Consider the following 57671-nt stretch of genomic DNA (forward strand, 5'->3'; position numbering starts at 1 on the left):
AACTTAATCATACATGTGTGATTTGTGATCAAGAGAAGAATAGAGGCATTCATCTTTATACGAAATTCATATGCTTAGATTGTGAGAGAAAAGTAATTTCTACATCAACTTCTGATCCTGACTATGCCTTTTACGTAAAAAAACTAAAGAGCATTCATACACCGCCATTATATTCATAGACCTGAAAAGGTCTTTTTTTGTACTCTTAATAATAAAAAGAAGATGAAACTTGTTTAAGGATTGAACGTAGTAGATAATAATATTAAAACTGAGTATAGACACAGGAGTCGATTATCTCATGCAGAGATTTTTTCACTTTTTGATGTGGAGTTTAACTAGCGGTGCGACTTTTGTTTTCATAGGAATATTGAGCTTTTTCGGTTTAAACCAGTCGCTTTTTTTATCTTTTGTTTATGGGCTTGCTTCTGGAGCAGCCGTATATATAGCTGGCATCTGGAATGCAAGACGGTTATTTCTTAAAAAGCATGAATTGACAGGAAGAGAGTATGCTTACATTAAGAAAAACTTAGAGGAAGCAAGGCAGAAAATGATCCGTCTTAGAAAAGCCTTGTTTCAGGCTAAAAGCATTCAAATGTTTAAGCAAAATGCAGAAATGCTAAGGATTGTGAGAAGGATTTATCTCCTCACCAAAAAAGAGCCAAAGCGGTTTTATCAGGCAGAACGATTTTTTTATCAAACTCTCGATTCGGTTGTTGAATTGACAGAGAAGTATGCTTTTCTATCATCTCACCCAAAAAAAAGCAAAGAACTGTCGATGTCGTTAAGTGAGACACGCATCACTCTTACTGAATTGACCAAGCGTTTAGAGGAAGATTTAACTCAAGTAATGGGTGATGACATTGACGAGTTGCACTTTGAATTAGACGCAGCAAAACATTCATTAAAGAAATAAGGGAAGAGGGTAAGAGCGATGAACCGAGACCAAAGCGACCTTCATATAGATGAATTATTGGCAGATCCTTTTGGTGGTAACATAGAGATACCAGGTTCGGAGGCTGTAAAAGCAGAGAAAGAGCAAGTACGGCTTGTTGATGTTCTTCCTGAGGAAAACAAGGAAAAAGCAATTCAGCTTGCTGGACAGATTGATCATAAAAATATGCAAAGCATTGTCTTATACGGTTCACAAGCTCAATCTAAACTGCTGAACTTTTCTCATGATATGATTAATCATGTTCAAAAGAAGGATGTCGGGGAGATTGGCGAAATACTTGGAGAGCTGATGAAAAAGCTGGAGCAAGTAAATCCTGATGATCTCCAATCTAAGAAAAAGGGTTTTTTGGCACGCGTGTTTGGAAGAGTATCAAGTTCTCTTCAAGAGGTGCTGTCTAAATACCAAAAGACCAGTGTGCAGATAGACAGAATCAGTTTGAAGCTGGAGCACTCTAAAAATGCTTTAATCAGTGACAACAAGCTGTTAGAGCACTTATATGAAAAAAATAAAGAATATTTTGCCACGCTGAATGTTTATATTGCTGCAGGAGAACTGAAGCTGGAGGAATTAAAAACAAAAACGATTCCTGAACTGAAGCAACAGGCTGAATCGAGTGATCATAACCAAATGGCCGTTCAAGAGGTGAATGATTTAATTCAATTTGCTGACCGGTTAGATAAAAGGGTGCATGATTTGCTGCTGAGCAGGCAAATTACAATCCAAAGTGCACCGCAAATCAGGCTGATTCAAAATACAAACCAAGCGTTAGCTGAAAAGATTCAGTCATCCATTGTGACAGCTATTCCGTTATGGAAAAATCAAGTTGCCATTGCACTGACGCTTTTAAGGCAGCGCAATGCAGTGGATGCACAGCAGAAAGTATCTGATACAACCAATGAGCTTTTGCTGAAAAATGCGGAGCTTTTAAAAACCAATACAATTGAAACTGCACGGGCAAATGAAAGAGGCCTTGTTGATATAGATACCTTGAAGAAGGTGCAGGAAAGCTTAATAAGCACGCTTGAAGAAACACTGACTATACAAGAAGAAGGACGAATCAAACGCCGTCAGGCAGAAGAAGAGCTCATGATGATGGAAGGCGACCTGAAGCAAAAGCTGATTACAATAAAGGAAAGATAGTTACCAGTAAGTCTGGCTTTAAGTTCTGTCAGAGGCACGATATAATAAGGTGTAAGAAGACACATTCAAAGGATTGTTTTCATGAACACACCTTTATATAAAGCATTAATTCAACATGCGAGAAGAAATTCTCATTCATTTCATGTTCCGGGACATCACAATGGAGATGTCTTTTTTGATGACGCAAAGTCAATATTCGATCCGCTTCTCACCATTGATGTAACTGAACTGGCAGGACTGGATGATCTCCATCATCCTTCTGGGGTGATTAAGGAAGCTCAGGAGCTTGCCAGTCAATTATATGGATCGGTGGAAAGTTTTTTTCTGGTAAATGGTACGACTGTCGGAAACTTAGCGATGATTTTATCTGTTTGTGAACCTGGTGATACAATTCTGGTTCAAAGAAACTGTCATAAATCTGTATTTCATGCTGTTGATTTGTCCGGTGCTGAGCCGGTTTATCTTGCACCTGACGTTGATTCAGCGATGCATGTGCCTACGCATGTTCCGCTTGGAACAATTAAAGAGGCCCTGGAAGCATATCCAGATGCGAAAGGCTTGGTACTTACCAATCCGACATATTACGGACATAGTGCTGATTTGACTGAGATCATTACTGAAGCCCATCATTACGGGATTCCTGTTTTGGTCGATGAAGCGCATGGCGCACATTTTATTTTAGGTGAGCCTTTTCCGGTCTCAGCTTTAAAAATGGGGGCAGATATTGTTGTTCAGTCGGCCCACAAAACGTTGCCTGCCATGACGATGGGTTCTTATTTGCATCTCAACAGCAGCTGCAGGATTAACAGGGATCGGGTGGCAGAGTATTTAAACCGATTACAAAGCAGCAGCCCGTCTTATCCGATTATGGCTTCGTTAGATATTGCCCGCGCTTATGTACAGCATATTATAGAAGAACAAAAGCTTTCTGACATTCTGCAGCGGATACAAACACTTAAACAAACGTTTGATTCACTTACAAATGCTGAAGCTGTTAACCCTGCTAATCCACTGATCATCACGGACCCGCTGAAGCTCACAATTCGTTCAAAACGCGGGCATTCTGGCTATACGCTGCAAAGCATATTAGAGCGTGCCAACATATTCACTGAGCTTGCTGATGAAAATCAAGTTCTGCTCGTTCTCCCATTGGGAGGAAAACGGAGAATAAACGGTGAAACCATTAGAAGCATCGATGAAGAGATTGAGAAAACGCCTCCGGATCAGACGTTTGTTTCTGCAGAATGGGGTGTGCAGCCTGTTACTGTCTTGCCTTATCCAAAAAAGGTCTTACATTCGTTTAAGAAAGAATATGTGAGCTTTGAGGAAGCAGCTGGCCGGCTGAATGCAGAAGATATCATCCCTTATCCTCCGGGTATCCCGATGATTATGGGGGGAGAAAGAATAACAAAAGAAAGTGTGCAAAAGCTCAGCCGCTTGATCAGCATGAAAACGCATGTTCAAGGGAATATGAAAATCAAAGAGAAACAACTACTTGTTTATATAGAAGAGGAGAAATCATGAGCGGTTTATTTATTACATTCGAAGGTCCTGAAGGTGCAGGAAAAACGACTGTTCTGCAGGAGATCAAAAACATACTGACAGCAGAAGGCCTTCAGGTTATGGCAACTCGAGAGCCAGGCGGAATAGATATTGCAGAACAAATTCGAGAGGTTATTCTGAATGAGAACAACACATTAATGGACCCAAAAACAGAAGCTCTCTTATATGCGGCTGCAAGGCGCCAGCATTTAGTTGAAAAAGTAAAACCTGCTTTAGAACAGGGGTTTATCGTTCTTTGCGACAGATTTATAGACAGTTCTCTTGCGTATCAAGGATATGCAAGAGGACTTGGAATTGATGAGGTTCTGTCGATTAATGAATTTGCCATTGGAGATATGATGCCCCATGTAACGGTTTATTTTTCAATTGATCCGGAAGAAGGACTGAAGCGTATTTACGCAAACGGCTCACGGGAGAAAAACAGGCTCGATTTAGAAAAACTGGACTTTCATACAAAAGTACAAGAAGGTTATCAAGAGCTGATGAAGCGATTTCCGGAAAGATTTCATTCAGTTGATGCCGGGCAATCCAAAGGCCTCGTCGTTCAGGATGTTCTAAAGGTGATCGATGAAGCGTTGAAAAAAATTCAATTGTGACCTGTTTCCCAATAGTTGATATAATAATGTAAACGAGATCACGTTGTTTCCAATCTAAAGGAGGCCTTCACAGATGAAATTGATAGTGGCAGTTGTACAAGATCAGGACAGCAACAGACTTTTGAAAACCTTAACGGATCACAACTTCAGAGTTACAAAGCTTGCGACGACAGGAGGATTTCTTAAATCAGGCAATACAACGTTTATGATCGGTGTCGAGGATATACGCGTCAATAAAGCGTTGAGTCTCATTAAAGAAAACGGGCAGAAACGTGATCAGATGATTGCCCCTGTATCTCCAATGGGCGGAAATGCTGATTCTTATGTCCCTTATCCAGTCGAAGTTGAAGTTGGCGGAGCGACAGTATTTGTCCTTCCAGTCGATGAATTTCATCAATTTTAAGGATCTGAAACTGTGAAAATTAATAAAGATATACGTACATTTATAGATAATAAGCAGATTCCCTCTGTGAAAACATCTGAGATCACAGCATCGTTTAAAACATCAATGGAAAACCAAAGCAGCAAAATGAAGCTTGATCAGCTTACCAGGCTGTTATCTGATATAGAAGCATTCGGAAAAAGGCTAACGAAATCTCGGAATTTTAAAGACTTAGCGAGATTTAAAGGACTTGTGAAACGTTTTGTCAAAGAAGCTGTGGACAGCGGCCTTTCACATGAAACATCGAAAAGCTTTGACCTTTACGGGAACAGCAGAACGCTGGGACTTGTGAAAGAAATAGATGACAAATTGATACAGCTTACGGAAGAGATGATGGATCAGGAAAAACCGGCAATTGATTTGCTGGAGCGTATTGGCGAAATAAAAGGTTTATTAATTAACCTTTACACATAGAGAGTGATACAATGGCAATATCCTGGAAGGAAATGAACGAGCTTCAGCCCAGAGTGATGAAGCTTTTATATAATAGTATTGAGAAGGACAGACTATCACACGCTTATTTGTTTGAGGGGAAAAAAGGAACAGGCAAGCTTGATGCCGCGCTGCTTCTTGCAAAAAGCTTCTTTTGTCTGGAGGGTGGCGCGGAGCCTTGTGAGAGCTGCCGAAACTGTAAACGGATAGAGTCAGGGAACCATCCTGATCTCCATCTTGTTCAGCCTGATGGCTTATCAATCAAAAAGGCGCAAATTCAAGCGCTCCAAGAAGAGTTTTCTAAGACAGGACTTGAATCGCATAAAAAGCTGTATATTATTTCGCACGCAGATCAAATGACAGCAAATGCGGCGAACAGCCTGCTGAAATTTTTAGAAGAACCGAACAAAGACACAATGGCGGTCCTCATCACTGAGCAGCCCCAAAGGTTATTGGATACCATCATTTCAAGATGCCAAACCCTTCCTTTTCAGCCTTTGCAGCCGAAAGCAATTGAAGACAGACTGATCGAACAGGACGTCTCGCCTCATATGGCAAGGCTTCTGGCCAACATGACTAATAATGTAGCAGAAGCAGTCGAATTAAGTCGAAATGATGAGTTTGCAGAGTCTAGAGCGAAAGTGATAAAATTGTATGAAGTCCTACACCAGCGGAAAGGACATGCTTTTTTCTTTATTCAAGATCAATGGATGCCCTTTTTCAAAGAAAAAACCCATCAAGAAATGGGTCTTGATATGCTCTTATTGATATATCGTGATGTGTTGTCCATCCAAATAGGAAATGAAGATAAATTGATTTATCAAGACTTATTCCAATCAATAAAACAGCATGCGCTACAATCAACACAACAAAGCGTTACGAATCAGATACTTGCTGTTTTAGAAGCAAAGAAACGGCTTCATTCCAATGTGAATGTACAAGGATTAATGGAGCACTTGGTGTTAATGTTGCAGGAGGGATAAGCTTGTACAATGTAATTGGTGTCCGCTTTAAGAAAGCGGGTAAAATATATTATTTTGATCCGAATGGATTTCATATAGAACATGACAGCTGCGTAATTGTAGAAACTGTCAGAGGTGTTGAGTACGGCCAGGTCGTAATTGCAAATAAACAGGTGGATGAGCATGATGTGGTGCTTCCCCTTCGAAAAGTGATACGTGTGGCTGACGAGCGCGATCTTCTCATTGTAGAAGAAAATAAACAGGAAGCACTATCAGCATTTGATATCTGCCAAAAGAAAGTGATTGAGCATGGCTTGGATATGAAGCTGGTCGATGTTGAATTCACGTTTGATCGCAATAAAGTCATTTTTTACTTCACTGCTGACGGCCGAGTCGACTTTAGAGAGCTTGTAAAGGATTTGGCTTCTATCTTTAAGACAAGAATTGAGCTGCGCCAAATCGGAGTAAGGGATGAGGCAAAAATGCTCGGAGGAATCGGTCCTTGCGGAAGAATGCTTTGCTGTTCAACGTTCCTTGGAGATTTTGAACCCGTTTCCATTAAAATGGCCAAGGATCAGAACTTGTCTTTAAATCCTACGAAGATTTCGGGCCTTTGCGGACGATTGATGTGCTGTCTAAAATATGAGAACGATGAGTATGAGACGGCAAAAGAACAGCTTCCGGATATAGGAGAAATGATTACGACAGCAAACGGTCCCGCGAAGGTCGTCGGACTAAATATTCTGGAACGGGTGCTTCAGGTGGAACTGATAAACCGTGAAAAAGTGATAGAATATACTTGGGAAGAGCTCTTGGAAGAGGGCGTCGTATCCGCACAAACCACAGATTAACGAGGTGTGGAACCTTGGATAAAAAAGAGTTATTTGATACAGTCATTAACTTAGAAGAACAAATTGGCTCACTGTACCGGCAGCTGGGGGATTTGAAGCAGCATATCGGTGAGATGATTGAGGAAAATCATCATTTACAGCTTGAAAACAAGCATTTGCGCAAACGGCTGGACGATACGACGCAGCAGATTGAAAAGTTCAAAGCTGATAAAAAAGAATCAAAAACACAGAAGACAGAGCAAACTGATATAGGGGAAGGATATGATAATCTGGCACGTCTGTATCAAGAAGGATTTCATATCTGCAATGTCCACTATGGAAGTGTTCGAAAAGAGGATTGTCTTTTCTGTCTGTCATTCTTAAATAAAAAATAGGGAAAAGGCTTCCGCATAAGACGGGAGCCTTTTTCAAAGGTACTGAAAGGATAAGAAGATGGTTTCATTACATGATGATGAAAGATTAGATTATTTGCTGGCAGAGGACATGAAAATCATACAAAGCCCAACAGTGTTTGTTTTTTCGTTGGACGCTGTGCTTCTGTCCAAATTTGCGTACGTTCCGATTCAAAAAGGGAAAATTGTTGATTTATGCACCGGCAATGGTATTGTGCCGCTGCTGCTCAGTACAAGATCAAAAGCAGACATTCTGGGAGTCGAAATTCAAGAACGGCTGCATGATATGGCTGTTCGCAGCGTGGAGTATAATAAGCTGGACGATCAGATCCAGATCATACATGATGACCTGAAAAACATGCCGGAGAAACTTGGACATAATCGATATGATGTTGTCACCTGCAATCCGCCGTATTTTAAAACGCCGAAACAAACTGAACAAAACATGAACGAGCATCTCCGAATCGCAAGACATGAAATCCACTGCACGCTGGAGGATGTCATTTCAGTCAGCAGCAAGCTGCTCAAGCAAGGGGGAAAAGCAGCTCTTGTTCACCGGCCGGGAAGGCTTCTGGAGATTTTTGAACTGATGAAGGCTTATCAAATCGAGCCGAAACGTGTACAATTTGTCTATCCGAAGCAAGGGAAAGAAGCCAATACCATTCTGGTTGAAGGTATCAAAGGCGGGCGCCCAGATTTGAAAATTCTTCCTCCCTTATTCGTTTATGATGAACAAAATGAATATACAAAAGAAATCAGGACCATTTTATATGGAGACAAATAACCATTTCTTCTACGTCGTGAAATGTAAGGACAATAGCTGGTATGCCGGATATACCAACGATCTGCATAAACGAGTGAAAACGCACAATGATGGAAAGGGCGCAAAGTACACAAAAGTAAGACGTCCGGTTGAATTAATTTTTGCCGAGAGCTTTTCAACAAAGCGGGAAGCTATGCAGGCGGAATATTATTTCAAAAAACTAACTCGGAAGAAAAAAGAGCTTTATATAGAAGAAAAGCGGAACAGCAAGGAGGCTGTATATGTTAAGGCGCCAAATGAGCTTTAATGGAAAGTCGGACATGGGGATTCTTTACTTGGTCCCAACCCCAATCGGAAATCTAGAGGATATGACATTCCGGGCGATCGACACGCTGAAATCGGTGGATGCGATTGCTGCGGAAGATACGAGGCAAACGAAAAAGCTTTGTCATGTATATGAAATTGAAACACCGCTCGTCAGCTATCACGAACACAATAAAGAAAGCAGTGGGCACAAAATTATTGAATGGCTGAAGTCGGGAAAAAACATTGCTCTTGTCAGTGATGCCGGTCTGCCGACGATTTCTGATCCCGGAGCGGAAATTGTAAAGGATTTTACGGATATAGGCGGTTATGTTGTTCCGTTGCCGGGAGCAAATGCCGCATTAACAGCTCTTATTGCTTCAGGTATTGTACCGCAGCCTTTTTTCTTTTACGGTTTTCTCAACAGACAGAAAAAAGAAAAGAAGAAGGAGCTTGAAGCCCTTAAAAAACGGCGGGAAACGATCATTTTTTATGAAGCGCCTCACAGATTGAAGGAAACCTTGTCAGCGATGGCAGAGATATTAGGAGATCGGGAAATTGCTGTAACGCGTGAACTCACTAAGAAATATGAAGAGTTTATCCGAGGAACGATATCCGAGGTCATTGGATGGGCAAACGAGGATCAGATACGCGGCGAGTTTTGTCTTGTTGTAGAAGGAAGTAATAATGAAGAGATAGATGAGGAAGAACAATGGTGGGAAACCCTCACTGCGAAAGAACATGTCGAGCATTACATCTCGAAAGGCGCTACTTCTAAAGAAGCCATTAAAAAAGCAGCAGTCGATCGCAATGTACCAAAGCGTGAAGTGTACGATGCTTACCATATTAAGCAATAAAAAAACGTTCTTGTGTCATAACAAGAACGTTTTTTGTACAAGAAATGATTATTTAAGGTTTTGAAGCTGGTTTTGGATTTCGCTGATGATTTGCTCAGCGCCTTCTTTACTAAGAACCAATTTACCGCCTGCAAGTTTAAGGTTATCATCAGAAACTTCACCAGTTACTTGGCAAGTCATGTTTGGTTTATATTTTTTAAGGATGATTTTTTCATCATCAACATAGATTTCAAGAGCATCTTTTTCTGCGATTCCAAGAGTACGACGCAGTTCGATAGGAATAACTACACGTCCTAATTCATCAACTTTACGTACAATACCAGTAGATTTCATAAACATTCTCCTCCCAAGAGATACTTATTTGTTTAAATTATATTTTTCTTCGTCATTATTCGACAAAATCCTTACCTTCATAGCATAACAAGGTTTCCAATAATCGTCAATCATTTTGTTTACTATTGATTGTAAGAATTAGTTCTTATAGTCAGTAATGTCTTAGAAACTACCGAAATAACAGCATTTTATAAATATTTAATAAAGCTATTATCCTACTAAAAATCCTTTTAAATCAAGACTTTCGAACCAAAGTTTTTTATTTCATTTGATTATATACGACAAAATTCGACACGAACAGACTTTTTTTATTTTCATTAAAGATTTTTAATTTTAATTATTCTTTTTCAGGGCGTATGTATATATTCTTGATCTTAAAGGCTAAGATGGTATCATAGATAAAGGATAAATATAAATAATATTCATATATGATTTGCACTTATCGCCGCTCTCGTCCTTTGGGCGGGAGCTTTTTGACATTCTGATTAGGAGGTTTCAAGATGCCGCAAGAAAACAATACATTTTACATTACAACACCGATTTATTATCCGAGCGGAAAATTACATATCGGCCATGCATATACGACAGTCGCGGGAGATGCAATGGCACGTTACAAAAGATTAAAAGGGTTCGATGTTCGCTATTTAACGGGAACGGACGAGCATGGACAAAAGATCCAGCAAAAAGCTGAACAGGAAAACATTACACCTCAGGAGTATGTGGATCGTGCAGCGGCAGATATTCAAAAACTGTGGAAGCAGCTTGAAATCTCAAACGACGACTTTATCCGCACGACAGAAAAACGGCATAAAGTTGTCATTGAAAAAGTGTTTCAAAAGCTTCTTGATAACGGGGACATCTATCTTGATGAGTATGAAGGCTGGTACAGCATCCCTGATGAAACGTTCTACACGGAAACTCAGCTCGTTGATATTGAGCGGAATGAAAAGGGAGAGGTCATCGGCGGAAAAAGCCCTGACAGCGGTCACCCAGTTGAATTGATCAAAGAGGAATCTTATTTCTTCCGCATGGGGAAATACGCGGATCGACTTCTGAAATACTATGAAGAAAACCCGACATTCATTCAGCCAGAATCACGCAAAAACGAAATGATTAATAACTTTATCAAACCTGGACTTGAGGATTTGGCAGTATCACGTACCACTTTTGATTGGGGCGTGAAGGTGCCGGAAAATCCAAAGCATGTTGTATATGTTTGGATTGACGCACTATTTAACTATTTAACGGCACTCGGTTATGATACAGAAAATGATGAGCTTTATCAAAAATATTGGCCTGCCGATGTTCATTTAGTCGGTAAGGAGATTGTACGATTCCATACTATTTACTGGCCAATTATGCTGATGGCGCTGGATCTTCCGCTGCCAAAGCAAGTATTCGCGCATGGATGGCTTTTGATGAAAGACGGAAAAATGTCGAAATCAAAAGGAAACGTTGTAGATCCGGTTACATTAATTGAACGCTATGGTTTAGACGAACTTCGCTATTACTTGCTTCGCGAAGTGCCGTTCGGATCAGACGGTGTTTTCACGCCGGAAGGATTTGTTGAGCGAATCAACTATGATTTAGCGAATGATTTAGGAAATCTATTGAATCGTACTGTTGCGATGATCAATAAGTATTTTGACGGACAAATTGGTTCTTACAAAGGTGCTGTTACGGAATTTGACCAAACGCTCACTTCTGTTGCTGAAGAAACAGTGAAAGCTTATGAGAAAGCAATGGAAAATATGGAGTTCTCGGTAGCACTTTCGACTTTATGGCAGCTCATCAGCCGCACAAACAAATACATTGACGAGACAGCTCCATGGGTGCTTGCGAAAGATCCGGCAAAAGAAGAAGAATTGCGATCAGTTATGTATCATCTCGCTGAATCATTGCGTATTTCAGCGGTACTGCTTCAGCCATTCTTAACAAAAACACCTGAAAAAATGTTCGAGCAGCTGGGCATTACTGATGAATCTTTAAAAGCTTGGGACAGCATTACAACTTTCGGCCAGCTGAAAGATACAAAAGTACAAAAAGGCGATCCATTGTTCCCTCGTTTAGAGGCAGAAGAAGAAATTGCTTACATCAAAGAGAAAATGCAAGGTTCGGCACCAGCGAAAGAAGAAACAAAAGAAGAGCCGCAAGAGGTCGATCGTTTACCTGAAATTACGATTGATCAATTTATGGATGTAGAGCTTCGCGTAGCTGAGGTCATTGAGGCAGAACCAGTGAAAAAAGCAGACCGTTTATTGAAGCTGCAGCTTGATCTTGGTTTTGAAAAGCGCCAAGTGGTATCCGGCATTGCGAAGCATTATACGCCTGAAGAGCTTGTTGGAAAAAAACTCGTTTGTGTAACAAATCTAAAACCGGTTAAACTCAGAGGAGAGCTTTCTCAAGGTATGATCCTTGCAGGAGAAGCAGACGGCGTTTTAAAGGTCGTATCTATCGATCAGTCGTTACCAAAAGGCACAAGAATTAAATAATGATAAACAAAAGGTGTTTCACGTGTAACAATTCGTCGAACACCTTTTGTGTTTCGACAAGAAAGGAGTTTTTCACTTATGTTGTTTGACACTCACGCGCATTTAAATGCAGAACAATATGATACTGATCTTGAAGAGGTTATTGAACGGGCAAAAGCTGAAAAAGTTGAACGAATTGTCGTAGTTGGTTTTGACCGTCCGACGATTACCCGTGCGATGGAAATGATTGAGGAATATGATTTTATTTATGCAGCCATTGGCTGGCACCCTGTTGACGCTATTGACATGACAGAGGAAGACTTAGCGTGGATTAAAGAGCTTTCTGCTCATGAGAAAGTGGTAGCGATAGGGGAAATGGGACTGGATTATCATTGGGATAAATCACCTAAAGATATTCAAAAAGAGGTGTTTAGAAAACAAATCGCCTTAGCGAAAGAGGTCAATTTGCCTATTATCATTCATAACCGTGATGCAACGGAGGATGTCGTGACCATTTTGAAAGAGGAAGGCGCAGAAGCTGTGGGCGGAATCATGCACTGCTTTACAGGAAGTGCGGAAGTGGCAAGAGAATGCATGAAAATGAATTTTTATTTATCATTTGGGGGACCGGTGACATTTAAAAATGCGAAGAAACCGAAGGAAGTAGTGAAGGAAATTCCCAATGACCGGCTGCTGATTGAAACGGACTGCCCGTTTCTCACACCGCACCCTTTCCGCGGGAAAAGAAATGAGCCAAGCTATGTGAAATATGTGGCAGAACAAATCGCCGAATTAAAAGAAATGACCTTTGAAGAGATTGCTTCCATCACGACTGAAAATGCGAAAAGACTTTTCCGTATAAACTGACAAAAAACGCTAGCGGGTTTTGTAAGAGCTTGTCCCTTACAGCGTTTTTCTATAAAAGTTCTACATGCTTTCTTCTCCTCATAGGATAGGTTTGTCGACAAGTCTTTCTTCCGTTTCTCAGTGTATTTCAGGATAATGAAGAGGACACTGAGCTTTTGGGAGAAAGAGAAGGGAGGGTTGACAGCCTTTTAGATACTCTATATAATCTCTCCGAGGAGAAGGAGGCGTTTTTCATCACACAAAAAATGAAAAAGCTGTTTTCCGTAAAGCTTAGCAAAAGCAAAGTCATTCTGGTTGCTGCTTGTTTGCTTTTGGCAGGAAGCGGGACTGCGTACGCGGCTCATGAGCTGACGAAACAATCAGTCTCAGTTTCTATCAATGGCAAAAAGAAACATATACGCACACATGCAAATACAGTCGGTGATCTTTTGGAGACGCTTGATATAAAGACAAGAGACGAAGACAAGATCACACCTGCTAAACAGACAAAGATAACAGCAGACATGGACGTTGTGTATGAGGCTGCAAAACCTGTGAAGCTTACAATAAACGGGGAAGAAAAGACGTTATGGTCAACAGCAAAAACGGTCGGTGCATTACTGGACGAACAAGATGTTGATGTGAAAGAACAAGATCAAATTGATCCCGCAATAGATACAGATATTTCGAAAGACATGAAGATTAACATAGAGCCCGCATTTCAGGTTACTGTGAATGATGCAGGGAAACAAAAGAAGATCTGGACGACTTCGACTACGGTCGCTGACTTTTTAAAACAGCAAAAGATGAACATAAAAGACGAAGATAAAATCAAGCCTGCGTTAGATGCAAAGCTGACGAAAGGAAAGGCTGATATTACAATTACTCGTATCGAAAAGGTCACCGATGTAGTTGAAGAGAAGATTGCGTTCGATGTGAAAAAGCAAGAAGACGCTTCTCTTGAAAAAGGGAAAGAAAAGGTCGTCCAAAAAGGAAAAGAAGGCAAGCTAAAAAAACATTTCGAAGTCGTTAAAGAAAACGGTAAAGAAGTGTCCAGAGAGCTTGTAAAAGAAGAAACAGCTGAACAAAGCAAAGATAAAGTGATTGCTGTCGGCACAAAGCAAAGCAGTCCAAAATTTGAAACGGTCAGTGCTTCAGGTGATTCAAAAACAGTTGTGTCCCGCAGCAATGAATCAACAGGCAAAGTCATGACTGTATCATCTACGGCTTATACGGCAAGCTGCAGCGGTTGTTCAGGACATACAGCGACAGGCGTCAATTTAAAAAATAATCCGAATGCCAAAGTCATCGCTGTGGATCCAAATGTCATTCCGCTAGGCTCCAAAGTCCACGTGGAAGGCTATGGATATGCCATTGCTGCAGATACCGGTTCAGCGATTAAAGGGAACAAGATAGACGTCTTTTTCCCAGAGAAATCATCGGCGTACCGATGGGGAAATAAAACAGTCAAAATTAAAATCTTAAATTAGTATATACTTATGTATTCAGAGGGTTTTGCGCCCTCTGTTTTTTTCGTTATAATAGACAAAGTGCATTTTCTGCTTATTAGACGCTCGATATAAGAAAAAGTTTCATGAATATACAAAAGTTTTTATTTTGTCTTGGAGGAAATAATGAAAATTAAAGAGATCATTGTGGTCGAGGGGCGTGACGATACGGCCCGCATCAAATTGGCTGTTGATGCAGACACAATTGAAACAAATGGTTCAGCCATCGATGATCATGTGATTGACCAAATCCGTTTGGCCCAGAAGACGAGAGGCGTCATTATTTTAACGGATCCGGACTTTCCGGGAGAGAAGATTCGCAAAACCATCTCAGAGGCTGTACCCGGCTGTAAGCATGCATTTTTGCCAAAACATCTTGCCAAACCTAAAAACAAGCGGGGAATTGGTGTGGAGCATGCATCGGTTGAAAGCATTAGGGCATGTTTAGAAAATGTGCATGAGGAGATGGAAGCGCAGCCGAGTGACATTTCAGCTGAGGATTTGATTCATGCCGGACTAATAGGCGGGCCTGCGGCCAAATGCCGCCGGGAACGACTGGGTGATCTGTTGAAAATCGGCTATACAAATGGCAAACAGCTTCAAAAACGGCTGCAAATGTTTCAAATTAAAAAAAGTGATTTTATGAGTGCGCTCGATACCGTTATGCGGGAGGAACAGAATGAATAAAGATATTGCGACACCGATTAGAACGAAAGAGATACTGAAGAAATACGGTTTTTCTTTTAAAAAGAGCTTAGGACAGAATTTCTTAATTGATACGAACATTTTAAACAGAATTGTTGATCACGCGGAAGTGACGGAGAAAACAGGTGTCATTGAAATCGGCCCGGGAATCGGGGCTTTAACCGAACAGCTTGCCAAGCGGGCGAAAAAGGTCGTGGCATTTGAGATTGACCAGCGATTATTGCCGATTCTGAAGGATACACTGTCACCTTACGAAAATGTCACTGTCATTCATCAGGACGTGTTAAAGGCTGATGTCAAATCAGTCATTGAAGAACAATTTCAAGATTGTGATGAGATCATGGTAGTTGCCAACCTTCCTTATTACGTAACAACACCGATTATCATGAAACTGCTTGAAGAACATCTTCCGCTGAAAGGGATTGTGGTTATGCTGCAAAAAGAAGTGGCTGAGCGCATGGCGGCTGATCCTTCATCTAAGGAATACGGCTCGCTTTCAATCGCGGTGCAGTTTTATACAGAAGCCAAAACGGTGATGATCGTCCCGAAAACCGTATTTGTTCCTCAGCCTAATGTCGATTCCGCAGTCATTCGTCTGATTCTCCGAGACGGCCCGGCAGTGGACGTGGAAAACGAATCCTTTTTCTTTCAGCTCATCAAGGCAAGCTTTGCACAGCGCCGTAAAACGCTGCTCAATAACTTAGTTAACAATCTGCCTGAAGGAAAAGCACAAAAATCAACGATTGAACAAGTGCTCGAAGAAACAAATATTGACGGTAAGCGCCGAGGTGAATCCCTGTCTATTGAGGAATTCGCAGCGCTGTCTAACGGATTGTATAAAGCCCTTTTCTAAAAGGGCTTTTTGTTTTGCGCACCACATGGACTGCCGCTACATAGGCTAGAGAAGGACCTTTCATTCAATGATAAGAAAAAACTTGGACTCAGCGAAAAAAGGCGCTTTCTCAAGGCTCTTTCTTTCATGATGAGGCTTAGTCTATGTGTGGAGTGAGGAACGTGCAATTTCAAATAGGGGATATGGTAGCCAGAAAATCCTATCAGATGGATGTTTTGTTTCGAATTATAGGAATAGAGCAAACAAGCAAAGGAAATTCAATTGCCATTTTGCATGGAGATGAAGTCAGGCTGATTGCTGATTCGGATTTTTCTGATCTGGTGGCAGTGAAAAAGGATGAGCAGATGATGCGGAAAAAGAAAGATGAGAGCAGAATGAATGAGTCGCTCGAATTGCTCCGCCAAGATTATAAGCTGCTCAGAGAAAAGCAGGAGTACTATGCGACAAGCCAATATCAGCATCAGGAGCATTATTTCCATATGCCGGGCAAAGTGCTTCATCTGGATGGTGACGAAGCATATCTGAAAAAATGCCTGAATGTCTATAAAAAAATTGGAGTGCCGGTCTATGGCATCCATTGCCATGAAAAGAAAATGTCTGCTTCTATTGAAGAATTGCTCGACAAATATCGACCTGATATCCTGGTGATCACAGGGCATGATGCGTATTCGAAGCAAAAGGGCGGCATTGATGATTTGAATGCGTACAGACATTCTAAGCACTTTGTTGAAACTGTTCAAACAGCCCGAAAAAAGATCCCTCACTTAGATCAGCTTGTTATTTTTGCGGGGGCCTGCCAATCCCATTTTGAATCACTCATCAGAGCGGGTGCGAATTTTGCGAGTTCACCGTCAAGAGTTAATATTCATGCGCTTGATCCGGTATATATCGTCGCGAAGATCAGCTTTACGCCGTTTATGGAACGGATTAATGTATGGGAAGTGCTCCGTAATACGCTGACAAGAGAGAAAGGGCTTGGAGGTATTGAAACAAGAGGAGTTCTGAGAATTGGTATGCCTTATAAGTCCAATTAACAGTTGAAAACCTGCATAGGAGAGCTATGCGGGTTTTTTATTTTACATAATGATACATAATTTACCGAAACTTGCGGAACATAATTGAGGAATCATAGAATTTTGTCAAAATAATTTTATTGACAACGTCTTATTAACGTTGATATAATTTAAATTTTATTTGACAAAAATGGGCTCGTGTTGTACAATAAATGTAGTGAGGTGGATGCAATGGCGAAGACGTTGTCCGATATTAAAAGATCGCTTGATGGGAATTTAGGTAAAAGGCTGACGTTAAAAGCAAACGGTGGCCGCCGAAAAACGATTGAGCGTTCGGGCATTTTAGCTGAGACGTACCCTTCTGTTTTTGTGATACAACTAGATCAAGACGAGAACTCGTTTGAAAGAGTTTCATACAGTTATGCTGATATTTTGACTGAGACTGTTGAGCTGACATTTAATGATGACGCCGCAAGCTCAGTGGCATTTTAACGGGCAGTGAACCTTTTGTTTACTGCTTTTTGTTTTGCCCTTTTTTGGTTTCCAGTAATTTAAACGAAAGTTCCATCTGATTTAACAAAAGATAAAACAGTCACATATTATCGTGACGTGCACGAATGGCTATCACTTCTAAAAAAGGGGTTGTTTCGTTTGGGCAGACGTCGTGGAGTTATGTCAGATGAGTTTAAATATGAGCTGGCTAAAGACCTTGGTTTTTATGACACAGTAAAAAATGGCGGCTGGGGCGAAATTCGGGCTCGCGATGCCGGTAACATGGTAAAGCGCGCTATTGAAATCGCCGAACAGCAAATGGCTCAGAATCAGAATAACCGATAAGGATGTGACCCGGGGGACGTGCTGTTCCCTGGTTTTTTTATTTTGGATATAAATACATAATGGGCTGAATATGGATATGTTCATCCTGTACTTCAAATGTGATACAATGTTCATACTTATGTTTAGATGGAGAAGTAGGTGAAAGCTATGCGTATTTTAGAAAAAGCGCCAGCTAAGATCAATCTGTCACTTGACGTCACCCGAAAACGCCCGGATGGCTATCATGAAGTCGAAATGATCATGACGACAATTGATTTAGCTGATCGAATTGAATTGACGGAGCTTGCAGAGGATGAAGTGAGGGTTTCCTCCCACAACCGATTTGTGCCTGATGACCAAAGAAACTTAGCTTATCAGGCTGCCAAGCTGATCAAGGACAGATACAACGTGAAAAAGGGAGTTTCCATCATGATTACGAAGGTAATTCCGGTGGCTGCCGGTCTTGCCGGCGGGAGCAGTGATGCGGCGGCGACGCTCAGAGGGCTGAACAGACTGTGGAATTTAAATCTGTCTGCGGAAACGCTTGCTGAGCTTGGAGCGGAAATTGGCTCTGACGTTTCATTTTGTGTCTATGGCGGAACTGCATTAGCAACAGGGCGCGGCGAGAAAATTAAACATATCAGCACGCCTCCGCACTGCTGGGTCATTTTAGCGAAGCCGACTATCGGTGTTTCAACTGCTGAAGTGTACAGAGCGCTGAAACTGGATGGTATAGAGCATCCCGATGTACAAGGCATGATCGAGGCGATAGAAGAAAAGAGTTTTCAGAAGATGTGCAGCCGTTTAGGCAATGTGCTTGAATCTGTTACGCTCGATATGCATCCTGAAGTTGCGATGATCAAAAATCAGATGAAACGCTTTGGTGCAGATGCCGTGTTAATGAGCGGGAGCGGCCCGACAGTGTTTGGACTGGTTCAGTATGAGTCGAAGGTGCAGAGAATTTATAACGGGTTAAGAGGCTTCTGCGATCAAGTTTATGCGGTGAGAATGATCGGCGAACAGAACGCTCTTGATTAAATCCGTATGTTAAGTTATATTGATCTTAAAATATTCGGATTTTGGGGGTAAGTTCATGAAGTTTCGTCGCAGCGGCAGATTGGTGGACTTAACAAATTATTTGTTAACCCATCCGCACGAGTTAATACCGCTAACCTTTTTCTCTGAGCGGTATGAATCTGCAAAATCATCGATCAGTGAAGATTTAACAATTATTAAACAAACCTTTGAACAGCAGGGGATTGGTACTTTGCTTACTGTTCCCGGAGCTGCCGGAGGCGTTAAATATATTCCGAAAATGAAGCAGGCTGAAGCTGAAGAGTTTGTGCAGACACTTGGACAGTCGCTGGCAAATCCTGAGCGTATCCTTCCGGGCGGTTATGTATATTTAACGGATATCTTAGGAAAGCCATCTGTACTCTCCAAGGTAGGGAAGCTGTTTGCTTCCGTGTTTGCAGAGCGCGAAATTGATGTTGTCATGACCGTTGCCACGAAAGGCATCCCTCTTGCGTACGCAGCTGCAAGCTATTTGAATGTGCCTGTTGTGATCGTTCGTAAAGACAATAAGGTAACAGAGGGCTCCACAGTCAGCATTAATTACGTTTCAGGCTCCTCAAACCGCATTCAAACAATGTCACTTGCGAAAAGAAGCATGAAAACGGGTTCAAACGTACTCATTATTGATGACTTTATGAAAGCAGGCGGCACAATTAATGGTATGATTAACCTGTTGGATGAGTTTAACGCAAATGTGGCGGGAATCGGCGTCTTAGTTGAAGCCGAAGGAGTAGATGAACGTCTTGTTGATGAATATATGTCACTTCTTACTCTTTCAACCATCAACATGAAAGAGAAGTCCATTGAAATTCAGAATGGCAATTTTCTGCGTTTTTTTAAAGACAATCTTTTAAAGAATGGAGAGACAGAATCATGACAAAAGCAGTCCACACAAAACATGCCCCAGCGGCAATCGGGCCTTATTCACAAGGGATTATCGTCAACAATATGTTTTACAGCTCAGGTCAAATCCCTTTGACTCCTTCAGGCGAAATGGTGAACGGCGATATTAAGGAGCAGACTCATCAAGTATTCAGCAATTTAAAGGCGGTTCTGGAAGAAGCGGGTGCTTCTTTTGAAACAGTTGTAAAAGCAACTGTATTTATCGCGGATATGGAACAGTTTGCGGAAGTAAACGAAGTGTACGGACAATATTTTGACACTCACAAACCGGCGAGATCTTGTGTTGAAGTCGCGAGACTCCCGAAGGATGCGTTAGTCGAGATCGAAGTTATTGCACTGGTGAAATAATAAGAAAAGTGATTCTGGGAGAGCCCGGGATCACTTTTTTATTTACCTTATGCCCGAAATGAAAGCTTTATGACCTAATTGTGTAACTATATCCTATTTTTTCAAAAAATATTTTAAAAACGAGCAGGATTTCAGAAAAAATCGTGGAATTGATACACTAATGCTTTTATATAGGGAAAAGGTGGTGAACTACTGTGGAAGTTACTGACGTAAGATTACGCCGCGTGAATACCGATGGTCGCATGAGAGCGATTGCATCCATCACGCTGGATCACGAATTTGTTGTACATGATATTCGTGTGATTGATGGAAACAATGGTCTTTTCGTTGCGATGCCGAGTAAACGCACCCCTGATGGAGAGTTCCGCGATATTGCTCATCCTATTAATTCAAGCACGCGAGGAAAGATTCAAGATGCCGTGTTAAATGAGTATCATCGTCTGGGTGACACTGAAGCATTAGAATTCGAAGAAGCTGGAGCTTCTTAAAAAATAACCAAAAAGCAAGGACTGCTGAAAGGGCTGACATAAGCCTTTTGCCAGCGGTCCTTTTTTAATTCTGATTTTTCAAACTTAGTTGCACTCAATAGAAAATTCTTGCACTTCATGAAGTCTCCTTGAAATCAGAAGATATTTAGGATATATTTTTCTATGGATAAAAGGGATATTGGAGGCCAATAAATGGATAAGCGGTTTGCAGTTGTTTTAGCGGCTGGACAAGGAACGAGAATGAAATCGAAGCTTTATAAAGTCCTTCATCCAGTTTGCGGTAAGCCTATGGTAGAGCACGTCGTGGACGAAGCCTTAAAATTATCTTTATCGAAGCTTGTCACGATTGTCGGACATGGTGCGGAAGAAGTGAAAAAGCAGCTTGGTGATAAAAGCGAGTACGCGCTTCAAGCAGAACAGCTTGGCACTGCTCATGCTGTAAAACAGGCACAGCCATTTCTTGCTGACGAAAAAGGCGTCACAATTGTCATTTGCGGAGATACGCCGCTTTTGACAGCAGAGACGATGGAACAGATGCTGAAAGAACATACACAAAGAGAAGCGAAAGCTACGATTTTAACTGCGGTTGCAGAAGATCCAACCGGATACGGCCGCATTATTCGCAGCGAAAACGGAGCGGTTCAAAAAATCGTTGAGCATAAGGACGCCTCTGAAGAAGAACGTCTTGTAACTGAGATCAACACCGGTACGTATTGTTTTGACAATGAAGCGCTATTTCGGGCTATTGATCAGGTGTCTAATGATAATGCCCAAGGCGAGTATTATTTGCCGGATGTCATAGAGATTCTTAAAAATGAAGGCGAAACTGTTGCCGCTTACCAGACTGGTAATTTCCAAGAAACGCTCGGAGTTAATGATAGAGTTGCTCTTTCTCAGGCAGAACAATTTATGAAAGAGCGCATTAATAAACGGCATATGCAAAATGGCGTGACGTTGATCGACCCGATGAATACGTATATTTCTCCTGACGCTGTTATCGGAAGCGATACTGTGATTTACCCTGGAACTGTGATTAAAGGTGAGGTGCAAATCGGAGAAGATACGATTATTGGCCCTCATACGGAGATTATGAATAGTGCCATTGGCAGCCGTACGGTTATTAAACAATCGGTAGTCAATCACAGTAAAGTGGGGAATGATGTAAACATAGGACCTTTTGCTCACATCAGACCTGATTCTGTCATCGGGAATGAAGTGAAGATCGGGAATTTTGTAGAAATTAAAAAGACTCAATTCGGAGACCGAAGCAAGGCATCTCATCTAAGCTATGTCGGCGATGCTGAGGTAGGCACTGATGTAAACCTGGGCTGCGGTTCAATTACTGTCAATTATGATGGAAAGAATAAGTATTTGACAAAAATTGAAGATGGCGCGTTTATCGGCTGCAATTCCAACTTGGTTGCCCCTGTCACAGTCGGAGAAGGCGCTTATGTGGCGGCAGGTTCAACTGTTACGGAAGATGTACCTGGAAAAGCACTTGCTATTGCCAGAGCGAGACAAGTAAATAAAGACGATTATGTGAAAAATATTCATAAAAAATAATCCTAAATTCGGAGGTTTATCCATGTCTAATCAATACGGAGATAAGAATTTAAAGATTTTTTCTTTGAATTCGAATCCAGAGCTTGCAAAAGAAATCGCAGATATAGTTGGAGTTCAATTAGGGAAATGTTCTGTCACAAGATTTAGTGACGGGGAAGTCCAAATTAATATCGAAGAAAGTATTCGCGGATGTGATTGTTACATCATCCAGTCTACAAGTGACCCCGTTAACGAGCATATTATGGAACTGCTGATTATGGTAGATGCGTTAAAACGCGCTTCTGCAAAAACGATTAACATTGTTATTCCTTATTACGGTTATGCGCGTCAAGACAGAAAAGCAAGATCCCGTGAGCCAATCACAGCTAAACTTTTCGCTAACCTGCTTGAAACAGCCGGTGCGACTCGTGTGATTGCACTTGACCTGCATGCGCCGCAAATTCAAGGATTCTTTGATATACCGATTGACCACTTAATGGGTGTTCCGATTTTAGGAGAATATTTTGAAGGCAAAAATCTTGAAGATATCGTCATTGTTTCACCAGACCATGGCGGTGTGACACGTGCCCGCAAACTGGCTGACCGACTAAAAGCGCCAATTGCGATTATCGATAAACGCCGTCCGCGTCCAAACGTGGCGGAAGTCATGAATATTGTAGGTAACATCGAAGGGAAGACTGCTATCCTCATCGATGACATTATTGATACTGCAGGTACGATTACACTTGCTGCTAATGCGCTCGTTGAAAACGGAGCGAAAGAAGTATATGCATGCTGTACACACCCTGTACTATCAGGCCCTGCGGTTGAACGGATTAATAATTCAACAATTAAAGAGCTTGTTGTGACAAACAGCATCAAGCTTCCTGAAGAAAAGAAAATTGAACGCTTTAAGCAGCTTTCAGTCGGACCGCTTCTGGCCGAAGCGATTATTCGCGTTCATGAGCAGCAATCAGTCAGCTATCTGTTCAGCTAAACCATTTTTCGAGGTTTAAATCCTTATCGTTATGGGTATTGTTTGTAATAGGACAACTAAAACGACAAGAGGATGGTGCTGAATATGGCAACTTTAACGGCAAAAGAAAGAACGGACTTTACTCGTTCGTCTCTTCGGAATATCCGTACTTCAGGACATGTTCCAGGTATCATATATGGGAAGGATACGGGCAACAAACCTGTGTCATTAGACAGTGTGGAGCTCATCAAAACGCTGAGGGACGAAGGCAAAAATGCAGTCATTACGCTTGAGGTCAGCGGAGAAAAACACTCCGTCATGGTAACAGACCTGCAGACGGACCCGCTGAAAAATGAAATCACTCATGCTGATTTTCAAGTAGTTAATATGAGTGAGGACATTGAAGTGGAAGTTCCGATTCATCTGACCGGAGAAGCCATTGGAGTGAAAAACGGAGGCGTACTGCAGCAGCCGTTATATGCACTTACTGTAAAGGCCAAGCCAAAAGCCATTCCGCAAACGATTGAGGCTGATATTTCAAGCCTCGATGTAAATGAAGTACTGACGATTGCAGATTTGCCTGCTGGCGGTGACTACTCCTTTAATCATGAGTCAGATGAGGTTGTGGCTTCAATCCTTCCTCCGCAGCAGCAGGAAGCAGCTGAGGTCGATGAAGAGGAATCTGCCGATGCTCAGCCAGAAGGTGAAAACGAACAATAATAGCTTAAGGCGTAACCCTCCCGCGGTTACGTCTTTTGTGCTAGAATGAGAAGAATTATAGCCCGTTTATGAAGACGGGAGTTATGTGACTAAGGGAGGATTCGCCATGCTTGTGATTGCCGGTCTCGGAAACCCGGGGAAGAACTATGAAAATACACGGCATAATGTCGGATTTATGGTGATAGATCAGCTTGCAAAGGAATGGAATATAGAGCTGAATCAAAATAAATTTAACGGATTATACGGAACCGGATTTGTTTCCGGCAAAAAGGTTCTACTTGTTAAACCGCTTACATATATGAATTTATCAGGAGAATGTTTGCGGCCTTTAATGGACTACTATGATGTCGATAACGAAGATTTGACAGTCATTTACGACGACCTTGACCTTCCGACTGGCAAGATCCGTTTAAGAACGAAAGGAAGCGCCGGAGGGCACAATGGCATCAAATCACTGATCCAGCATCTTGGTACATCCGAGTTTGACCGTATCCGCATCGGAATCGGCCGGCCTGTAAACGGCATGAAGGTCGTTGATTATGTGTTGGGCTCCTTTACCAAGGAGGAGGCACCTGAGATCGAAGAAGCGGTTGATAAATCTGTGAAGGCTTGTGAGGTTTCTTTGAGTAAACCGTTTTTAGAAGTCATGAACGAATTTAACGCAAAGGTATAAAATGTAACAACAAAGTCCATACTACACCAAAATGACTTTTTCATCAGGAGGTCCCTTGTATGGCTTTGCATTATTATTGTCGTCATTGCGGAGTGAAAGTAGGCAGTCTCGAATCTTCAATGGTATCGACAGACTCACTTGGATTTCAGCACTTAACAAATGAGGAAAGAAACGATATGATTTCTTATAAAGAAAATGGAGATGTCCATGTTTTGACGATATGTGAAGACTGCCAAGAGGCGCTTGACCGAAATCCGCATTACCACGAATATCACACATTTATTCAATAAAAAGCTTTGGTGTAGACACTAGACCAAAGCGTTTTTCTGTTCTCGCAGGAAACAGAGAGGAGGGGCCATATGGACAACATTCAAACCTTTATAAAAGAAAGCGATGACTTTAAATCCATCATCAACGGTTTACACGAGGGCCTGAAGGAACAGCTGCTCGCGGGTCTGTCGGGTTCCGCGCGTTCTGTTTTTACTTCTGCTCTGGCTAATGAAACGAATAAGCCTATCTTTCTAATCACCCATAACTTATATCAAGCCCAGAAAGTAACAGATGATCTGACTTCACTTCTAGAGGATCGGTCTGTCCTTTTGTACCCCGTCAATGAACTCATTTCATCAGAAATCGCAGTTGCAAGCCCTGAATTGCGGGCGCAGCGATTAGATGTCATTAATAGACTAACGAATGGAGAAGCGCCAATTGTCGTTGCTCCGGTAGCTGCGATCAGAAGAATGCTGCCGCCTGTTGAGGTGTGGAAAAGCAGCCAGATGCTCATTCAAGTAGGCCATGATATCGAACCTGACCAGCTTGCCTCACGGCTGATAGAGGTAGGGTATGAGCGGTCTGATATGGTTTCTGCGCCCGGGGAATTCAGTATTCGCGGGGGAATCATTGACATTTATCCGTTGACTTCAGAGAATCCGGTGAGAATTGAACTTTTTGACACCGAGGTGGATTCAATCCGCAGCTTTAATTCAGATGATCAGCGGTCAATTGAGACCCTTACCTCGATCAATATCGGTCCCGCGAAGGAATTAATTATCAGACCGGAAGAAAAAGCGCGGGCGATGGAGAAAATCGATAGTGGTCTTGCCGCGAGCTTGAAAAAATTAAAGGCTGACAAACAAAAAGAAATACTTCATGCGAATATTTCTCACGATAAAGAACGCTTGTCTGAAGGCCAGACAGATCAGGAGCTCGTGAAGTATCTCTCATATTTCTATGAAAAGCCTGCTAGTTTACTAGATTATACACCTGATAATACACTTCTGATTTTGGATGAAGTCAGTCGGATTCATGAGATGGAAGAACAGCTTCAAAAAGAAGAAGCGGAGTTTATCACAAATCTTCTTGAGGAAGGGAAGATTTTGCATGACATTCGTTTGTCATTCAGCTTCCAAAAAATAGTGGCTGAGCAAAAACGGCCTCTGCTGTACTACTCTTTATTTTTGCGGCATGTACACCATACGAGCCCGCAAAATATCGTCAATGTGTCAGGCCGGCAAATGCAGAGTTTCCATGGCCAAATGAACGTGCTTGCGGGCGAAATGGAGCGTTTTAAAAAATCAAATTTCACTGTTGTGTTCTTAGGAGCAAACAAGGAACGTACACAGAAATTGTCATCTGTTTTGGCTGATTATGATATCGAGGCTGCCATGACAGACAGCAAAAAAGCGCTTGTTCAGGGACAGGTCTATATCATGGAAGGCGAGCTCCAATCGGGATTTGAGCTGCCGTTAATGAAGCTTGCCGTTATCACGGAAGAAGAACTGTTCAAAAACCGTGTAAAGAAGAAGCCGCGAAAACAGAAGCTTACCAATGCAGAGCGCATCAAAAGCTATTCTGAGCTTCAAATTGGAGATTATGTCGTTCATATTAATCACGGGATCGGAAAATACCTGGGGATTGAAACTCTTGAAATCAACGGCATTCATAAAGACTATTTAAATATACATTATCAGGGCAGTGACAAGCTTTACGTTCCTGTAGAACAAATTGATCAGGTCCAAAAATATGTCGGCTCCGAAGGAAAAGAGCCAAAGCTGTATAAATTAGGCGGAAGTGAATGGAAGCGGGTCAAGAAAAAAGTAGAGACATCCGTTCAGGATATTGCTGACGACTTAATTAAGCTGTATGCCGAAAGAGAAGCGAGCAAGGGCTATGCGTTTTCTCCTGACCATGAGATGCAGCGTGAATTCGAATCGGCTTTCCCTTATCAAGAGACTGATGATCAGCTCCGTTCGATTCACGAAATCAAAAAAGACATGGAAAGAGAACGTCCGATGGACCGCTTGCTGTGCGGAGATGTGGGCTACGGTAAAACAGAGGTTGCCATACGTGCCGCGTTTAAGGCGATCGGTGACGGAAAGCAGGTAGCTCTGCTCGTTCCGACAACAATTTTGGCACAGCAGCACTATGAAACCATAAAAGAGCGCTTCCAGGACTATCCGATTAATATCGGCCTTCTCAGCAGGTTCAGAACGAGAAAAGAAGCAAACGAAACAATCAAAGGGCTGAAAAACGGAACGGTTGATATCGTCATCGGGACGCATCGGCTGCTATCAAAGGATGTCGTGTATAAAGATTTAGGGCTCCTCATCATTGATGAAGAGCAGCGTTTCGGTGTAACCCATAAAGAAAAGATCAAGCAAATAAAAGCCAATGTTGATGTATTAACGTTAACAGCAACGCCGATTCCGCGTACGCTGCATATGTCTATGCTTGGCGTAAGGGACCTTTCAGTCATCGAGACTCCGCCGGAAAATCGGTTCCCTGTACAGACGTATGTTGTGGAATACAACGGAGCTCTTGTCAGAGAGGCAATTGAACGTGAGCTTGCACGCGGGGGCCAAGTCTATTTCTTGTACAACCGGGTAGAGGACATTGAGCGGAAAGCGGATGAAATTTCAATGCTAGTCCCTGACGCGAAGGTAGCATATGCGCATGGGAAAATGACAGAAAATGAATTAGAAACCGTTATGCTAAGTTTCCTTGAAGGAGAATCAGACGTTCTTGTCAGCACAACCATTATCGAAACTGGCGTGGACATCCCGAACGTCAATACGCTGATCGTATTTGACGCCGACAAGATGGGACTTTCTCAGCTTTACCAGCTGCGGGGGCGTGTCGGCCGTTCTAACCGTGTGGCGTATGCGTACTTCACGTATCGCCGGGATAAAGTGCTGACAGAAGTGGCTGAAAAAAGGCTGCAGGCTATTAAAGAATTCACAGAGTTAGGTTCCGGTTTTAAAATCGCAATGCGTGACTTAACGATTCGCGGAGCTGGGAACCTTCTTGGTGCCCAGCAGCATGGCTTCATCGATTCGGTCGGATTTGACCTCTATTCACAAATGCTGAAGGAGGCCATTGAGGAGCGTAAAGGAGACACAGCGAAGACAGAGCAGTTTGAAACAGAAATTGATGTCGAGCTTGATGCGTATATTCCGGAAACTTATATTCAAGACGGCAAACAGAAAATTGATATGTATAAACGCTTCAGGTCTGTGGCGACAATCGAAGAGAAGAATGAGCTTCAAGATGAAATGATCGACCGCTTTGGAAACTATCCAAAAGAAGTCGAATACTTGTTTACTGTTGCAGAAATGAAAGTCTATGCGAGACAGGAACGTGTCGAGCTGATTAAGCAGGATAAAGATGCTGTCAGATTGACGATTTCTGAAGAAGCAAGTGCTGAAATTGACGGGCAGAAGCTGTTTGAGCTTGGCAATCAATATGGCAGACAAATCGGACTGGGAATGGAAGGGAAAAAACTCAAAATCTCCATACAGACGAAAGGCCGTAGTGCTGATGAATGGCTCGACACCGTGCTGGGCATGCTGAAGGGCTTAAAAGATGTGAAAAAGCAAACCATTTCATCAACGTAAATTTTGTTACTCTCTGGTGTATATTACATTTGATGTGACGGATACTAATTTCAAGCGAGGCGGAAGGTACATAAAGTAACTGCTTTAGGTCTTTCCCACATGTATATACCATCAAATGAAAGAGAGGCACCAGAGATGAAAGCAACCGGTATCGTACGTCGTATTGATGACTTAGGTCGGGTCGTGATTCCTAAAGAAATTCGAAGAACTCTGAGAATCAGGGAAGGCGATCCGCTTGAGATTTTTGTAGATCGTGACGGAGAAGTGATTTTGAAAAAGTACTCTCCGATCAGTGAGCTTGGAGACTTTGCAAAGGAGTATGCAGACGCGCTTTACGACAGCCTCGGCCATTCAGTGCTGATTTGTGATCGTGATGTATATATTGCCGTGTCCGGCAGCTCCAAAAAAGATTACTTAAACAAGTCAATCAGCGAAATGCTGGAAAGAACAATGGATCAGCGCAGCTCCGTGCTTGAGAGTGATGCGAAATCAGTACAGCTTGTGAATGGAATTGATGAGGACATGAATTCTTATACTGTCGGCCCAATTGTGGCGAACGGTGATCCGATAGGTGCTGTGGTGATCTTTTCAAAAGATCAGACAATGGGGGAAGTAGAGCATAAAGCCGTTGAAACAGCAGCTGGATTTTTGGCTCGTCAAATGGAACAGTAGGTCTTATTCCTTTCTTCGAAAATAGGTATGTAAAGAACAGCTCTCCTTGGGACGCTGTTCTTTTTCATGCGTGCCGAAAAAGGAATCCAAGGGTTGGGATGTGGTATAATAACCTCGTTTTTATTTGTGCCGCGGTAATACGTGAACCGTATTGCCCCTAACGTTGGGAAGGAGCTTTTGGATGGACGATTCAATAGGCGTTAAACGGCATTGGATTTGGCAGGGGGCTTTTGTTTTAATTCTGGCAGGCGTCATCACAAAAATTTTAAGCGCTGTTTACAGAGTCCCGTTTCAAAACATTGTCGGCGATGTTGGATTTTATATATATCAGCAGGTATATCCCTTTCTTGGTATTGCGGTCATGCTGTCCACATCAGGATTTCCAGTCATTATTTCAAAGCTGATGAATGATTATAGTGAAAAAAATCATCACACCATATTAAAAATATCTGCGTTGTTTTTGTCTTTAATCGGTATTTTATTATTTCTTTGTTTATATCTGGGTGCTGTTCCTATTGCACTCTTTATGGGAGATTCGCATCTAGCCGTGTTAATTCAAGTGACCGCGTACGCGTTTCTGCTGTTCCCATTTGTCGCGTTGCTTAGAGGTGGTTTTCAGGGGCGGCACGAAATGCTCCCTTCAGCCTTATCACAGATGACAGAGCAATTTCTGCGAGTTGCGGTGCTCTTGGGCTTATCATTTTGGCTCGTGAAAAAGGGAGCCTCACTTTATACTGCGGGAGCGGCAGCCGCTTCAGGCTCCCTTGCCGGAAGTTTGGTTGCATTGGTGATACTGGGGTTTTTTTGGTTTAAAACGAATAGATACAACCAAACGGATAGGCAAAATGAAAATGTCATCACAACAAAAGAATTGACGAAAAAACTGCTTTTATATTCGGTTACAATTTGTGTAAGCAGTTTGCTGCTTTTGTTTATCCAGCTTGTTGATGCTTTGAATTTATATGCATTGCTTTCGGGTGGTGAGGCAAGCGAAGAAGCAAAACGCCTAAAGGGGATCTATGATCGGGGACAACCCTTGCTGCAGCTCGGTTCAATTTTCGCGGTAAGCATTGCGACGTCACTCGTTCCGTATATTTCTATGGCTGTAAAAAACAATGAGCTGAAGATCATGAAAGAAAAAATCACGTCATCTTTGAAACTATGCCTTGTGCTCGGTACAGGCGCATCGGCTGGGTTGATTTGCATTCTAAAGCCGGTAAATATCATGCTGTTTCAAAATGGAGAAGGGACAGGTGCGTTACAAGTATTTAGCTGCTCCATTTTGTTTGCATCTATGGCGGTAACGGCAGCGGCAGTCTTACAGGGAGCGGGGTACACAGTTTTTCCTGCGATAGCGGTGGGCGCGGGTGTTGCGGTGAAATGGGTGTTAAATACACTTTTGGTTCCGCGCTATGGGATTGAAGGCGCATCGCTTGCGACAGCTGCTTCCTTTGCGGCTGTCGCCGGCCTTAACTTGTATCAGCTTCGGCAAAAGGAATGGCTCGATAAGCTTAGAGGCGTTTTGATTCCGATTATTGGATCTGCTCTTTTGATGTCAGCTGTTTTGCTTGCGTATACGCGTCTCTGGACTTTCTTGTTTCCTGTAACAGGAAGAGGAGCGGCTGTGATTGAGAGTCTTTCTGCTGTTGCCATTGGTGGCGCGGTGTTTATTTATTGTATGATGAGATTGGGAATATTTACAGATGAAGAGCTGAACAGTGTGCCATTCGGCAGCAAGTTAAGCAAATTCATGAGAAGGAGAGAACAAAATGGCGGGTAAAATTACAGTCGTCGGACTTGGTGCCGGAGACATGGACCAATTGACAATTGGTATACACAAGCTGCTGACGAAGGCAGATACGCTGTATGTCAGAACCAAGGATCATCCTTTAATTGAGGAGCTTGAAAAAGAAACGAAGAACATCCGTTTCTTTGATGATATATATGAGAAACATGATCAGTTCGAGGCGGTATATGAAGAAATTGCGGATACCCTCTTTGAAGCGGCGCGGCGTGAGGACGTGGTTTATGCTGTGCCGGGACATCCGTTTGTCGCAGAAAAAACAGTTCAGCTGCTGACGGAGCGGCAGGAAAAGGAAAACGTTCAAGTGAAAGTCGCGGGGGGACAAAGTTTCCTTGATGCCACATTCAATGCCTTGCAAATTGACCCGATTGAAGGTTTTCAATTTGTGGATGCCGGCACATTGTCCGCGGATGAGCTTGAGCTCAGACATCATCTGATCATATGTCAGGTTTACGACCAAATGACGGCTTCTGAAGTCAAGCTGACATTGATGGAGAAGCTGCCTGATGATTATGAGGTCGTCATTGTGACTGCAGCAGGCAGCCGTGGCGAGGAGATCAGGACAGTGCCATTATTTGAGCTGGACCGCAATGTCGCCTTGAACAACTTAACAAGTGTGTATATTCCGCCGATTAAAGAAGAGAAGCTGCTTTATCACGAATTCTCCACGTTCCGAAGCATCATCAGAGAGCTTCGCGGACCTAATGGATGTCCGTGGGATAAAAAGCAGACGCATCAGTCATTAAAGCAGTACATGATTGAAGAATGTTATGAGCTTCTCGAAGCTATTGACGAAGAAGACACAGACCATATGATCGAAGAGCTTGGCGACGTTTTGCTTCAGGTCTTGCTTCACGCGCAAATTGGTGAAGATGAAGGTTATTTCACAATTGATGATGTCATAAAAGGAATCAGTGAAAAAATGGTCCGAAGACATCCCCATGTGTTTAAAGATGTTAAGGTTCAGGATGAAAACGATGTTTTGGCCAATTGGGAAGATATAAAAAAGGCCGAAAAAAATACATCTGAATCATCGTTACTAGACAGCGTGCCGAAAACCCTTCCAGCTCTTTCGAAAGCTGCTAAATTGCAGAAAAAAGCAGCGAAGGTTGGTTTTGACTGGGAAGACGTCAGCGATATTTGGGAAAAGGTAAGTGAGGAAATGAAGGAATTTTCTTCTGAGGTTTCTGAAGCTCCTCACGAACACAATCTTAAAGCTGAGTTTGGCGACATTTTGTTCGCGCTGGTGAATGTAGCCCGCTTCTACAAAATAGAGCCAGAGGAAGCGCTGACCATGACTAATGACAAATTCCGGAGACGGTTCTCGTACATTGAGGAAACAGCGAAGGAAAAGGGAGTCGAGCTGGCTGATATGTCCCTTGAGGACATGGACAAACTGTGGAATGAAGCAAAAGAAACTGAGAGGAGATCATAGATATGAGATTAGATAAATTTTTGAAAGTATCACGGCTGATCAAACGGCGTACACTAGCGAAGGAAGTAGCTGACCAAGGACGAATCTCTATTAACGGAAACCAAGCTAAAGCAAGTTCTGACGTAAAACCGGGAGATGAACTAACGGTCCGCTTCGGCCAAAAGCTTGTAACGGTTCAAGTTAATGAATTGAAAGACACGACGAAAAAAGAAGAAGCTGCAAACATGTACACGATTCTAAAAGAAGAAAAACTCGGCGAATAGGCTTGTTCTAAAAAAATCCCCTACCTCATACAATGCAGTAATAATGCTAAAAGTATCGAGGATATGGGGGCTGAATAGATGAATTCATATTATGATCAAAAAGGTTCTTCGTCTGTTCCGGAACAGCATGATGTGACAATGAAAGGCCGGAAGCATTTAGATATTTCTGGGGTTAAGCATGTGGAGAGTTTTGATAACGAAGAATTCCTGCTGGAAACGGTGATGGGAATGCTCTCCGTCAGAGGCCAAAACCTGCAGATGAAAAATCTTGATGTGGAAAAAGGGATTGTTTCGATTAAAGGCAGGGTATTTGATTTAGTGTACTTAGACGAACAACAAGGGGATAAAGCTAAAGGGTTTTTTAGCAAGTTGTTTAAATGACGCTGACGACACAATTCTATACAATGCTGGCGATGTCCGGTATGGGTCTCTGGCTTGGTGCTTCGCTTGATACATACCGGCTCTTTGTCATTCGTGCCAAAACAGCCAGATGGCTATTATTTATTCATGATATTCTTTTCTGGATTATGCAAGGGCTGCTTTTCTTTTATGTCTTGCTTCATGTAAATGAGGGAGAATTCAGGATTTACATCTTTTTAGCGGTTCTGCTGGGCGTTGCGACGTATCAGAGCCTTTGCAAACGAATCTATATAAAAATACTGAAATTCGTCATTTACCTTGTTGTTTCTGTTTATCAATTCTTCAAAAAACTCATTCAGCACGTGTTATTTCGTCCTATTGTGTGGACATGCGGAGCGATCATCTGGCTGGCGGCATTTTTATTCAAGAAAACATACAGCCTGATAGGTTTTCTCCTGCTGTGTCTATATAAAATAGTCATGGTTCTGTGTTTTCCGATCCGTTTTATCGCGAAACAATGTTTGAAACTTCTTCCTGTGAAAATGCGTCTAACTTTTAGACGTTATTTTGAAAAAGGTGCAGGATTTCTCAAAAAGAAGAAGAAACTATTGATAACCATAAGAACGACCATCACACGGTTTTTGAAGAGATGAAAGGAGGACCGTCTGGTTTGAATTTTTCCAGGGAACGAACGATAACTGAAATACAAAACGACTATAAAGAACAAGTAGAACGGCAAAATCAGCTGAAGAAACGAAGACGCAAAGGGCTGTACAGACGGTTAACTGTATTCGGCGCCCTAGTATTCCTGACGGCAATTGTGCTGGCAAGCTCTGTATGGTCCCAAACATCTTCCCTTAGTGCAAAAGAAGAAAAGAAAGAACAGCTTGAAAAAGAACTGAAAAGTTTAAAGACAAAACAAACGGATTTAAAAGAAGAAATATCCAAATTGAAGGATGAGGATTACGTCACAGAGCTTGCCAGAAGGGACTTATTCATGTCTGGAGACGGAGAAATTATCTTCAATGTGGAGAAGAAGAGCAAGTAGCCTTGTTGACACTTAAATTTTTATTTAGGTATAATTAAGCAAACGATCTTTTTATAAGCCTAAGGAGGAGCACTTTTTTTATGTCGATTGAAGTTGGCAGCAAGTTGCAAGGGAAAATTACAGGTATTACAAATTTTGGAGCATTTGTTGAATTGCCTGGAGGCTCAACCGGTCTCGTTCACATTAGTGAGGTAGCTGATAATTATGTCAAAGACATTAACGACCACTTAAAAGTCGGCGACCAAGTTGAAGTGAAAGTCATCAACGTTGAAAAAGACGGGAAAATTGGTTTATCTATTAAAAAAGCTAAAGACCGTCCGCAAGCCAGACCTAGAAATGATTTCCGTCCGAAAGAATCTTTTGAACAGAAAATGAATAAGTTTTTAAAAGACAGCGAAGATCGCTTGTCATCTTTAAAACGCAATACGGAATCAAAACGTGGAGGGCGCGGAGCAAGAAGAGGATAACTTGCTGCTTTCTATAAAATAAATGAAGCATCCGTTCATCCCGACGGATGCTTTTTTATTATCCTCATTCTCTTTAAGAGTCAGAAAATTACAACATTAAAGTTTCTGTTGACGAAAGAGACAAACCTTTGTATTATATAACTTGTGCTTAGAAGCACAAAACAATATGGCGGTGTAGCTCAGCTGGCTAGAGCGTACGGTTCATACCCGTGAGGTCGGGGGTTCGATCCCCTCCGCCGCTACCATATTTGTTTGGCCCGTTGGTCAAGCGGTTAAGACACCGCCCTTTCACGGCGGTAACACGGGTTCGAATCCCGTACGGGTCATCCTAAAAAATCGGTTTCTCTTGCAGAAGCCGATTTTTTTCATTTTTAGACAACATTCCGGAAATTCTTTTCATAAACGAATATCAAGGCAGAAACCGTCGAAGATTTCTTTGGTATTGTTACCTTCTTTTGACAAAATCCTATCTGTGCTTTCGCTATAATGACAGGCAACGAATATAACAGGTGGGAGATGAGAGGAATGGAAAAAGCAGAAAGAAGAGTGAACGGGCCAATGGCGGGACAAGCTTTGGAAAAACTCCAATCGTTTTTTAACAGGGGCACGAAGCTGGTGACTCATCATTTGCATTCACTGTTTTTCTATAAAGGATTCATTTATGTTGTCATCGGATTTTTGCTTGGACGGGCTTTCATATTATCCGAGGTGCTTCCTTTCGCACTTCCTTTCTTTGGAGCGATGCTTCTCATCAGAAGAGACAAAGCGTTTTATGCGGTTTTGGCTGTGCTTGCAGGTGCGCTGACCATATCTCCAAAGCACTCATTGCTCATACTGGCGGCATTGCTGGCATTCTTCGTATTTTCTAAAGTGGCTGCCTTTATTACCGACGATCGTGTAAAAGCACTCCCGATTGTCGTGTTCTTCTCCATGGCTGCAGCAAGAGCCGGGTTTGTTTATGCCCAAAATGGCGTATTTACAACCTATGATTATGTAATGGCTATCGTTGAGGCTGGACTATCGTTTATCTTAACACTGATTTTCCTTCAGAGCCTTCCGATTTTTACTGTGAAAAAAGTGAAACAATCATTAAAAATAGAGGAAATCATTTGCTTTATGATTCTTATTGCCTCTGTTTTAACGGGGCTGGCTGGCTTGTCCTACCAAGGGATGCAGGCAGAACATATATTGGCTCGTTATGTTGTGTTGAGTTTTTCCTTTATTGGCGGAGCAAGCATCGGCTGTACGGTTGGTGTTGTGACCGGCCTGATTCTTGGCTTGGCGAATATCGGAAACCTATATCAAATGAGTCTGCTTGCTTTTTCCGGTTTATTGGGCGGTTTGCTGAAGGAAGGGAAAAAAGCAGGTGCAGCAATCGGTCTTATCGTTGGTTCACTTCTTATATCTTTATATGGTGAAGGCTCTGCCGGTCTGATGACAACGCTCTATGAGTCATTAATCGCAGTCGGCCTGTTTTTGCTCACACCTCAATCTATTACAAGGAAAGTGGCGAGATATATTCCGGGAACTGTCGAGCATCTTCAAGAGCAACAGCAATACGCTAGAAAAATCCGTGATGTCACTGCTCAGAAGGTAGACCAGTTCTCCAATGTATTTCACGCGCTGTCTGAAAGCTTTGCAACCTTTTACCAAGCGTCAGACGAACAGACAGATGACAGCGAAGTTGATCTGTTCTTAAGCAAAATCACGGAGCATTCCTGTCAGACGTGCTACAAGAAAAACAGGTGCTGGGTACAGAACTTTGATAAAACATATGATTTAATGAAACAAGTTATGCTTGAAACAGAGGAAAAAGAATATGCATCAAACCGAAGGCTGAAAAAAGAGTTTCAACAGCATTGTTCTAAATCCAAGCAGGTTGAAGAGCTGATTGAGGATGAGCTCGCACATCATCATGCCCATTTGACACTCAAGAAAAAAGTCCAAGACAGCAGGCGCCTTGTTGCTGAACAGCTTTTAGGTGTTTCTGAGGTTATGGCCGACTTTTCTCGGGAAATAAAAAGAGAGCGAGAACAGCACTTTCTGCAGGAAGAGCAAATCATAGAAGCGCTTCAGCATTTCGGAATTGAGATTCAGCATGTCGAGATCTATAGTCTTGAACAAGGAAATATCGATATTGAAATGACCATTCCGTTCAGCGGACATGGAGAAAGTGAAAAAATCATTGCTCCTATGCTGTCTGACATTCTGGAAGAACAAATTCTTGTGAAAGCCGAACAGCACTCTCCGCATCCGAATGGATACAGCCATGTTGCCTTTGGATCAACAAAATCATACAGGGTGTCCACGGGAGCTGCTCACGCTGCGAAGGGCGGCGGCCTTGTCTCCGGCGACAGCTACAGCATGATGGAGCTTGGAGCCAGAAAATATGCTGCAGCAATCAGTGACGGAATGGGCAATGGCGCAAGAGCGCACTTTGAAAGCAATGAAACGATCAAGCTTCTTGAAAAAATCCTTGAATCGGGAATTGATGAAAAAATAGCAATTAAAACGATCAACAGCATACTGTCTCTAAGGACAACTGACGAAATATATTCCACGCTTGACCTATCTATTATCGATCTTCAAGATGCCAGCTGTAAATTTTTGAAGGTTGGATCGACGCCTAGCTTTATCAAACGGGGTGACCAGGTCATGAAAGTTCAAGCGAGCAATCTGCCAATCGGTATTATTAATGAATTTGATGTGGAGGTTGTGAGTGAACAGCTGAAAGCGGGTGACCTCTTAATTATGATGAGTGATGGCATTTTTGAGGGGCCTAAGCATGTGGAAAATCACGACTTATGGATGAAGCGTAAAATGAAAGGGTTGAAAACAAATGACCCGCAGGAGATTGCCGATTTGCTTATGGAAGAAGTCATCCGCACAAGATCCGGCCAAATTGAGGACGATATGACTGTTGTTGTCGTCCGGATTGATCACAATACACCGAAGTGGGCATCCATTCCTGTTCCGGCAATCTTTCAAAACAAACAAGAAATTTCATAACGCTTCCGTATAAATCAAATTTCTTCTGGCGAAGATGGGAATATATGAATCTGAGAATCCTCGTATTCTCCAGGAGGAATGAATGTGAACAACGGACATTTAAATCAAATTTTGCTGATAACGGATGGCTGCTCAAACCATGGGGAAGACCCGCTTGCAATGGCTGCTTTTGCTAAAGAGCAGGGGATTACGGTAAATGTCATTGGTATAATGGAAGAAAATCAAATTGACCCTGAGGCAATGAAGGAAGTCGAAGGGATTGCACTTGCCGGAGGAGGCGTGCACCAAGTCGTTTATGCATCTCAGCTTTCACAAACTGTTCAAATGGTAACAAAGAAAGCGATGACGCAAACCTTACAAGGTGTAGTCAATCAAGAACTGAAACAGATTCTCGGAAAGAATGTGGAAATGGAAGAGCTTTCTCCGGAAAAACGCGGCGAAGTCATGGAAGTGGTAGACGAGCTTGGAGAAACGGTGCATCTTCAGGTTTTGGTTCTTGTTGATACAAGTGCAAGTATGGCGCCAAAGCTTCCAACAGTAAAAGAGGCCCTGATTGATTTGTCTGTAAGCCTCAATTCCCGAATTGGGAATAACGAATTTGCGATGTGTATATTTCCCGGGAAAAAACAAGAGGTCGAGCTTGTGCTGAACTGGACACCGAAGCTGCAATCTCTTTCCACACTCTTTGCAAAGCTTTCGACAGGCGGCATCACGCCGACAGGTCCGGCGATTCGTGAAGCGACACTGCAGTTTGAAAAAATACGCTCAAGAAGGGGCATGCTGGCAGATGATGAACGACGCTTTGACGAGTTTGGCATGTAGCCTCAAGCCGGGTACGACAATCAAAGGCAAGTGGAATGGAAACACTTATACATTGCGTAAACAGCTTGGTAAAGGGGCCAATGGAATTGTGTATTTGGCAGAAGCATCAGATGGACATGTTGCCTTAAAGGTGAGTGATGACAGCCTGTCTATTACTTCTGAAGTGAATGTCTTGAAATCTTTCTCAAAGGCCCAGTCCGTTACGATGGGGCCTTCTTTTTTTGATACGGATGATGCTTATATTCCCGGTACCAATACGAAAGTTTCATTTTATGCAATGGAATACATAAAAGGGCCGCTGCTTTTGAAGTATGTCAGTGATAAAGGAGCAGAGTGGATACCTGTATTAATGATTCAGCTGTTATCCAGCTTATCGGTGCTTCACCAGCAAGGATGGATATTCGGCGATCTTAAACCTGATAATCTGATCGTAACTGGTCCGCCCGCAAGGATCCGCTGCATTGATGTGGGCGGCACGACAAAGGAAGGCCGGGCGATAAAAGAGTATACGGAGTTTTATGACAGAGGCTATTGGGGGTATGGAACAAGGAAGGCAGAGCCATCCTATGATCTGTTCGCAGTTGCCATGATTATGATCAACAGTGTGCATAAAAAAGAATTTAAGAAAACGAGCCAGCCCAAAGAACAGCTTAGGTCTCTCATCGAAGGAAACCCGCTGCTTCAAAAGTATAAAAAAGTGCTTTTTTCAGCCTTGAACGGAGATTATCAATCCGCAGATGAAATGAAAAAGGATATGCTAGACGCGGGGCAAAAAGCAGCACAAAGAAAACAGCCTATAAAAGCATCACCGCAGCCTGCCACACGACAAAGACAGCAAAAACCGCGCCAAGGAAAAATAACGAAGACGCGATATACCCCAAAACAGAAACCGGCTAAGTCGGGGGGGTTATTTGAAACAACGCTGATCGTGATCAGTGTTTTAGCGCTTTATTTCGCCTATATTATCTTTTTCTTAATCTGAATGGTGCAAACTGCAGAGCCTATGCTTCTTCTTTGCTTGGAGGGGTTGAAAGTGTTAGGATATGAATATCTTTAAAATACCTGCTCATTGTGAGGAGGACATTGTGAAAAGTGTCAAAGATTTTTTAAACAAACACAATCTTACGTTAAAAGGGGCGACAATCATTGTAGGCGTTTCCGGCGGTCCGGACTCAATGGCTCTTCTTCACGCGTTGCATACGTTATGCGGCCGTTCAGCGAATGTTATTGCAGCTCACGTTGACCATCGGTTCAGAGGTGCGGAATCCGAGGAGGACATGCGTTTTGTCCAAGCTTATTGTAAAGCTGAACAGCTCGTGTGCGAAACGGCTCAAATCAATGTAACCGCATATGCACAGGAAAAAGGACTCAATAAGCAGGCTGCAGCACGCGATTGCCGCTACCAGTTTTTTGAGGAAATCATGTCGAAGCACCAAGCGGACTATCTAGCTCTTGCGCATCATGGTGATGATCAGGTTGAAACAATGCTTATGAAACTGGCTAAGGGTACGCTTGGAACGGGACTTGCGGGAATGCAGCCGGTTAGACGTTTTGGCACGGGGCGGATCATCAGGCCGTTCTTAACCATTACAAAGGAAGAGATCCTTCACTATTGCCGTGAAAACGGCTTGAGCTACCGGACGGATGAAAGCAACGCCAAAGATGACTACACAAGAAACAGATTCAGAAAAACAGTGCTCCCGTTTTTGAAGCAGGAATCTCCGGATGTGCATAAAAGGTTTCAGAAAGTGAGTGAAGCACTGACGGAAGATGAGCAATTCTTACAGTCATTAACGAAAGATGAAATGAATAAAGTAATCACAAGCCAGTCTAATACATCAGTTGAAATCAATTCCTCTCAATTGCTTGCCCTCCCGATGCCTTTACAAAGAAGAGGAGTTCAACTAATATTAAACTATCTTTATGAAAACGTTCCATCATCCTTTTCAGCCCATCACATTCAGCAGTTTCTCGATTGGGCGGAAAATGGCGGTCCTTCAGGAGTACTGGACTTTCCGAAAGGGCTGAAGGTGGTCAAATCATATCAGACATGTTTGTTTACATTTGAACAATGGCAGTGCAAAAATGTTCCCTTTGAATACCAAATTAGCGGAGCTGCTGATGAAACGGCAGTGCTCCCTAATGGATATCTGATAGAGGCAAGGCATTATGCGGACTCGCCTGAAGAACATGGGAATGCTGTTTTTATCACAAGTGAAAAAAAGGTGCGATTTCCCTTAACAATCCGGACGAGAAAAGCTGGAGACCGGATCAAACTAAAAGGGATGAACGGCTCAAAAAAGGTAAAGGATATATTTATTGATAAGAAATTGCCTCTCCAAGAAAGAGACAACTGGCCGATTGTGACGGACGCAAGCGGTGAAATTATCTGGATACCTGGCTTGAAAAAATCAATTTTTGAAGATCTTGTGATTCCAAACAGTGACCGCATTGTATTACAATATAGACAGCATGAAAAGTGTAGGGGGCAAGCAAAATCATGATGAAACATGATATCGAGAAAGTACTGATCTCAGAGGAAGAGATACAAAAGAAAGTAAAAGAGTTAGGTGCAGAATTAACGAGCGAGTATCAAGATACATTTCCGTTGGCAATCGGTGTGTTAAAAGGAGCACTTCCTTTTATGGCGGATCTTATCAAGCATATTGATACATATTTGGAAATGGATTTCATGGATGTATCAAGCTACGGAAATTCTACGGTTTCTTCTGGAGAAGTAAAAATCATTAAAGATTTGGATACATCTGTAGAGGGCCGGGACATCTTAATTATTGAAGATATCATCGACAGTGGGTTAACCTTAAGTTATCTCGTAGAGCTCTTCCGATACCGTAAAGCAAAATCAATTAAGATTGTTACCCTTTTGGATAAACCGAGCGGAAGAAAAGCGGACATCAAAGCAGACTTTGTCGGTTTTGAAGTTCCTGACGCGTTTGTAGTGGGTTACGGACTTGATTATGCTGAGCGCTATCGCAATCTGCCTTATATCGGAGTGTTAAAACCGGCAGTTTATGAAAGCTGATCGGCAGCCTGCTTCCGAGATGGTTATTGTTTGTATTGGAATGATTTTCTATGGTACTATTGAACATAGTTGTGCTTACTGTGGGAGGAGGTAAGGAATGAATCGGGTCTTCCGTAATACCATTTTTTATTTACTTATTTTATTAGTAGTAATCGGGGTTGTGAGCTACTTCCAGACCTCAAATCCGAAAACAGAAAATATGTCGTACAGTACGTTCATCAAAAACCTGGATGACGGGAAAGTTGATAGCGTATCGGTTCAGCCTGTCAGAGGTGTTTATGAGGTAAAAGGGCAGCTGAAAAACTACGACAAAGATCAATACTTTTTGACTCATGTTCCTGAAGGAAAGGGAGCAGACCAGATATTTAACGCTTTGAAAAAGACAGACGTAAAGGTTGAGCCCGCGCAAGAAACAAGCGGATGGGTGACGTTCCTGACGACCATCATCCCATTTGTCATTATCTTTATTCTGTTTTTCTTCCTGCTCAATCAGGCTCAAGGCGGCGGCAGCCGTGTCATGAACTTTGGCAAGAGTAAAGCGAAGCTGTATACAGAGGAAAAGAAACGCGTCAAATTTAAAGACGTTGCAGGGGCTGACGAAGAAAAGCAAGAACTTGTTGAAGTTGTTGAGTTTCTGAAAGATCCCCGCAAGTTTGCCGAGCTCGGCGCCAGAATACCGAAAGGCGTGCTTTTAGTCGGACCTCCGGGTACCGGTAAAACATTGCTTGCCAAGGCTTGTGCAGGAGAAGCCGGCGTACCTTTCTTCAGCATCAGCGGATCTGATTTCGTTGAAATGTTTGTAGGGGTCGGTGCTTCCCGTGTGCGTGACTTGTTTGAAAATGCGAAAAAGAATGCGCCTTGTTTGATCTTCATTGATGAAATTGACGCAGTCGGACGCCAGCGTGGCGCTGGTCTCGGCGGTGGACACGATGAACGTGAACAGACGCTAAACCAATTGCTTGTTGAAATGGACGGATTCAGCGCTAATGAAGGAATTATCATCATTGCTGCGACGAACCGTGCGGACATCTTGGACCCAGCCTTACTTCGTCCGGGACGTTTTGACCGTCAAATCACAGTGGACCGCCCAGATGTCATTGGCCGTGAAGCTGTATTGAAAGTCCATGCGAGAAACAAACCGCTGGATGAAACGGTTAACCTAAAATCAATTGCCATGAGAACACCAGGCTTCTCAGGCGCTGACTTAGAAAACCTCTTGAATGAAGCTGCGCTTGTAGCGGCTCGTCAAAACAAGAAAAAAATCGATGCGCGTGATATTGACGAAGCGACGGACCGTGTAATTGCCGGACCCGCTAAGAAGAGCCGCGTTATCTCCAAGAAAGAACGCAATATCGTGGCTTATCACGAAGGCGGACACACCGTTATCGGTCTCGTTTTAGATGAGGCAGATATGGTTCATAAAGTAACGATTGTTCCTCGGGGCCAGGCTGGCGGTTATGCTGTTATGCTGCCAAGAGAAGACCGTTATTTCCAAACAAAGCCGGAGCTGCTTGATAAAATTGTCGGCCTCTTGGGCGGACGTGTTGCTGAAGAGATTATCTTCGGTGAAGTCAGCACAGGGGCGCACAATGACTTCCAGCGTGCGACGAATATTGCAAGACGAATGGTTACAGAATTCGGTATGTCAGAAAAACTGGGACCGTTGCAATTTGGACAGTCTCAGGGCGGTCAGGTATTCTTAGGCCGTGATTTCAACAACGAACAGAACTACAGTGATCAAATCGCTTACGAAATTGATCAGGAAATTCAGCGCATCATCAAAGAATGTTATGAGCGTGCGAAACAAATCCTGACTGAAAATCGTGACAAGCTTGAATTGATTGCCCAAACGCTTCTGAAAGTTGAAACGCTTGACGCTGAACAAATCAAACACCTTATCGATCATGGAACATTACCTGAGCGTAATTTCTCAGATGATGAAAAGAACGATGATGTGAAAGTAAACATTCTGACAAAAACAGAAGAAAAGAAAGACGATACGAAAGAGTAATTCGCTTTCTTTCTAAAAAAACTGCCGGCTGACGCTGGCAGTTTTTTTATGTAAATGATTGGCTCAGCTGCGGCTTTTACAATCATCCAATTCTGGTATCGATTTGTTTACAAATGAGCCGCTGATCGTGTATGGTATTGTAGAATGTTTGTAAAAAGTAAAGTAGAGAAACTATTCAAAAGTGGTGATAGAGGTTGTTACTGGTTATCGATGTGGGGAACACCAATACTGTACTTGGTGTATATCATGATGGAAAATTAGAATATCACTGGCGTATAGAAACAAGCAGGCATAAAACAGAAGATGAGTTTGGGATGATTTTGCGCTCCTTATTTGATCACTCCGGGCTTATGTTTGAACAGATAGATGGCATTATTATTTCGTCAGTAGTGCCGCCAATCATGTTTGCGTTAGAAAGAATGTGCACAAAATACTTTCATATCGAGCCTCAAATTGTTGGTCCAGGTATGAAAACCGGTTTAAATATAAAATATGACAATCCGAAAGAAGTAGGGGCAGACAGAATCGTAAATGCTGTCGCTGCGATACACTTGTACGGCAATCCATTAATTGTTGTCGATTTCGGAACCGCCACAACGTACTGCTATATTGATGAAAACAAACAATACATGGGCGGGGCGATTGCCCCTGGGATTACAATTTCGACAGAGGCGCTTTACTCGCGTGCAGCAAAGCTTCCGCGTATCGAAATCACCCGGCCCGACAATATTATCGGAAAAAACACTGTTAGCGCGATGCAATCTGGGATTTTATTTGGCTATGTCGGCCAAGTGGAAGGAATCGTTAAGCGAATGAAATGGCAGGCAAAACAGGAACCAAAGGTCATTGCGACAGGAGGCCTAGCGCCGCTCATTGCGAACGAATCAGATTGTATAGACATCGTTGATCCATTCTTAACCCTAAAAGGGCTGGAATTGATTTATGAAAGAAACCGCGTAGGAAGTGTATAGGAGGTTTAGTAATGGATTATTTAGTAAAAGCACTTGCGTATGACGGAAAAGTTCGGGCTTATGCTGCGAGAACGACTGATATGGTAAATGAGGGACAAAGACGCCATGGTACGTGGCCGACAGCATCCGCTGCACTGGGCCGTACAATGACAGCTTCACTTATGCTCGGCGCTATGCTGAAGGGCGATGATAAGCTGACCGTGAAAATCGAGGGCGGAGGTCCGATCGGAGCTATTGTAGCTGATGCCAATGCCAAAGGAGAAGTCAGAGCCTATGTCTCTAACCCGCAAGTTCATTTTGATTTAAATGAACAAGGTAAGCTTGATGTCAGACGTGCGGTTGGAACAAACGGAACGTTAAGTGTCGTAAAAGATTTAGGTTTGCGCGAGTTCTTCACAGGACAAGTAGAAATCGTTTCAGGAGAATTAGGAGATGATTTTACTTACTATCTTGTGTCATCTGAGCAGGTTCCTTCATCAGTGGGCGTAGGTGTGCTCGTAAATCCTGACAATACCATTCTTGCGGCAGGGGGCTTTATTATTCAGCTGATGCCGGGAACAGATGATGAAACAATCACAAAAATTGAACAGCGTCTATCTCAAGTAGAGCCGATTTCTAAGCTCATCCAAAAAGGGCTGACACCAGAAGAAATTTTAGAAGAAGTCCTAGGCGAGAAACCTGAGATTTTGGAAACGATGCCTGTCAGATTCCATTGCCCTTGTTCAAAAGAACGGTTCGAAACAGCCATTTTAGGACTAGGCAAAAAAGAAATTCAAGATATGATAGAAGAAGATGGACAAGCCGAAGCAGTATGCCATTTTTGTAATGAAAAGTACTTATTTACAAAAGAAGAGCTGGAAGGGCTTCGTGACCAAACTACCCGCTAAGCTCTTTAGCGGGTTTTTAATTTGAGAAAAGGGGCTGAAAGCAGGTTTGAAATCAAGAACAATCTGGACCATTATTTTAGGGGCGCTGTTGGTTTGCTGTATTGCTGTTGCATATACGCTGACGAAATCCCAAACCGGCGCATCGTCATCCGGTGAGTCTATTGCGACTATCGGAGGCAAGAGTGTGACAAGAGAAGAATGGCTGAAAGAAATGGAAGATCAGTATGGTAAGTCAACGCTTGAAGATATGATCAATGTCCGAGTTGTTGAGCAGCTGGCTAAAAAGAACAACCTTAAAATATCCAAAAGCGAAGTTGATCGTGAGTTTTTGCTGATTAAAGCGGTCAATAATTCCTTTTACGAAGATGAACATACGACGGAGAAAGAGTGGAAAGACCAAATTCGTTATAATGTCCTCCTTGAGGAATTGTTAACAAGGGATATCGATATCTCAAACAAAGAATTGGAATCATTCTATCATAAAAATAAGGAACTATATCAGTTTGATGATTCGTATCGAATTCGGCACATTGTTGTAAAAGATGAAGAAGAAGCGAGAGAAGTCCTAAAAGAACTGAAAGGCGGATCAAGCTTTGAAGCTGTCGCTGCCGAAAGATCCACTGACAGATATACATCACCATACGGCGGAGATTTAGGTTTTGTCACAGAGGCATCAGACAACATTCCATCAGCATACATTGAAGAGGCGAAAACACTCAAAGAGGATGAATGGTCTCAGGAACCAATAAAGGTCAGCAACGGATATGCCATTATCCAGCTGAAAGAAAAACTAAAGGCAAGAACGTTCTCATTTGATGAAGTAAAGGACCAGATCAGACGGCAAATCGCAATGGATCAGCTAGGCGATAAAGCGACAGTTAAGACACTTTGGAAAGAAGCCGATGTATCTTGGTTTTATGGGGAAAAAAGTACTAAGTGATTGACAAAAAATTTTGAAATTGATAGATTATATACATAATACCAATACAAATAGTCGGAAATTGAGGTGTCGAGAATGGTACGTGTAGCAAACTCCATTACTGAATTAATTGGGAATACGCCAATCGTTAAATTAAATCGCCTTGCAGATGAAAACAGTGCGGATGTATATCTAAAACTTGAATACATGAACCCTGGAAGCAGTGTAAAAGACCGTATCGGTTTAGCCATGATTGAAGCGGCTGAAAAAGAAGGAAAATTAAAAGCCGGTGATACAATCATTGAACCGACAAGCGGAAATACTGGAATCGGGCTTGCAATGGTTGCTGCTGCTAAAGGATTAAAAGCCATTTTGGTTATGCCTGATACAATGAGCATGGAGCGCCGCAACCTTCTTCGCGCATACGGTGCTGAACTTGTGCTGACTCCTGGTGCGGAAGGCATGAAAGGTGCCATTAAGAAAGCTGAAGAGCTTGCTGAAAAGCACGGATACTTTGTGCCGCAGCAGTTTAACAACCCTTCTAACCCAGAAATTCACCGCCAAACAACTGGTAAAGAAATCGTTGAGCAATTCGGTGATGACCAGCTTGATGCATTTGTAGCCGGAATCGGAACGGGCGGAACGATTACGGGAGCGGGCGAAGTGCTGAAGGAAGCATATCCTTCCATCAAGATTTACGCTGTTGAACCGTCAGATTCCCCAGTGCTTTCAGGAGGAAAACCAGGCCCCCACAAAATTCAGGGAATCGGAGCTGGATTCGTGCCGGACATCTTAAACACTGAAGTATATGATGAAATCTTCCCTGTGAAGAATGAAGAAGCATTCGAATATGCCCGCAGAGCTGCACGTGAAGAAGGAATTCTCGGAGGCATCTCATCAGGTGCGGCAATTTATGCTGCTCTTCAAGTAGCAAAAAAACTCGGAAAAGGCAAAAAAGTATTGGCCGTCATTCCAAGTAACGGCGAACGTTATCTAAGCACGCCGCTGTATCAATTCGATTAAAAAAAGTCAAAACTCCCGGTCCCGCCGGGAGTTTTTTTATATTTCGTGCATCAAATATGCCATGTCTGCGACGAATGTTATTCTTGGAAGAGAAATTCACTTTTTTCACTAACAACATTGCTTTACAATTAAAAACAAGTAAAAAAGAAAATAGAGGAATGATACAAATGGCACAACGCAGACCGGCAGGCAAAAAAATACCTTTTCAAAAAGACTCATTCTTACAACAATTTGAGAAACTTGCGCAATCCCGGAAACATCATGTACTTCTCGAAAGTGCAAGAGGCGGCAGATATAGTATAGCCGGTCTTGATCCAATTGCGACTGTGAAAGGAAAAGACGGAATAACTACAATTAAGCATGGTGATGAGATGCTGTTTAAAGAAGGTGATCCATTACGGGCCTTCCACAGCTGGTTTAAAACACTGGAAACAGAAACGAATCATGAGTTCCCTGACTTTCAAGGCGGGGCAATCGGGTTTCTCAGCTATGATTACGCACGGTACATTGAAAATTTTAAAATGCTCTCATTAGATGATCTAGAAACACCAGATATTTATTTTCTTGTTTTTGATGATATAGCAGTTTATGACCATCAAGAAGAGTCTCTATGGCTGATTACTCATGTTAATGGTTCTGATCAGGAAACAGCGGATGTGAAGCTATCTGAGTTAGAGCAGATGTGGCTGACTGAGCTTCCCGCTGTCTCTTCGCGAGAGATGAACCCTGAAACAGATGGTTCTTTCGCGGCGCCATTTACCGAGGATGGGTTCTCACAAGCTGTAGAGAAAATCAAACAATACATTGCCAGCGGAGATGTGTTTCAAGTCAATCTATCAATAAGGCAGTCACAGTCACTGTCTGCCCACCCATATCAAATTTACAAAACCTTGAGAGAAGTAAATCCTTCTCCTTATATGGCGTATTTAGAAACACCTGATTTCCAAATCATTTGCGGATCGCCTGAACTGCTTGTCAGCAAAAAGGGCAAGCTATTAGAGACAAGACCGATTGCGGGCACCCGTTCCAGAGGGAAAACAAATGAAGAAGACGAGGCGCTTGCAAACGAATTGATACACAATGAAAAAGAACGCGCGGAACATGTCATGCTGGTTGATCTTGAGCGAAATGATCTGGGAAGAGTATCACGTTACGGGTCTGTGCGCGTAAATGAATTCATGGCAATTGAAAAATACTCGCATGTGATGCACATTGTGTCTAATGTCCAAGGTGAACTGCAGGATGGGTATGATGCTGTAGATATTATTCATGCTGTGTTTCCCGGAGGAACCATTACTGGTGCACCGAAAGTAAGAACGATGGAAATTATAGAAGAACTTGAGCCGACACGCCGAGGGCTTTATACTGGATCTATAGGATGGTTTGGATATAATCACGATCTGCAGTTTAATATCGTCATTCGAACCATTTATGCAACCGGAGGGCAGGCATTTATGCAGTCCGGCGCAGGAGTTGTGATTGATTCTGTTCCGAAGCACGAATACAAGGAATCATTCAAAAAAGCTTTTGCGATGCAAAGAGCATTAGAGCTGAGCAAAGAAGAGACAAAAATTAGATGAGGTGAGCGGAGAAATGATTTTAATGATTGATAACTACGATTCATTCACGTACAACTTGGTACAGTATTTGGGCGAGCTTGGGGAAGAGCTGGTTGTGAAACGCAATGACAGCATCACAATCGAAGAAATTGAAGAACTGTCTCCGGACTTTCTGATGATATCTCCCGGACCGTGTAGCCCTGATGAGGCGGGAATCAGCCTCGAAGCAATTAAACATTTCGCAGGGAAAATTCCTATTTTCGGTGTATGTCTCGGACATCAGTCCATCGCACAAGTGTTCGGTGGCGACGTTGTTAGGGCAGAACGGCTTATGCACGGGAAAACCTCGGATATCGAGCATGACGGCAAAACCATTTTTGAAGGGTTGAAAAACCCCCTTGTTGCGACGCGATACCACTCGCTGATCGTAAAACCTGAGACGCTGCCAAACTGTTTTACAGTAACAGCACAAACGAAAGAAGGAGAAATCATGGCTATTCGCCACAATGACCTCCCGATAGAGGGCGTGCAATTTCACCCAGAGTCTATTATGACCTCCTTTGGGAAAGAAATGCTCAGAAATTTTATTGAGACATATCGCAAGGAAGTTATTGCGTGATGATATATGTGAACGGCCGGTATATGGAGGAGAAAGATGCAGTTCTTTCTCCTTTTGACCATGGGTTTTTATATGGGATCGGTGTTTTCGAAACCTTCAGGCTCTACGAAGGCTGCCCGTTTTTGCTTGATTGGCATATAGAAAGGCTTGAACGCGCGCTTAAGGATCTGCAAATCGAATATACTGTTTCAAAGCATGAGATCCTTGAGATGCTGGACAAGCTGCTTAAGCTAAATGATATCAAGGATGGTAATGCCCGCGTCAGACTGAACATATCAGCGGGAATCAGCGATAAAGGCTTTGTCGCCCAGACGTACGATAAGCCGACCGTTTTATGCTTTGTGAATCAGCTGAAACCAGAAAGTCTTCCTTTGCAAAAAGAAGGAAAGGTTTTATCGATACGGAGAAACACTCCAGAGGGATCGTTCCGGTTAAAATCTCATCATTATCTAAATAATATGTATGCGAAACGGGAAATTGGAAATGATCCGCGTGTCGAGGGAATTTTCTTAACGGAGGATGGAGCTGTTGCAGAGGGTATCATATCTAATGTCTTCTGGAGAAAAGGTCGCTGTATCTATACGCCATCGCTTGATACCGGTATTCTGGACGGCGTCACGAGACGTTTTATCATAGAAAATGCAAAGAATATCGGCCTGGAGCTCAAAACGGGCCGATATGAGCTAGAAGCTCTCTTGACAGCTGACGAAGCGTGGATGACGAACTCGGTTCTTGAAATCATCCCGTTTACTAAAATAGAAGAAGTAAACTATGGAAGCCAAAGCGGAGAAGCAACCTCCGCTCTTCAATTGTTATACAAAAAAGAAATAAAGAACATGATGTATGAAAAGGGAGGAAGAGCATGGCGCAGCACACAATAGATCAAACACAAGTAATCCACACTAAGCCCAGCGCTTTATCATATAAAGAGAAGACGCTGGTGATGGGAATTTTAAACGTAACGCCTGACTCTTTCTCGGACGGTGGAAAATATGACAGCTTGGACAAGGCGCTGCTGCACGCGAAAGAGATGATCGATGATGGTGCCCATATCATTGATATCGGAGGGGAATCGACAAGGCCTGGCGCTGAGTGCGTATCTGAGGATGAGGAGATGTCCAGAGTCATTCCGGTGATTGAGCGGATTACGAAAGAGCTTGGTGTTCCTATTTCTGTAGATACGTACAAGGCTTCTGTCGCAGATGAAGCAGTGAAAGCCGGCGCATCCATTATCAATGATATTTGGGGAGCCAAACATGATCCGAAGATGGCTTCTGTTGCAGCTGAACATAATGTTCCAATTGTTCTCATGCATAACCGCCCTGAAAGAAACTACAATGACTTATTGCCGGATATGCTGACGGACTTAATGGAGAGTGTAAAAATTGCTGTTGAGGCCGGAGTAGACGAGAAGAACATTATTCTTGATCCCGGTATCGGTTTCGCGAAAACCTATCACGATAACTTGGCAGTGATGAACAAACTAGAGATTTTCAGCGGGCTGGGATATCCGGTTCTTCTGGCAACCTCCCGAAAAAGATTCATCGGACGTGTTCTGGATCTTCCGCCTGAGGAGCGGGCTGAGGGCACAGGCGCGACTGTGTGTCTCGGCATTCAAAAAGGCTGTGACATTGTCAGGGTCCATGATGTAAAACAAATTGCCAGAATGGCGAAAATGATGGACGCGATGCTGAATAAGGGAGGGGTGCACCATGGATAAAGTTTATGTAGAAGGTATGGAGTTTTACGGATATCACGGTGTGTTCAAAGAAGAAAACAAACTTGGCCAGCGGTTTAAAGTCGATTTAACCGCTGAGCTGGATTTAAGCAAAGCTGGACAAACAGACGACCTTGAGCAAACGATCAACTATGCTGAGCTCTATCACGTATGTAAAGATATCGTGGAAGGGGAGCCTGTAAAATTGGTAGAAACGCTGGCGGAACGTATTGCTGGCACTGTTCTCGAAAAATTTCAGCCTGTTCAGCAATGTACGGTGAAAGTGATTAAGCCAGACCCGCCAATTCCCGGACACTATAAATCAGTAGCAATTGAAATTACGAGAAAAAAGTCATGAACAACATAGCTTATATTGCACTTGGATCTAATATTGGAGATAGAGAAACGTATTTAAGGCAAGCAGTGGCTTTACTGCATCAGCATGCTGCGTTGACAGTCACTAAAGTGTCGTCTATTTACGAAACTGACCCGGTCGGATACGAAGATCAAGCTCAATTTCTGAATATGGCTGTTGAAATCAAGACATCATTGAACCCTTTTGAACTCCTTGAACTGACGCAGCAGATAGAAAATGAATTAGGCAGAACAAGGGAAGTAAGATGGGGGCCGCGGACGGCAGACCTTGACATTTTGTTATTTAATCGTGAAAATATTGAAACAGAGCAACTAATTGTTCCGCATCCGAGAATGTATGAGCGTTTGTTTGTCCTTGCGCCGCTTGCGGAAATTTGCCAGCAGGTTGAAAAAGAGGCTACAAGCGCCGAAACAGACCAAGAAGGTGTAAGAGTATGGAAGCAGAAATCTGGGGTAGACGAATTCGTGCATTCAGAAAGCTGAAAGGTTATACTCAAGAAGGATTTGCAAAAGCATTAGGTATATCAGTTTCTATTCTCGGCGAAATTGAACGCGGAAACCGATTGCCGTCAGCTGCCATCATTCAAGATGCAGCAGATGTTTTAAATATAAGTGCGGACGAATTGGCGCCGCCAGAAAAATAGAACAAATGAAAGGAGGAGAAAAATTGTTCAAAATCGGAGATATTCAATTGAAAAACCGGGTTGTGCTCGCTCCTATGGCTGGTGTCTGCAACTCTGCGTTCAGATTGACTGTAAAGGAATTCGGAGCCGGATTGGTATGCGCTGAAATGGTCAGTGACAAAGCGATCCTTTACAACAATGCAAGAACAATGGGTATGCTTTATATTGATGAACGTGAGAAACCACTGAGCCTTCAAATTTTCGGAGGAAAAAAGGAAACCCTTGTGGAAGCGGCGAAGTTTGTAGACCAAAACACAACTGCTGATATCATTGATATTAACATGGGATGTCCCGTGCCGAAGATTACAAAATGCGATGCGGGAGCCAAATGGCTTCTCGATCCTGATAAGATTTACGAAATGGTTTCTGCAGTAGTGGATGCTGTTAATAAGCCAGTTACAGTGAAAATGAGAATGGGCTGGGATGAAGACCACATTTTCGCAGTGAAAAATGCACAGGCTGTAGAACGTGCGGGCGGTAAAGCAGTGGCGCTTCACGGCCGTACGAGAGTGCAGATGTACGAAGGAACGGCAAACTGGGATATCATCAAAGAAGTAAAACAATCAGTATCGATTCCGGTTATCGGAAACGGCGATGTTAAGACACCGCAGGATGCTAAGCGTATGCTCGATGAGACAGGAGTAGACGGGGTCATGATCGGACGCGCTGCATTGGGCAACCCGTGGATGATTTACCGTACGGTTCAGTATCTTGAAACAGGTGAATTAAAAGAAGAGCCGCAAGTACGCGAAAAAATGGCCGTATGCAAACTGCATCTTGACCGCCTGATTGACTTAAAAGGTGAAAACGTAGCGGTAAGAGAAATGAGAAAGCACGCTGCATGGTATCTGAAAGGCGTGAAAGGCAATGCGAACGTTCGTAATGAAATCAATCATTGCGAGACGAGAGAAGAGTTTGTACAGCTTTTAGATGCATTTACGGTTGAAGTTGAGGCAAAAGAGCTTCAAAATGCAAAAGTAGGATAATACTCACCTCTATTTGCTGCTCACTGCTAGTTTTACGCTGGCAGTTTTTCTGCTTTTTTCATGAAACAATATCTGTAATGGAGTGATAACAATGAGTCAAGAAGAGCATAACCATGAAGAATTGAATGATCAGCTGCAAGTCAGACGCGATAAAATGAATCAGCTGAGAGATAACGGCATCGATCCATTCGGCGCACGTTTTGAAAGAACTCATCAGTCTCAAGAAGTTATTTCGGCATATCAAGATCTAACCAAAGAAGAGTTAGAAGAAAAAGCGATTGAAGTTACAATCGCAGGCCGCATGATGACAAAACGCGGCAAAGGAAAAGCCGGCTTTGCCCATCTTCAGGATTTAGAAGGCCAAATCCAAATCTACGTAAGAAAAGACAGTGTCGGTGACGACCAATATGAAATCTTCAAGTCTTCTGACCTCGGTGATCTTATCGGCGTAACCGGAAAAGTCTTCAAAACAAATGTAGGCGAATTGTCTGTTAAAGCAACTTCCTTTGAATTGCTGACAAAAGCGCTTCGTCCGCTTCCTGACAAATACCATGGTTTAAAAGACGTTGAGCAGCGCTACCGTCAGCGCTATCTGGATCTTATCGTAAACCCAGACAGCAAACATACGTTCATTACACGAAGCAAGATCATTCAAGCTATGAGAAGATACCTTGATGATCATGGATACTTAGAAGTAGAAACACCTACAATGCACAGCATTCCTGGGGGAGCTTCTGCACGTCCGTTTATCACTCACCACAACGCGTTAGACATTCCACTCTATATGCGTATTGCTATCGAACTGCACCTAAAACGTCTAATTGTCGGCGGTTTAGAAAAAGTATATGAAATCGGCCGTGTTTTCCGTAACGAAGGTGTCTCTACACGCCATAACCCTGAATTTACAATGATTGAGTTATATGAAGCATATGCGGACTATAAAGATATCATGAGCTTAACTGAAAACCTTGTCGCTCATATCGCCCAAGAAGTGCTTGGCACAACTACGATTCAATACGGGGAAGAGCAAATCGACCTTAAACCGGAGTGGAAAAGAATCCATATGGTTGACGCAGTCAAAGAAGCGACTGGCGTTGATTTCTGGGAAGAGGTTACTGTTGAGCAGGCGCGTGAATATGCAAAAGAACATGGTGTAGAAATTAAAGATTCTATGACAGTAGGGCATATCATCAACGAATTCTTCGAACAAAAAATTGAAGAAACGCTTATTCAGCCAACGTTTATTTACGGGCATCCTGTAGAAATTTCTCCTCTTGCTAAGAAAAACCCTGAGGACCCGCGTTTTACAGACCGTTTTGAGCTGTTTATCGTTGGCCGTGAACATGCCAACGCATTTACAGAGCTGAATGATCCTATTGATCAAAGAGAACGCTTTGAAGCGCAATTAAAAGAGCGTGAAGCCGGTAATGATGAAGCTCATCTAATGGATGAAGACTTTGTTGAAGCTCTGGAATACGGTATGCCGCCAACAGGAGGTTTAGGCATCGGTATCGACCGTCTGGTTATGCTGCTGACAAATGCCCCTTCTATTCGGGATGTGCTGTTATTCCCGCAAATGAGACAACGCTAATAAAGAAGAGCGGTATCCTCCATAGGGAAAGGATGCCGCTCTTTTTAAATTCCTTAGTATTTCTTCAAAAAAACTATTGCACTATTATTTACTAGGTGGTATATTATTATTCGTTGCCGCTAAACAAGGCGATAACGAAAAAAAGAACTTCAAAAAAAGTTATTGACTTCACTGAGTCAACGAGTTATAATAATAAAGTCGCTTGAACGAAGTGAACAAAATGATCTTTGAAAACTAAACAAGACAAAACGTACCTGTTAATTCAGTTTTTAAAAATCGCACAGCGATGTGCGTAGTCAGTCAAACTACTTTATCGGAGAGTTTGATCCTGGCTCAGGACGAACGCTGGCGGCGTGCCTAATACATGCAAGTCGAGCGGACAGATGGGAGCTTGCTCCCTGATGTTAGCGGCGGACGGGTGAGTAACACGTGGGTAACCTGCCTGTAAGACTGGGATAACTCCGGGAAACCGGGGCTAATACCGGATGGTTGTTTGAACCGCATGGTTCAAACATAAAAGGTGGCTTCGGCTACCACTTACAGATGGACCCGCGGCGCATTAGCTAGTTGGTGAGGTAATGGCTCACCAAGGCAACGATGCGTAGCCGACCTGAGAGGGTGATCGGCCACACTGGGACTGAGACACGGCCCAGACTCCTACGGGAGGCAGCAGTAGGGAATCTTCCGCAATGGACGAAAGTCTGACGGAGCAACGCCGCGTGAGTGATGAAGGTTTTCGGATCGTAAAGCTCTGTTGTTAGGGAAGAACAAGTACCGTTCGAATAGGGCGGTACCTTGACGGTACCTAACCAGAAAGCCACGGCTAACTACGTGCCAGCAGCCGCGGTAATACGTAGGTGGCAAGCGTTGTCCGGAATTATTGGGCGTAAAGGGCTCGCAGGCGGTTTCTTAAGTCTGATGTGAAAGCCCCCGGCTCAACCGGGGAGGGTCATTGGAAACTGGGGAACTTGAGTGCAGAAGAGGAGAGTGGAATTCCACGTGTAGCGGTGAAATGCGTAGAGATGTGGAGGAACACCAGTGGCGAAGGCGACTCTCTGGTCTGTAACTGACGCTGAGGAGCGAAAGCGTGGGGAGCGAACAGGATTAGATACCCTGGTAGTCCACGCCGTAAACGATGAGTGCTAAGTGTTAGGGGGTTTCCGCCCCTTAGTGCTGCAGCTAACGCATTAAGCACTCCGCCTGGGGAGTACGGTCGCAAGACTGAAACTCAAAGGAATTGACGGGGGCCCGCACAAGCGGTGGAGCATGTGGTTTAATTCGAAGCAACGCGAAGAACCTTACCAGGTCTTGACATCCTCTGACAATCCTAGAGATAGGACGTCCCCTTCGGGGGCAGAGTGACAGGTGGTGCATGGTTGTCGTCAGCTCGTGTCGTGAGATGTTGGGTTAAGTCCCGCAACGAGCGCAACCCTTGATCTTAGTTGCCAGCATTCAGTTGGGCACTCTAAGGTGACTGCCGGTGACAAACCGGAGGAAGGTGGGGATGACGTCAAATCATCATGCCCCTTATGACCTGGGCTACACACGTGCTACAATGGACAGAACAAAGGGCAGCGAAACCGCGAGGTTAAGCCAATCCCACAAATCTGTTCTCAGTTCGGATCGCAGTCTGCAACTCGACTGCGTGAAGCTGGAATCGCTAGTAATCGCGGATCAGCATGCCGCGGTGAATACGTTCCCGGGCCTTGTACACACCGCCCGTCACACCACGAGAGTTTGTAACACCCGAAGTCGGTGAGGTAACCTTTTAGGAGCCAGCCGCCGAAGGTGGGACAGATGATTGGGGTGAAGTCGTAACAAGGTAGCCGTATCGGAAGGTGCGGCTGGATCACCTCCTTTCTAAGGATATTATACGGAATATAAGACCTTGGGTCTTATAAACAGAACGTTCCCTGTCTTGTTTAGTTTTGAAGGATCATTCCTTCGAAACGTGTTCTTTGAAAACTAGATAACAGTAGACATCACATTCAATTAGTAACACAAGATATCACATAGTGATTCTTTTTAACGGTTAAGTTAGAAAGGGCGCACGGTGGATGCCTTGGCACTAGGAGCCGATGAAGGACGGGACGAACACCGATATGCTTCGGGGAGCTGTAAGCAAGCTTTGATCCGGAGATTTCCGAATGGGGAAACCCACCACTCGTAATGGAGTGGTATCCATATCTGAATTCATAGGATATGAGAAGGCAGACCCGGGGAACTGAAACATCTAAGTACCCGGAGGAAGAGAAAGCAAATGCGATTCCCTGAGTAGCGGCGAGCGAAACGGGATCAGCCCAAACCAAGAGGCTTGCCTCTTGGGGTTGTAGGACACTCTGTACGGAGTTACAAAGGAACGAGGTAGATGAAGAGGTCTGGAAAGGCCCGCCATAGGAGGTAACAGCCCTGTAGTCAAAACTTCGTTCTCTCCTGAGTGGATCCTGAGTACGGCGGAACACGTGAAATTCCGTCGGAATCCGGGAGGACCATCTCCCAAGGCTAAATACTCCCTAGTGACCGATAGTGAACCAGTACCGTGAGGGAAAGGTGAAAAGCACCCCGGAAGGGGAGTGAAAGAGATCCTGAAACCGTGTGCCTACAAGTAGTCAGAGCCCGTTAACGGGTGATGGCGTGCCTTTTGTAGAATGAACCGGCGAGTTACGATCCCGTGCAAGGTTAAGCAGAAGATGCGGAGCCGCAGCGAAAGCGAGTCTGAATAGGGCGCATGAGTACGTGGTCGTAGACCCGAAACCAGGTGATCTACCCATGTCCAGGGTGAAGTTCAGGTAACACTGAATGGAGGCCCGAACCCACGCACGTTGAAAAGTGCGGGGATGAGGTGTGGGTAGGGGTGAAATGCCAATCGAACCTGGAGATAGCTGGTTCTCTCCGAAATAGCTTTAGGGCTAGCCTCAAGGTAAGAGTCTTGGAGGTAGAGCACTGATTGGACTAGGGGCCCCTACCGGGTTACCGAATTCAGTCAAACTCC

At 43.1% G+C, this 57671-nt stretch carries 59 protein-coding genes, 2 tRNA genes and 2 rRNA genes (2 of these 63 cut by a window edge); 62 read left to right on the forward strand and 1 reads right to left on the reverse strand.

The window, feature by feature from the left end:
- The 13 genes from csfB to rsmI all read left to right on the forward strand — a co-directional run.
- Positions 1 to 179, forward strand: partial view of an anti-sigma-G factor gene (gene csfB / locus MKX38_RS00180; RefSeq protein WP_003243294.1) — the 3' portion only. Its footprint begins 16 nt before the window's first position; only the last 179 of its 195 coding nucleotides appear in the window; its start codon lies off the left edge, out of view; its stop codon occupies positions 177 to 179.
- A gap of 119 nt (positions 180 to 298) precedes the next feature.
- Positions 299 to 913 carry a 5-bromo-4-chloroindolyl phosphate hydrolysis family protein gene (locus MKX38_RS00185; protein ID WP_339188282.1) on the forward strand — a complete coding sequence of 205 codons (615 nt, stop codon included), beginning with the start codon at positions 299 to 301 and terminating at the stop codon, positions 911 to 913.
- A gap of 18 nt (positions 914 to 931) precedes the next feature.
- Complete coding sequence (locus tag MKX38_RS00190) at positions 932 to 2092, forward strand: toxic anion resistance protein (RefSeq protein ID WP_038428258.1); 1161 nt, start codon at positions 932 to 934, stop codon at positions 2090 to 2092.
- Positions 2093 to 2173: 81 nt separating this feature from the next.
- The gene (locus MKX38_RS00195) at positions 2174 to 3616 is read left to right on the forward strand and encodes an aminotransferase class I/II-fold pyridoxal phosphate-dependent enzyme (protein WP_339188286.1); all 1443 of its coding nucleotides are present in this window, start codon (positions 2174 to 2176) and stop codon (positions 3614 to 3616) included.
- Positions 3613 to 4251, forward strand: coding sequence for a dTMP kinase (gene tmk / locus MKX38_RS00200; RefSeq protein WP_003226776.1), 639 nt, complete (start codon positions 3613 to 3615; stop codon positions 4249 to 4251). The genes MKX38_RS00195 and tmk overlap by 4 nt, the downstream gene beginning before the upstream one ends.
- A 73-nt stretch (positions 4252 to 4324) precedes the next feature.
- Complete coding sequence (gene darA, locus MKX38_RS00205) at positions 4325 to 4654, forward strand: cyclic di-AMP receptor DarA (protein ID WP_003242755.1); 330 nt, start codon at positions 4325 to 4327, stop codon at positions 4652 to 4654.
- 12 nt (positions 4655 to 4666) lie between these two features.
- Entirely contained in the window at positions 4667 to 5107 is a 441-nt protein-coding gene (locus MKX38_RS00210) for a YaaR family protein (RefSeq protein ID WP_009966249.1), read from the forward strand.
- An 11-nt stretch (positions 5108 to 5118) separates the two neighbouring features.
- On the forward strand, positions 5119 to 6108 hold the full coding sequence (gene holB / locus MKX38_RS00215; RefSeq protein ID WP_003244417.1) for a DNA polymerase III subunit delta': 990 nt from the start codon (positions 5119 to 5121) through the stop codon (positions 6106 to 6108).
- A gap of 2 nt (positions 6109 to 6110) precedes the next feature.
- Complete coding sequence (ricT, locus tag MKX38_RS00220) at positions 6111 to 6938, forward strand: competence/sporulation regulator complex protein RicT (protein WP_003226767.1); 828 nt, start codon at positions 6111 to 6113, stop codon at positions 6936 to 6938.
- 14 nt (positions 6939 to 6952) lie between these two features.
- On the forward strand, positions 6953 to 7312 hold the full coding sequence (yabA, locus tag MKX38_RS00225) for a replication initiation-control protein YabA (protein ID WP_003218308.1): 360 nt from the start codon (positions 6953 to 6955) through the stop codon (positions 7310 to 7312).
- 58 nt (positions 7313 to 7370) lie between these two features.
- Positions 7371 to 8114, forward strand: a complete 744-nt coding sequence (locus MKX38_RS00230; RefSeq protein WP_339188289.1) for a tRNA1(Val) (adenine(37)-N6)-methyltransferase — start codon at positions 7371 to 7373, stop codon at positions 8112 to 8114.
- A complete protein-coding gene (locus MKX38_RS00235; RefSeq protein WP_003242983.1) occupies positions 8101 to 8400 on the forward strand; it encodes a GIY-YIG nuclease family protein in 300 nt (99 codons plus the stop codon). The genes MKX38_RS00230 and MKX38_RS00235 overlap by 14 nt, the downstream gene beginning before the upstream one ends.
- Complete coding sequence (gene rsmI / locus MKX38_RS00240) at positions 8375 to 9253, forward strand: 16S rRNA (cytidine(1402)-2'-O)-methyltransferase (protein WP_046380717.1); 879 nt, start codon at positions 8375 to 8377, stop codon at positions 9251 to 9253. The genes MKX38_RS00235 and rsmI overlap by 26 nt, the downstream gene beginning before the upstream one ends.
- 48 nt (positions 9254 to 9301) lie before the next feature.
- On the opposite strand, the gene abrB is transcribed toward rsmI, so the two are convergent.
- Positions 9302 to 9592: a transition state genes transcriptional regulator AbrB gene (abrB, locus tag MKX38_RS00245; protein WP_003226760.1), complete on the reverse strand. Its 291-nt coding sequence runs from the start codon at positions 9590 to 9592 to the stop codon at positions 9302 to 9304.
- A gap of 494 nt (positions 9593 to 10086) precedes the next feature.
- Between abrB and metG the strand changes: the two genes are divergently transcribed.
- From metG to MKX38_RS00490, 49 genes are all read left to right on the forward strand, one after another.
- Complete coding sequence (gene metG / locus MKX38_RS00250; RefSeq protein WP_339188292.1) at positions 10087 to 12078, forward strand: methionine--tRNA ligase; 1992 nt, start codon at positions 10087 to 10089, stop codon at positions 12076 to 12078.
- Between the two features lie 78 nt (positions 12079 to 12156).
- On the forward strand, positions 12157 to 12924 hold the full coding sequence (locus MKX38_RS00255; RefSeq protein ID WP_014475570.1) for a TatD family hydrolase: 768 nt from the start codon (positions 12157 to 12159) through the stop codon (positions 12922 to 12924).
- A 155-nt stretch (positions 12925 to 13079) separates the two neighbouring features.
- Positions 13080 to 14393, forward strand: a complete 1314-nt coding sequence (locus MKX38_RS00260; protein WP_003226754.1) for a ubiquitin-like domain-containing protein — start codon at positions 13080 to 13082, stop codon at positions 14391 to 14393.
- A 144-nt stretch (positions 14394 to 14537) separates the two neighbouring features.
- On the forward strand, positions 14538 to 15098 hold the full coding sequence (gene rnmV, locus MKX38_RS00265) for a ribonuclease M5 (RefSeq protein ID WP_003226752.1): 561 nt from the start codon (positions 14538 to 14540) through the stop codon (positions 15096 to 15098).
- Positions 15091 to 15969, forward strand: coding sequence for a 16S rRNA (adenine(1518)-N(6)/adenine(1519)-N(6))-dimethyltransferase RsmA (gene rsmA / locus MKX38_RS00270; RefSeq protein ID WP_003226751.1), 879 nt, complete (start codon positions 15091 to 15093; stop codon positions 15967 to 15969). The genes rnmV and rsmA overlap by 8 nt, the downstream gene beginning before the upstream one ends.
- 161 nt (positions 15970 to 16130) lie before the next feature.
- Positions 16131 to 17003, forward strand: a complete 873-nt coding sequence (gene prtG / locus MKX38_RS00275) for a sporulation-specific protease PrtG (RefSeq protein ID WP_014475574.1) — start codon at positions 16131 to 16133, stop codon at positions 17001 to 17003.
- Positions 17004 to 17213: 210 nt separating this feature from the next.
- Positions 17214 to 17474 (forward strand): Veg family protein, encoded by a 261-nt coding sequence (locus MKX38_RS00280; RefSeq protein ID WP_003218330.1) that lies wholly within the window; start codon positions 17214 to 17216, stop codon positions 17472 to 17474.
- A 159-nt stretch (positions 17475 to 17633) separates the two neighbouring features.
- Positions 17634 to 17819, forward strand: a complete 186-nt coding sequence (locus MKX38_RS00285) for a small, acid-soluble spore protein, alpha/beta type (protein WP_003218333.1) — start codon at positions 17634 to 17636, stop codon at positions 17817 to 17819.
- 147 nt (positions 17820 to 17966) lie between these two features.
- The gene (gene ispE, locus MKX38_RS00290; protein WP_003226742.1) at positions 17967 to 18836 is read left to right on the forward strand and encodes a 4-(cytidine 5'-diphospho)-2-C-methyl-D-erythritol kinase; all 870 of its coding nucleotides are present in this window, start codon (positions 17967 to 17969) and stop codon (positions 18834 to 18836) included.
- Between the two features lie 55 nt (positions 18837 to 18891).
- Complete coding sequence (gene purR, locus MKX38_RS00295; protein WP_003218342.1) at positions 18892 to 19749, forward strand: pur operon repressor; 858 nt, start codon at positions 18892 to 18894, stop codon at positions 19747 to 19749.
- Positions 19746 to 20123, forward strand: coding sequence for a 2-iminobutanoate/2-iminopropanoate deaminase (gene ridA / locus MKX38_RS00300; RefSeq protein ID WP_003226738.1), 378 nt, complete (start codon positions 19746 to 19748; stop codon positions 20121 to 20123). Before purR ends, ridA begins: the two co-directional genes overlap by 4 nt.
- A 194-nt stretch (positions 20124 to 20317) precedes the next feature.
- A complete protein-coding gene (spoVG, locus tag MKX38_RS00305; RefSeq protein ID WP_003218346.1) occupies positions 20318 to 20611 on the forward strand; it encodes a septation regulator SpoVG in 294 nt (97 codons plus the stop codon).
- A gap of 192 nt (positions 20612 to 20803) precedes the next feature.
- On the forward strand, positions 20804 to 22174 hold the full coding sequence (glmU, locus tag MKX38_RS00310; protein ID WP_015382564.1) for a bifunctional UDP-N-acetylglucosamine diphosphorylase/glucosamine-1-phosphate N-acetyltransferase GlmU: 1371 nt from the start codon (positions 20804 to 20806) through the stop codon (positions 22172 to 22174).
- 22 nt (positions 22175 to 22196) lie between these two features.
- Positions 22197 to 23150 carry a ribose-phosphate diphosphokinase gene (locus MKX38_RS00315; RefSeq protein ID WP_003218353.1) on the forward strand — a complete coding sequence of 318 codons (954 nt, stop codon included), beginning with the start codon at positions 22197 to 22199 and terminating at the stop codon, positions 23148 to 23150.
- Between the two features lie 84 nt (positions 23151 to 23234).
- A complete protein-coding gene (locus MKX38_RS00320) occupies positions 23235 to 23849 on the forward strand; it encodes a 50S ribosomal protein L25/general stress protein Ctc (RefSeq protein ID WP_003243443.1) in 615 nt (204 codons plus the stop codon).
- A 106-nt stretch (positions 23850 to 23955) separates the two neighbouring features.
- Positions 23956 to 24522 carry an aminoacyl-tRNA hydrolase gene (gene pth / locus MKX38_RS00325; protein WP_046380723.1) on the forward strand — a complete coding sequence of 189 codons (567 nt, stop codon included), beginning with the start codon at positions 23956 to 23958 and terminating at the stop codon, positions 24520 to 24522.
- Between the two features lie 59 nt (positions 24523 to 24581).
- Positions 24582 to 24812, forward strand: coding sequence for an anti-sigma-F factor Fin (gene fin, locus MKX38_RS00330; RefSeq protein WP_003243417.1), 231 nt, complete (start codon positions 24582 to 24584; stop codon positions 24810 to 24812).
- 69 nt (positions 24813 to 24881) lie between these two features.
- The gene (gene mfd / locus MKX38_RS00335; RefSeq protein ID WP_021479723.1) at positions 24882 to 28415 is read left to right on the forward strand and encodes a transcription-repair coupling factor; all 3534 of its coding nucleotides are present in this window, start codon (positions 24882 to 24884) and stop codon (positions 28413 to 28415) included.
- 135 nt (positions 28416 to 28550) lie between these two features.
- Entirely contained in the window at positions 28551 to 29087 is a 537-nt protein-coding gene (spoVT, locus tag MKX38_RS00340; RefSeq protein ID WP_003218365.1) for a stage V sporulation protein T, read from the forward strand.
- A gap of 181 nt (positions 29088 to 29268) precedes the next feature.
- Positions 29269 to 30867, forward strand: a complete 1599-nt coding sequence (locus tag MKX38_RS00345; protein WP_069322314.1) for a polysaccharide biosynthesis protein — start codon at positions 29269 to 29271, stop codon at positions 30865 to 30867.
- Positions 30857 to 32326 (forward strand): nucleoside triphosphate pyrophosphohydrolase, encoded by a 1470-nt coding sequence (gene mazG, locus MKX38_RS00350; protein WP_326225555.1) that lies wholly within the window; start codon positions 30857 to 30859, stop codon positions 32324 to 32326. The genes MKX38_RS00345 and mazG overlap by 11 nt, the downstream gene beginning before the upstream one ends.
- Positions 32327 to 32328: 2 nt before the next feature.
- Positions 32329 to 32589 carry a S4 domain-containing protein gene (locus MKX38_RS00355; RefSeq protein WP_003226716.1) on the forward strand — a complete coding sequence of 87 codons (261 nt, stop codon included), beginning with the start codon at positions 32329 to 32331 and terminating at the stop codon, positions 32587 to 32589.
- Positions 32590 to 32667: 78 nt separating this feature from the next.
- Positions 32668 to 32970: a sporulation protein YabP gene (yabP, locus tag MKX38_RS00360; RefSeq protein ID WP_003226714.1), complete on the forward strand. Its 303-nt coding sequence runs from the start codon at positions 32668 to 32670 to the stop codon at positions 32968 to 32970.
- The gene (gene yabQ / locus MKX38_RS00365; RefSeq protein ID WP_003243260.1) at positions 32967 to 33602 is read left to right on the forward strand and encodes a spore cortex biosynthesis protein YabQ; all 636 of its coding nucleotides are present in this window, start codon (positions 32967 to 32969) and stop codon (positions 33600 to 33602) included. The genes yabP and yabQ overlap by 4 nt, the downstream gene beginning before the upstream one ends.
- Before the next feature lie 17 nt (positions 33603 to 33619).
- Positions 33620 to 33997 (forward strand): cell division protein DivIC, encoded by a 378-nt coding sequence (divIC, locus tag MKX38_RS00370; protein WP_003243211.1) that lies wholly within the window; start codon positions 33620 to 33622, stop codon positions 33995 to 33997.
- A gap of 80 nt (positions 33998 to 34077) precedes the next feature.
- The gene (locus tag MKX38_RS00375) at positions 34078 to 34464 is read left to right on the forward strand and encodes a S1 domain-containing RNA-binding protein (RefSeq protein WP_003218379.1); all 387 of its coding nucleotides are present in this window, start codon (positions 34078 to 34080) and stop codon (positions 34462 to 34464) included.
- A gap of 168 nt (positions 34465 to 34632) precedes the next feature.
- A tRNA-Met gene (locus MKX38_RS00380) sits at positions 34633 to 34709 on the forward strand.
- A 9-nt stretch (positions 34710 to 34718) separates the two neighbouring features.
- Positions 34719 to 34790: transfer RNA gene (locus MKX38_RS00385), tRNA-Glu, on the forward strand.
- Positions 34791 to 34989: 199 nt separating this feature from the next.
- Entirely contained in the window at positions 34990 to 37473 is a 2484-nt protein-coding gene (gene spoIIE / locus MKX38_RS00390; RefSeq protein WP_047181970.1) for a stage II sporulation protein E, read from the forward strand.
- Between the two features lie 84 nt (positions 37474 to 37557).
- Positions 37558 to 38295, forward strand: a complete 738-nt coding sequence (locus MKX38_RS00395; RefSeq protein WP_003243782.1) for a VWA domain-containing protein — start codon at positions 37558 to 37560, stop codon at positions 38293 to 38295.
- The gene (gene prkT, locus MKX38_RS00400; RefSeq protein WP_043858452.1) at positions 38261 to 39277 is read left to right on the forward strand and encodes a serine/threonine protein kinase PrkT; all 1017 of its coding nucleotides are present in this window, start codon (positions 38261 to 38263) and stop codon (positions 39275 to 39277) included. The genes MKX38_RS00395 and prkT overlap by 35 nt, the downstream gene beginning before the upstream one ends.
- A gap of 103 nt (positions 39278 to 39380) precedes the next feature.
- Positions 39381 to 40799 carry a tRNA lysidine(34) synthetase TilS gene (tilS, locus tag MKX38_RS00405; RefSeq protein ID WP_015253000.1) on the forward strand — a complete coding sequence of 473 codons (1419 nt, stop codon included), beginning with the start codon at positions 39381 to 39383 and terminating at the stop codon, positions 40797 to 40799.
- Positions 40796 to 41338: a hypoxanthine phosphoribosyltransferase gene (hpt, locus tag MKX38_RS00410; protein WP_003226700.1), complete on the forward strand. Its 543-nt coding sequence runs from the start codon at positions 40796 to 40798 to the stop codon at positions 41336 to 41338. Before tilS ends, hpt begins: the two co-directional genes overlap by 4 nt.
- Before the next feature lie 97 nt (positions 41339 to 41435).
- Positions 41436 to 43349 (forward strand): ATP-dependent zinc metalloprotease FtsH, encoded by a 1914-nt coding sequence (gene ftsH, locus MKX38_RS00415; protein WP_003243881.1) that lies wholly within the window; start codon positions 41436 to 41438, stop codon positions 43347 to 43349.
- Positions 43350 to 43543: 194 nt separating this feature from the next.
- The gene (locus MKX38_RS00420) at positions 43544 to 44320 is read left to right on the forward strand and encodes a type III pantothenate kinase (RefSeq protein ID WP_010886388.1); all 777 of its coding nucleotides are present in this window, start codon (positions 43544 to 43546) and stop codon (positions 44318 to 44320) included.
- A gap of 11 nt (positions 44321 to 44331) precedes the next feature.
- Positions 44332 to 45207: a redox-regulated molecular chaperone HslO gene (hslO, locus tag MKX38_RS00425; protein WP_003226695.1), complete on the forward strand. Its 876-nt coding sequence runs from the start codon at positions 44332 to 44334 to the stop codon at positions 45205 to 45207.
- Between the two features lie 46 nt (positions 45208 to 45253).
- A complete protein-coding gene (locus MKX38_RS00430; RefSeq protein ID WP_339188296.1) occupies positions 45254 to 46147 on the forward strand; it encodes a peptidyl-prolyl cis-trans isomerase in 894 nt (297 codons plus the stop codon).
- A 75-nt stretch (positions 46148 to 46222) separates the two neighbouring features.
- Positions 46223 to 47149 (forward strand): cysteine synthase A, encoded by a 927-nt coding sequence (cysK, locus tag MKX38_RS00435; protein ID WP_039076428.1) that lies wholly within the window; start codon positions 46223 to 46225, stop codon positions 47147 to 47149.
- A gap of 167 nt (positions 47150 to 47316) precedes the next feature.
- On the forward strand, positions 47317 to 48729 hold the full coding sequence (locus MKX38_RS00440) for an anthranilate synthase component I family protein (protein WP_044052656.1): 1413 nt from the start codon (positions 47317 to 47319) through the stop codon (positions 48727 to 48729).
- 13 nt (positions 48730 to 48742) lie between these two features.
- A complete protein-coding gene (pabA, locus tag MKX38_RS00445; RefSeq protein WP_015715111.1) occupies positions 48743 to 49327 on the forward strand; it encodes an aminodeoxychorismate/anthranilate synthase component II in 585 nt (194 codons plus the stop codon).
- A complete protein-coding gene (gene pabC, locus MKX38_RS00450; protein ID WP_003226685.1) occupies positions 49327 to 50208 on the forward strand; it encodes an aminodeoxychorismate lyase in 882 nt (293 codons plus the stop codon). The genes pabA and pabC overlap by 1 nt, the downstream gene beginning before the upstream one ends.
- Positions 50190 to 51047, forward strand: a complete 858-nt coding sequence (gene folP, locus MKX38_RS00455) for a dihydropteroate synthase (protein ID WP_024571695.1) — start codon at positions 50190 to 50192, stop codon at positions 51045 to 51047. Before pabC ends, folP begins: the two co-directional genes overlap by 19 nt.
- Positions 51040 to 51402, forward strand: a complete 363-nt coding sequence (gene folB / locus MKX38_RS00460; protein WP_014478613.1) for a dihydroneopterin aldolase — start codon at positions 51040 to 51042, stop codon at positions 51400 to 51402. The genes folP and folB overlap by 8 nt, the downstream gene beginning before the upstream one ends.
- Complete coding sequence (gene folK, locus MKX38_RS00465) at positions 51399 to 51902, forward strand: 2-amino-4-hydroxy-6-hydroxymethyldihydropteridine diphosphokinase (protein ID WP_339188300.1); 504 nt, start codon at positions 51399 to 51401, stop codon at positions 51900 to 51902. Before folB ends, folK begins: the two co-directional genes overlap by 4 nt.
- Positions 51854 to 52063: a helix-turn-helix transcriptional regulator gene (locus tag MKX38_RS00470; RefSeq protein WP_003226678.1), complete on the forward strand. Its 210-nt coding sequence runs from the start codon at positions 51854 to 51856 to the stop codon at positions 52061 to 52063. The genes folK and MKX38_RS00470 overlap by 49 nt, the downstream gene beginning before the upstream one ends.
- Positions 52064 to 52086: 23 nt before the next feature.
- On the forward strand, positions 52087 to 53088 hold the full coding sequence (dusB, locus tag MKX38_RS00475; RefSeq protein WP_014475588.1) for a tRNA dihydrouridine synthase DusB: 1002 nt from the start codon (positions 52087 to 52089) through the stop codon (positions 53086 to 53088).
- A 91-nt stretch (positions 53089 to 53179) separates the two neighbouring features.
- Entirely contained in the window at positions 53180 to 54679 is a 1500-nt protein-coding gene (lysS, locus tag MKX38_RS00480; protein ID WP_003226674.1) for a lysine--tRNA ligase, read from the forward strand.
- 310 nt (positions 54680 to 54989) lie between these two features.
- Positions 54990 to 56539, forward strand: a 16S ribosomal RNA gene (locus tag MKX38_RS00485).
- A gap of 170 nt (positions 56540 to 56709) precedes the next feature.
- A 23S ribosomal RNA gene (locus MKX38_RS00490) occupies positions 56710 to 57671 on the forward strand; it runs 1966 nt beyond the window's last position.
- The 16S and 23S rRNA genes sit together here, the layout of an rRNA operon.

Source organism: Bacillus sp. FSL M8-0025, assembly GCF_037975475.1.
Classification (GTDB): Bacteria; Bacillota; Bacilli; order Bacillales; family Bacillaceae; genus Bacillus; species Bacillus subtilis.

What these genes read in the sequence shown, in the direction of transcription:
- MKX38_RS00185 (WP_339188282.1), top strand. Translation starts at nt 299, where the DNA reads ATGCAGAGATTTTTTCACTTTTTGATGTGGAGTTTAACTAGCGGTGCG.
- MKX38_RS00190 (WP_038428258.1), top strand. Translation starts at nt 932, where the DNA reads ATGAACCGAGACCAAAGCGACCTTCATATAGATGAATTATTGGCAGAT.
- MKX38_RS00195 (WP_339188286.1), top strand. Translation starts at nt 2,174, where the DNA reads ATGAACACACCTTTATATAAAGCATTAATTCAACATGCGAGAAGAAAT.
- tmk (WP_003226776.1), top strand. Translation starts at nt 3,613, where the DNA reads ATGAGCGGTTTATTTATTACATTCGAAGGTCCTGAAGGTGCAGGAAAA.
- darA (WP_003242755.1), top strand. Translation starts at nt 4,325, where the DNA reads ATGAAATTGATAGTGGCAGTTGTACAAGATCAGGACAGCAACAGACTT.
- holB (WP_003244417.1), top strand. Translation starts at nt 5,119, where the DNA reads ATGGCAATATCCTGGAAGGAAATGAACGAGCTTCAGCCCAGAGTGATG.
- MKX38_RS00230 (WP_339188289.1), top strand. Translation starts at nt 7,371, where the DNA reads ATGGTTTCATTACATGATGATGAAAGATTAGATTATTTGCTGGCAGAG.
- MKX38_RS00235 (WP_003242983.1), top strand. Translation starts at nt 8,101, where the DNA reads ATGGAGACAAATAACCATTTCTTCTACGTCGTGAAATGTAAGGACAAT.
- rsmI (WP_046380717.1), top strand. Translation starts at nt 8,375, where the DNA reads ATGTTAAGGCGCCAAATGAGCTTTAATGGAAAGTCGGACATGGGGATT.
- abrB (WP_003226760.1), bottom strand. Translation starts at nt 9,592, where the DNA reads ATGTTTATGAAATCTACTGGTATTGTACGTAAAGTTGATGAATTAGGA.
- metG (WP_339188292.1), top strand. Translation starts at nt 10,087, where the DNA reads ATGCCGCAAGAAAACAATACATTTTACATTACAACACCGATTTATTAT.
- MKX38_RS00255 (WP_014475570.1), top strand. Translation starts at nt 12,157, where the DNA reads ATGTTGTTTGACACTCACGCGCATTTAAATGCAGAACAATATGATACT.
- rnmV (WP_003226752.1), top strand. Translation starts at nt 14,538, where the DNA reads ATGAAAATTAAAGAGATCATTGTGGTCGAGGGGCGTGACGATACGGCC.
- rsmA (WP_003226751.1), top strand. Translation starts at nt 15,091, where the DNA reads ATGAATAAAGATATTGCGACACCGATTAGAACGAAAGAGATACTGAAG.
- MKX38_RS00280 (WP_003218330.1), top strand. Translation starts at nt 17,214, where the DNA reads ATGGCGAAGACGTTGTCCGATATTAAAAGATCGCTTGATGGGAATTTA.
- ispE (WP_003226742.1), top strand. Translation starts at nt 17,967, where the DNA reads ATGCGTATTTTAGAAAAAGCGCCAGCTAAGATCAATCTGTCACTTGAC.
- purR (WP_003218342.1), top strand. Translation starts at nt 18,892, where the DNA reads ATGAAGTTTCGTCGCAGCGGCAGATTGGTGGACTTAACAAATTATTTG.
- ridA (WP_003226738.1), top strand. Translation starts at nt 19,746, where the DNA reads ATGACAAAAGCAGTCCACACAAAACATGCCCCAGCGGCAATCGGGCCT.
- glmU (WP_015382564.1), top strand. Translation starts at nt 20,804, where the DNA reads ATGGATAAGCGGTTTGCAGTTGTTTTAGCGGCTGGACAAGGAACGAGA.
- MKX38_RS00315 (WP_003218353.1), top strand. Translation starts at nt 22,197, where the DNA reads ATGTCTAATCAATACGGAGATAAGAATTTAAAGATTTTTTCTTTGAAT.
- MKX38_RS00320 (WP_003243443.1), top strand. Translation starts at nt 23,235, where the DNA reads ATGGCAACTTTAACGGCAAAAGAAAGAACGGACTTTACTCGTTCGTCT.
- pth (WP_046380723.1), top strand. Translation starts at nt 23,956, where the DNA reads ATGCTTGTGATTGCCGGTCTCGGAAACCCGGGGAAGAACTATGAAAAT.
- fin (WP_003243417.1), top strand. Translation starts at nt 24,582, where the DNA reads ATGGCTTTGCATTATTATTGTCGTCATTGCGGAGTGAAAGTAGGCAGT.
- mfd (WP_021479723.1), top strand. Translation starts at nt 24,882, where the DNA reads ATGGACAACATTCAAACCTTTATAAAAGAAAGCGATGACTTTAAATCC.
- spoVT (WP_003218365.1), top strand. Translation starts at nt 28,551, where the DNA reads ATGAAAGCAACCGGTATCGTACGTCGTATTGATGACTTAGGTCGGGTC.
- MKX38_RS00345 (WP_069322314.1), top strand. Translation starts at nt 29,269, where the DNA reads ATGGACGATTCAATAGGCGTTAAACGGCATTGGATTTGGCAGGGGGCT.
- mazG (WP_326225555.1), top strand. Translation starts at nt 30,857, where the DNA reads ATGGCGGGTAAAATTACAGTCGTCGGACTTGGTGCCGGAGACATGGAC.
- MKX38_RS00355 (WP_003226716.1), top strand. Translation starts at nt 32,329, where the DNA reads ATGAGATTAGATAAATTTTTGAAAGTATCACGGCTGATCAAACGGCGT.
- yabP (WP_003226714.1), top strand. Translation starts at nt 32,668, where the DNA reads ATGAATTCATATTATGATCAAAAAGGTTCTTCGTCTGTTCCGGAACAG.
- yabQ (WP_003243260.1), top strand. Translation starts at nt 32,967, where the DNA reads ATGACGCTGACGACACAATTCTATACAATGCTGGCGATGTCCGGTATG.
- MKX38_RS00375 (WP_003218379.1), top strand. Translation starts at nt 34,078, where the DNA reads ATGTCGATTGAAGTTGGCAGCAAGTTGCAAGGGAAAATTACAGGTATT.
- spoIIE (WP_047181970.1), top strand. Translation starts at nt 34,990, where the DNA reads ATGGAAAAAGCAGAAAGAAGAGTGAACGGGCCAATGGCGGGACAAGCT.
- prkT (WP_043858452.1), top strand. Translation starts at nt 38,261, where the DNA reads ATGATGAACGACGCTTTGACGAGTTTGGCATGTAGCCTCAAGCCGGGT.
- hpt (WP_003226700.1), top strand. Translation starts at nt 40,796, where the DNA reads ATGATGAAACATGATATCGAGAAAGTACTGATCTCAGAGGAAGAGATA.
- ftsH (WP_003243881.1), top strand. Translation starts at nt 41,436, where the DNA reads ATGAATCGGGTCTTCCGTAATACCATTTTTTATTTACTTATTTTATTA.
- hslO (WP_003226695.1), top strand. Translation starts at nt 44,332, where the DNA reads ATGGATTATTTAGTAAAAGCACTTGCGTATGACGGAAAAGTTCGGGCT.
- cysK (WP_039076428.1), top strand. Translation starts at nt 46,223, where the DNA reads ATGGTACGTGTAGCAAACTCCATTACTGAATTAATTGGGAATACGCCA.
- MKX38_RS00440 (WP_044052656.1), top strand. Translation starts at nt 47,317, where the DNA reads ATGGCACAACGCAGACCGGCAGGCAAAAAAATACCTTTTCAAAAAGAC.
- pabA (WP_015715111.1), top strand. Translation starts at nt 48,743, where the DNA reads ATGATTTTAATGATTGATAACTACGATTCATTCACGTACAACTTGGTA.
- pabC (WP_003226685.1), top strand. Translation starts at nt 49,327, where the DNA reads ATGATATATGTGAACGGCCGGTATATGGAGGAGAAAGATGCAGTTCTT.
- folP (WP_024571695.1), top strand. Translation starts at nt 50,190, where the DNA reads ATGGCGCAGCACACAATAGATCAAACACAAGTAATCCACACTAAGCCC.
- folB (WP_014478613.1), top strand. Translation starts at nt 51,040, where the DNA reads ATGGATAAAGTTTATGTAGAAGGTATGGAGTTTTACGGATATCACGGT.
- folK (WP_339188300.1), top strand. Translation starts at nt 51,399, where the DNA reads ATGAACAACATAGCTTATATTGCACTTGGATCTAATATTGGAGATAGA.
- MKX38_RS00470 (WP_003226678.1), top strand. Translation starts at nt 51,854, where the DNA reads ATGGAAGCAGAAATCTGGGGTAGACGAATTCGTGCATTCAGAAAGCTG.
- lysS (WP_003226674.1), top strand. Translation starts at nt 53,180, where the DNA reads ATGAGTCAAGAAGAGCATAACCATGAAGAATTGAATGATCAGCTGCAA.